This window comes from Sinomonas terricola, assembly GCF_034931225.1.
In the GTDB taxonomy this organism is placed as follows: Bacteria; Actinomycetota; Actinomycetes; order Actinomycetales; family Micrococcaceae; genus Sinomonas; species Sinomonas terricola.
Map to the genome: position 1 here is coordinate 1 of NZ_JAYGGQ010000007.1, position 57,671 is coordinate 57,671.

Here is a 57,671-nt window from a genome sequence, read left to right on the forward strand (position 1 = left end):
ACCTCCGCACCCCCGGCCGCGAAGACGACGAAGTCACCGTCGAAACCGAACCCGCCAAATAACCGAACCAGCCAACCCGCGCCCACGCGACAGGAGCCACCGCGCGTCATGACGATCGACCTCGAACTCGCCGTCCAGGATCTCGACGGCGTCCGCACCGCCCAGGCCGTCGGCGCGACACGCGTCGAGCTGTGCGCCGCGCTGGGCGCGACGGGCGGCATCACGCCCAGCGTCGGCACGATCCGCGCTGCCGTCGAGACGGGGCTTCCCGTGCACGTCCTCGTGCGGCCGCGGCCGGGAACCTTCGTGTACACGAGCGACGAGATCGCCGTGATCGAGGCCGACATCCGGGCGGCCTTGCGCGCGGGGGCGGCGGGCGTCGTCGTCGGAGCCCTCACCGACGAAGCGTCCATCGACACGAAGGCGCTCGGACGATTTGTCGCGGCGGCCCGAGGAATCCTTCCCCGCGCCGAGGTCACGTTTCACCGCGCGATCGATACCGCCATTGCGGGCGGCAACGATCCCGAGTCACTGCTCGGGACACTGAGCCGGGCTGGCGTCAACCGCATCCTCACGAGCGGAGGAGCGACCGACTGGCGTCGCGGGCTCCCCGTCCTGCGCCGACTCGTCGCGGCGGCCCACGGCCAAGCTGCCCGGGTCGAGGTCATGGCCGGCGGGGGCGTGCGTCTCGGGGACCTTGCGGCTCTCCTCGAGGCGGGCGTCGACGCGATCCACGTCTCGGCGAAGCAATCGATCAACCCTGGCGCCCTCATGACGGCGCCAGGGCAAGGGGATCCTGACTACGAATCCACGGACCCGGAACTCGCGGCGCAGATCGCGGCGGCACTACCGCTGCGCTCGGGCGCCTAGGTGTGCTTTAGTGATCGAGCTGGAGCCGCGACCACGCCCACACCGTCAGTGACCCGAACATCACGGGCACGACCGCTACGAGGGCGAGCGCCCCGTCAGGCACGTCGCCCATCTGAAAGGCCCAGAGCGCGGGCGCGGCGATGGGGAACCATGGACCCGCCCCGGCGATCACGGCAACCTGTGCCGCCACGACGATTCCTGCGGCAGTGCCGAGCCCTGCAAGAATCCCGCGCGAGAGCGTCGCCGCCCACGCGCACGGCACCGCGAGCATGCCGGTCAGAACCCCCAGCGCGCCCTCGCGTCCGAGCGCGGAGAGGGCTTCGCCGTCGGGCGCTCCGAACCCGGCAGCGATCCCGAGGACGACGAGTATTCCCACCAAGAGCAGCGTTGTGAGCGCGCACCATCCCGCGTAGACGAAGAGTTTGGCCAGGGCAATGGACCTGCGCGGCACAGGCAGCGCGAACAGACCGGATATCGTCCCGTGCGCGAACTCCCGCCCCACGATCCAGCTCAGCCCCATACCGAACGCGAGCAGCGCTCCGGCCGCGGTGACCTGCTCGGCGGCGTCGATGAGTCCTGTCCATCCCTGGCCGCGCACCAGGAGCGCAAGCTTCGCGGCAACTTCCCCGGACCCGCCAGACCGCAAGAACACGAATGCCCCCGAGAGCAGAGCAATCCCGGCGACCAGGCTGACTGTCGTGGCGCGCATGGTGCTGCTTGCCAGGGCCTTGCGCGTCTCGACCGCGACCGCCGTCCCGAGGAAGGGGAAGGGCATCATGGCAACCGGCGTTCGAGGTCGCCCGACGCGTTCCGCCGCTCGTCGTCCGCGTACACAAGATCGAAGAAGGCCCGCTCAAGATTGATTCCGTGCGGGTCCAGCCCGCCGATGATCTTCCCCGCGTTGAGCACGGAGATCCGGTCCGCGATGCGGGCGACTTCGTCCAGATGATGGCTCGAGACGAGCACGCCGGCCCCATCCTCGGCCCGGCGCAGGAGTGATTCCCGGAGAAGGATGACCCCGCGAGGGTCAAGCGAGTTGGTGGGTTCGTCGAGGACGATGAGCTGCGGCCCGTGGACGAGGGCCGCCGCGAGTCCGAGCCGCTGACGATTCCCGAGGGACAGAGCGCGGACCTTGCGCCCGGCGTAGGCCCCGAGGCCCAGCTCCGCGAACACAGCCGCGATCTGATGGGCGACGTCGGGCTTCGGCACCGCGTGCAGGCGTGCAGCGAGTGCAAGGTTGGCCCGCGCGTCGAGCTCTCCATAGGCGAGCGGGGCGTCCACGAGGTGACCCACGGCCGCCCATTCCGCAGGCCCTGCTTGCTCAAGCGGGATTCCTCCGATCCGGATGCCGCCCGCCTGAGGGCGGAGCATGCCGAGCGCGAGCCGCAAGAGCGTGGTCTTGCCTGCGCCGTTGAGCCCGACGAGCGCGTGGATTTGGCCCGGAAGTACGTCGAGGTCCACGCCGCGGACGCCGTCGCCCGAGGCGAAGGTCCGCACGACACCGCTCATCGCGAGACGCTCAGGCATTGCTCGCCTCCAAGACGTCCATGGCCGCAACGAGCGCCTCGCGCAGGGTCACCTTCTCGGTCTCGGCCCACGCGAGGAGCGCGGCACCGAGCCCGGCGAGGAGTGCTGCGGCGGCCACCCGCGCTGCTGGTTCCGAGGCGCCGCCCTCCCGCAGCGCGCCGACGACGACGTCCTCCGTTGCCTGCGTCGAGCCAAGGACGGCGGAGCGGAGCGATGGCGTGCGCGAAGCGATGCGGACCTTGCGACGCAGGAGCTCGTCGTCGTCCGGCAGCGCGGCGACTGCGGCCCGAAAGCCGGCGAGAGCGCGGCGCAGGGGCGGCACCTCCCGCGGCTGGGCGGCGACGGCCTTGCCGAGAAGGGGGTCGTAGGGATCGTCGACGACGACGCGCTCCTTGGCGGCAAAGTGCCGGAAGAACGTCATCTCGGTGACTTCGGCCGCTGCGGCTATCTGCGCAACCGTCGTGGAGTCATAGCCTTGGGCCTCGAACAGGCCGAGGGCGACGCTCTGGAGCCGCTCGCGAGTACGCGCCCTGCGTGACCCGGTGCTGGTCATAGATCAATGTTAGCGACTAACATTTCACGCTTCAATCCTCCATTCACCGCGAGCGAAGCTCGTCGCGGCGGGTACGGTGAACCTGAGACTCAGATCGCATGGGGAACCGGGACGGCGGTGGAGGAGGGCGGGATGTGAACGACGTGGCGCAATTCGGGCTGGTCGTGCTGGTCGTCGCCCTGGCGGCCCTGGCGGCGGTGATGTCGAACCGCGTCAGCACGTGGCTCCGTATCCCCGCGCCCGTGATCTTCCTGCTGTGCGCCGCCGGGGCGTCCGCTGTGTTCCCCGAGCTGGGGCAGCTCTCTCCGACTGCGGTGCAGCGCGTGGTCACCGTGGCCTTGGTCGTCGTGCTGTTCGACGGCGGCATGCACATTGGCTGGGAACGGTTCCGGTCCGCGGCGTGGCCTGTCCTGTGGATCGGTGTGGTCGGGACGTTCGTCACGGCTGGAGGACTCGCGCTGGCGGCCCATCTCCTCTTCGGCCTCGACTGGACCACGGCCTTGGTGCTCGGCACGGCCCTCTCGCCCACAGACCCGGCCGTGGTGTTCTCGGTGCTGGGCCGCCGTGAGGTCACCGGCCGCACCGGCGTCATCCTGGAAGGAGAGTCTGGGGCCAACGATCCGGTGGGCATCGCCCTCATGGTCAGCCTGCTCGCCAGCAGCGACGCCAGCGGCATCGACCTCGCGGGGGTCGCGCGGGACTTCCTCATGCAGATGACCATCGGCGGAATCGTGGGGATCGTGGGCGGCAAGCTCCTGGTGATCTTCATGCGGCGCGTGCAGTTGCCCAACGAAGGACTCTACGCGCTGCGGACCCTGGCGTCTGCCTTGGCCCTCTACGGCATCGCGACCGTCGCGAACGGCTCAGGCTTCCTGGCGGTGTTCGTAGCGGGGATCATCGTCGGCGACGAAGGCGCCCCCTACAAGGCGGACATCAAGCGTTTCCACGCCTCGCTTTCGAGCATCGGCGAAATCGTGGTGTTCGTGATCCTGGGGCTCACCGTCGATCTGCGCACGCTGCCCGAGGGCAACGCGTGGCTCATCGGCCTCGGGCTCGCGGTCCTGCTCGCGGTCTTGATCCGGCCCGTGTTCGCCGGGCTCGTGCTTCTTCCGGTGAAGCTCACGCGGGGAGAGCGGATCTTCGTGCTGTGGTCAGGGCTCAAGGGTGCCGTGCCGATCCTGCTCGGGACCTTCGTCTTCGAGTCCGGACTGCCGGGAACCACGCGGATCTACGACATCATCTTCGTCGTGGTGGCGTTCTCTGTGCTGGTCCAGGGAGGGCTGGTGCCATGGGTTGCCGCGCGCTGCAAAGTGTCCATGCATACGGTGGAGCCCACGCCGTGGGGCCTGGGCTTGCGTTTCAGGGAACCGCCGCAGGGGCTCCGCCGCTATCGGATCGCGCCCGGCGCTACGGCCGACGGGCAGGCGATCCAGGATCTCGGCCTCGGGGAGGGCGTCTGGATCAGCTTCGTCCTGCGCCGGGGCCAGCCCGTTCACGTGCGGTCCTCAACCATTCTCGCGGCCGGAGACGAGGTGCTGCTGTTGGTTGATCCCGAAGAGGCCACTGACCCCCAAGCACTGTTCACCGTGCCACGTGCTGGCGACCCTTGACCGGCGCGGCTCGACAGCAGACAGTGTCACGTGTGAGGCGTGAGGCTATCCGTGAGTATCTGGCGAGCGCTCTCTGGGCCATGCCTACGGCCGCCGTCGTCGTCGCACTCATCGCGGGGGCCGGACTGTCCACGATCCGGCTTGACCCGGCGTCGCCCTTTGCGGTGCTCCTCTTTCAAGGGACCTCGGACGACGCCCGGAACCTTCTCATCAGCATCGCGAGCACGATGGTCACGGTCATCGCCCTTGTCCTCGGCCTCACTGTCGTGGCCCTCCAGCTCGCGTCGACGCAGTTCAGCCCACGGCTCTTGAGGAACTTCCTCCGCGACATCCCCAACCAGCTGACGTTGAGCGTCTTCGTGGCGACCTTCGCCTACAGCACGGCGGGGCTGTACACGGTCGGCATTGCGAGCGGCCAGCGCATTGAGGAATACCCCCGCCTCGCCGTGAGCGGCGCGCTGCTCCTCCTCTTCGTGAGCATGGTCATGCTCGTGTTCTTCGTCCACCACCTTGCTCACTCGATCCAGATCGACCAGGTCATGAAGAGCGTCGAGAAGGCCACTCTCAGGGCGCTCGAGCACTCATTCGTCGAAGGCGATCCGCATCTGCGACTGCCGCGTCCCCCACGCGACGCGATGGCCCTGCCGGCGCCGGGGTCGGGGTACGTCCAGGCCTTTCATGTCGAGGCGCTCGTTGGGGCCCTCGCGCACCAGGGCCTCACCGCCCTGGTCGTGCCCATGGTCGGTCGGCACGTCGTCGCCGGGACTCCCCTCGTCTGGGTGTGGAAAGCGGCCGACGACGGCGAACGTCCCCTCACGCCCGAAGCTTCCGCCGAGCTGCGCAAGGCGCTCGTCCAGACCGTGCGGGTCGGGTATGAAAGGACTCTGGAGCAGGATGTCGCCTTCGGCATCCGGCAGCTGGCCGATATCGCGTCCAAGGCGCTCTCGCCCGCCGTCAACGACCCGTACACCGCGAATCAGGCGGTCGATCACCTCGCCTCGATTCTCGCCGCCCTCGCCGTCCGGCAGCACGGGCCCCAAGCCGTGCGAGACGCGCAAGGCGTCGTGCGGCTGCACGTGCCCGCGAGGGATTTCGACTATCTGATGGAGCTCGCGCTCGGGCAGGTGCGCCGCTACGGCGCAAGCGAGCCGCGCGTCGTCCGTGCCCTTCTGCGGGTGTGCGGCGACGTCGCATGGTTCGGCGACAAGACCCATCACGCAGTCGTCCGGCGCTATATCGAAACCCTTCTGAGCGACGTCGAACGCGTCGTCCCTCAGAAGGCCGACCGAGAACCACTCCTTGCCGAGGGCGCGGCCATCCTCGAAACGCTCGACTGACCGGGATCAGACCCAAAGAAGTGTCACCACCAAGAGCCCCGGAACTGTCACCGATGTCCTGGTGCAGAACTGTCACCGATGTCCTGAGACATAACACCGCTGGGCCGCGGCCCAATTGCGGGGAAGCGGCACGGCTGCGAGAGCGTGGTCGGGGGCCTCTGCGGGCCCCGGTTGACGCACCCAGGTGATCCACCGCACACTAAGTGTATGGCTTTCACTAAAGAGGCTGCGGCGATGGTGCCGCCGGCCACCGCTCTCGGCGAGGCCCGTGCGGCCACCGACCTCCCCGCCACCGCTGCGGCAGAGTACGGCGGGCACCAGCCCGGCCTGAAACAGGGCGCGATCGGCACGCGGGACATCGTCTTCATGCTCGTCTCCGCGGCCGCACCGCTCACGATCGTCGTGGGCATCGCGCCCCTCGCCCTCGCCGTCGGCGGCGTCGGCGCCCCCGCCATCTACGTCGTCGCAGCCCTCGGGCTCGGGCTGTTCGCGCTCGGCTTCATGGCACTCACGCGGCACGTGCTCTCGTACAGCGGCTTCTACGGCTACATCGTCAAGACGCTCGGCCGCGTGGTGGGCCTCGGCTCGGGGCTGACCGCATGGCTGAGCTACAACGGACTCCAGATCGGCCTCTACGGGCTGCTCGGCATCCAGGCGAACCTGTGCGTAAGGTCATTCACGGGCATCGAGCTTCCGTGGTGGCTCTACGCGGTGGCTGCCATCGGCGCCGTGTGGTTCCTCGGCTGGCGGGGAATCGATGTCGGGGCTCGCGTCGTCGCCGTCCTCCTCACGCTGGAGACCGTCATCGTGGTCATCGTGGCCGTCGCCGTCCTTTCCCAGGGCGGAGCGCACGGCGTCGGCCTCGACTCGTTCGGCCCGCAGGCCATCTTCTCCCCGACGTTCGCGGCTGTGCTCGGGCTCGGCTTCTCCGCCTTCATGGGCTTCGAATCGGGCGCACTCTACCGCGAGGAGGCACGCAACCCGGACCGCACGGTGCCTCGCGCAACGTACATCTCGATCGCGTTCATCGGCGCGTTCTACGCGTTCGCCGTCTGGATCATCGTCCAGGCCTTCGGCCCTGACGCGATCCAGGACTTCGCGGCGGGCCACCTCGACGCGGGCGACACGGCCTACGTCATGGCCGGCCAGTTCGCCGGGCAGCGGTGCGTCCAGGCGATGAGCGTCCTCATCGTCACGAGCATCTTCGCGGCGCAGCTCTCGTTCCACAACACGATCAACCGCTACACGCTCTCGCTCGGCCGCGAGGGGATCTTCCCCTCGTGGACCGCGAAGGTGAGCCCGCGCTTCTTCACGCCCTCCAACGCCGGGACGCTCCAGACGGTCCTCTCGCTCGCGTTCGTCGGGGCTGCGGCCGCTCTCCGGCTCGACCCGTTCACGCAGTTCCTCATCTGGATGAACACGCCCGGTGTCCTCGGCGTTCTGGCCCTGCAGGGGCTCACGAGCGTGGGCGTCGTCGTCTTCTTCATCCGGCGTCGCGACCTCCGCCCCGCGGCGCACGTCGTGCCGTCCGCGATCGCCGCGGCCCTCGTCATGGTCGCCGTTTCGGGCCTCACGATCGCGAACATCAACCTCCTCACAGGCGCCCCGATCGGCGATCCGCTCAACACGGTCCTCATCGTCGTCGCCCCGGCCGTCTTCGTGGGAGGCACCGCCGCGGCGCTCTGGCTGCGGCGCCGTCGTCCGCTCGCCTACGCACGCATCGGGAACCCGACGTGACGGGCCCCGCCGCACGGGCAGCGGACGCCGAGAACGGCGAGGTCCACCGCCTCGGCCGGCCGCGCGTGCCGCGCCTCTCGCTCGAAAGGATCGGCCACGAGGCCCTCGCGATGCTCGAGGAGGAAGGCACGCTCTCTCTCCCGCGGCTCGCGGAACGGCTCGGGGTGCGGCAGTCGGCGTTCTACAAGCACGTCTCGGGCCGCGCGGAGATCGTCGAGCTCGCCCGCGGCGCCCTTGCCGAACGCGCTCCGCTCCCCGAACCCGCCGCCGATTTCGCGGAGCTCGTGCGGGGAACGTTCCATGCGCTGCGGGGCACGTACCAGTCCGTTCCCGCGCTCCTTCCGCTCATCCTCACCCAGCCCGTGAGCAACCCGGCCGCCCTCGCGATCTACGACCGGCTCGCCGCAGCCTTCGGCGCGGCAGGAGTCTCGGGGCACCTCATCCTCCCGGCCATCGAGGCCATCGACAGCGCCGCGATCGGTGCGGCCCTGGACAGCCTCACGATCGAAGCCGCCTGGCAGGTGCCCCCGGGGAAGGCGGCGTCCTTCCCCCATCTCGTCGCAGCCCAGGAGGCCCTCGCGGCGCGGAGCGTGGACCGCTTCGCGTTCCTCGCCGAAACGCTCGCGGCCGGTCTTGCGAGCGCCGCCTCGCCCGATTCGCCCGAGGAGCGCCTCCGTGACTGACGCGATCGACCTCGCGATCGTCTCCACCACCATCCTCGCGGGCGCGTCGCTCGAGGCGGCGCCGGGCGTCGTCGCTGTCGATGACGGGCGGATCGTCGCGGTGGGCGGACCCGACGCCGTCGACGGATGGACCGCACGCGCCCGCCGCGTGATCGACGTCGGCGACGCCACCGTGTCCCCCGGGCTCGTGGACGCGCACATCCATCCGATCCTCGGCGGCGACATCGCGCGCGGCGTCGATCTCAGCGGGCTCACGCACCGCGCCGCGGTCCGCGAAGCGCTCGCGGCCCATGCCGCCGCGCCGGGCGAGGGCTGGGTCTTCGGTTGGGGCCTCGACCCCGCGGCGTTCGAGGGCGCGGAGCCGAGCCACGAGCTCTTCGACGGGATCCTCGACGGCGAGCGGGTCTTCGTGACGCTCTTCGACGGCCACGCGGCGCTCGTCTCCGCTGCGGGCCTCGACGCGGCCGGGATCACGGGCGCCGAGGAGGTCCTCGGCTCGGGCTTCGTCGGCGTGGACGCGGCGGGCCGGCCCACGGGAATGCTCTACGAGATGGCGGCTCAGGAACTCGTCCGTCGAATCCTTCCGGTGCAAGGCTTCGACGACCGCGTCGATGACCTCGACGTCCTGCTGCGGGGCATGGCTGAGGCGGGCCTCGTCGCGGGGCAGATGCTGGACCTGGGCGTCCCCGAGTCTCTCGACGTCCTCGAGGCCCTCGAAGCGCGCGGCGAGCTCGCGATCCGGCTGCGCGTCTCGCCGTGGATCATGCCCGGCGCCACGCGCGCGGACCTCGACGGCGTCGCCGCCCTCCAGGGCCGCCGTGGCCGGCGCTGGGAGGTCCGCGGCGTCAAGCTCATGATGGACGGCACGATCGACAACGGCACGGCCTGGCTCTTCGCGCCGGATGCCCACGGCGAATCCCTCGATCCCCTCTGGAACGATCCGCTCGAGCTTGTTGCAGCCCTGCGCTACTTCCATGAGCTCGGCATCCCCACGGCGACCCACGCCATCGGGGACAGGGCCGTCGCGTTCGTTGCGCGCGCCATCTCCGAACTCGAGCCCAACGGGACCGTGCACCGGATCGAGCACATCGAGACGATTCCGGACGAGGTCCTCGCCGAGGTCGTCGCCTCGGGCGCGACGACGAGCCTCCAGCCGACCCACTGTGCGCTCTACAGCCGGGCCGACCACAGCGACAACTGGTCGCGGCGGCTCGGCGCGGAGCGGGCGAACCTCGCGTGGCGGACGGGCGACCTGCGAAGGGCGGGCGCCGTCGTCGCCCTCGGATCGGACTGGCCGATCGCGCCCTACGATCCGCGCGCCACCATCGCCTCCGCCCAGACGCGCCGCCCGGCGGGACGCCCCGACGTCGCGCCCATCCAGCCGCGCCAGGCGCTCTCGGCGCGCGCCGCGCTCGAGCGCTACACGAGTGAGTACTGGCGGTCGGTCGGCGAGGCCGGCGGCGTCATCGAGGCAGGCGCCCGCGCGGACCTCACGGTGTTCCGGGACAACCCGCTGACGACGGCGCCGGACGACTTCGCGGCGTCGCCCGTCCTGCTCACCGTGGTCGACGGCGACGTCGTCGTCGAGGCGACCGGAGTCGCGCCACGCGGGGAGGACGACGCCGCGCTCGCGGTTCGCGCCTGACCTCCCCCACGCTGGCCCGCCCCGAAGCTCCCTCGGAGGCGGGCCTTCGTTGTGTCGGTGAGCCTCCGGAGCAATTCTGCAATTTCTAGTGCAGCAGGTCACATTTGCAGCTATACTTGCAGAAGTATCGACGCGCCTCGCGAACGGAGACACCATGAGCCAAGCCCTCGAGCAGGCAGGCGATCCCGAAGCCTCGTGGCTCGGCAATGCGCTCCCGGCGGTCCACCTCACGAAGGCGCAATCGCGGGTTGTCGACGCCCTCGTGCTCAACCCCAAGCTCGCCTCCTACGCCGACATCTCCGAGATCGCAGCCCGCGCCGGGGTCAACGCCTCGAGCGTCGTGCGCACGGCTCAGGCCCTCGGCTACCGCGGGTGGCCGGATCTGCAGCGCGAGCTCCGGGCCCGCTATCTCGTGCACATCTCCTCGTCCGCGCCGTTCAGCCACCGCGTCGAGGTCCGCAGCCCTGTCCACGACGCGCTCGTGCACGACGCCGAGAACCTGCGCCAGGCAGTCGAGAGCGTCGACGCCGACGCGGCGGGAGCGGCCATCGAGGCGCTGTGCGCCGCACGCCGCATCCTCGTCATCGGCCACGGATCCTATTCGGCGCCCGCGATCGTCTTCGGGCACCTCGCGGCGACCATGGGGTACCCCGCGACCTTCGAAGGCCGCGGCGGCGTCCACCTCGCCACCGCGGCGAGCTCGCTCGGCCCTGGCGACGTGCTCGTCGTCGTCCACCTCTGGCGTACGCTGCGGCAGATTGCCGTCGCGGCGGAGCAGGCGAGCGCTGCCGGCGCGACCGTCGTCGCGATCACCGATCTCCGCACGGGCCGCCTCGCGCGGGCTGCCGACCATGTGCTCGTGGTCCCCTCGGAGGGCGTCTTCGCCTTCCAGTCGACGACGGCGGCGACCTCCGTCGCGTACGGGCTCCTCGCGGGCATGGAGGCTCGCGAACCCGACAAGGTGCGCGCAGGGATCGAGCGCACTTCGGCGCTGTGGCGTGAACACGACCTCTACGAAGACTGACCTGCCCTCCGCTGGCCACGCCAGCTCCATCCCAGCCCACCGAAGGGAACCCCGTGACCACGTCCACCCCCGCCGGAAGCACCGAGCTCGCCCGAAAGATCGACGAGCACCTTGGCGCCTGGCGCCCCCGCGTGACGGGCCTCGCCCGGACCATCCACGCGAACCCCGAGCTCTCCTTCGAGGAGCACGCCGCCGCCACGGCCATCACCGCCCTGCTCGAGGAAGCAGGCTTCTCCATGGAACGCGGCACCGGCGGGCTCCCGACCGCGTTCGCGGGAACCCTCGGAAGCGGCGAGCTCACCGTGGCCGTGTGCATCGAGTACGACTCCCTGCCCGAGGTCGGCCACGCGTGCGGCCACAACCTCATCGCGGGCGCGACGGTCGGCGCGGCGCTCGCGCTCGCCCCGCTCGCCGACGAGCTCGGCATCACCCTCAAGGCCATCGGGACCCCGGCCGAGGAGCACGGCGGCGGCAAGGCGCTCCTGCTCGATGCTGGAGCGTTCGACGGCGTGGGGCTGGCCCTCATGGCACACCCGGGCACCGAGGGCTACACCTCGAACCCCATCGGCACGAGCTCGCAGGCCGTGGGCCGCTTCCGCGCCACCTTCTCGGGGCAGGCAGCGCATGCCGCGGCGATGCCGCACCTCGGCGTCAACGCCGCTGACGCTGCGGTCCTGAGCCAGGTCGCCGTCGGGCTCCTGCGCCAGCAGACCCCCGACAGCCAGCGCATCGCCCTCTTCGTCTCGGAGGCGGGCGTCGCGACGAACATCATCCCGGACCGCGCCGTCGTCGAATTCGAGTGCCGCGCGTTCACGCTCGGCGAGTACGAGACGCTGCTTGGCCGCGTGCGGCGCTGCTTCGAAGGCGCCGCCCACGCGACCGGCGCGACCCTCGCGATCGAGCCGACCGAGCCCCTCTACGAGCCGCTCGTCCAGGACGAGGTGCTCGCGGCCCACTGGAACGCCGCGATGGGCTCCCGCGGGCGCGACGTCTCGGCCCCGCCTCCCTCGTACCGCGGCGGCGGCTCGACCGACATGGGCAACATCAGCCAGGTGATCCCGAGCATCCACCCCATGTTCGGCGTCCCCGGGGCCGACGCCCCCATACACTCCGCGGGCTTCACCGCCGCCGCGGGAACCCTCGAAGCGTACGAGGTCATGTTCGACGCCGCCTTCTCGCTTGCCGCCACCGTGGCAGCCGCGGCGTCGGATCCCGTCGAGAAGGCCAGGCTCACGGCCGCCGCCTACGCGGCTGCCGGCGTCTGAGCCGACCGCCCCGCCCTTCTCTCACCGACCCCACCCAGCCCACCGACCCCACCCACCCACCCCGAACCCATCCCCGGCCACCCTCAGAAAGCACCCTCATGACCGCCACCCCATCCCCCACCGCGGTCGGTCGCCGCACCACCGCCCCGCTGGCCGTCCTCGCCCTCGCAATCGCGATCGTCGCCCAGCTCATCGGCCAGTTCAAGATCAACGTCGGAATCGGCACCCTCGTCATCTTCCCGATGGTGTGGGGCCTCCTGATCGCGCTTGTGGCCTCGGTCCAGAAGATCAGGCCCGTCCCGGTCGCCGTCCAGCGCGCCGCGGCCGCCCTTTCGGGCGTCGCCGTCCTGCTCCTCGTCGCGCGGCTCTCAGTCGACATCGGGCCGAGCATCCCGCAGCTGTTCAAGGCAGGGCCCGCCCTGCTCCTCCAGGAGGCCGGGCACATGCTCGGCACGATCGTGCTCGCGCTCCCCGTCGCCGTGCTGCTCCGGATGGGCCGCGCGACGGTCGGCGCGACGTTCTCGCTCGACCGCGAGCCGGCGTTCGCGATGGTCTCGACCCGCTTCGGCGCGAACTCGGACGAGTACCGCGGCGTCCTCGCGATGTACGTGTTCGGGACCATCTTCGGCGCCGTCTACATCAGCCTCCTGACCTCGCTCATCGCGAACTGGAAGATCTTCGACCCGCTGGCCCTCGCCATGGGCGCAGGCGTCGGATCGGGGTCGATGATGGCCGCGTCCGTCGCGAGCATCATCGGCGCCTACCCCGCGAGCGCGTCCGCGATCACGGGCATGGCCGCCGTCTCGAACCTCATCACGGGCCTCATCGGCACCTACGTGGGCATGTACATCGCGCTTCCGCTCGCCGACCGCGTCTACCGCCTCCTGACGCGCACCCCGAAGCCGGTCCTGTCCCCGATCGCCGTCGGCGCGGTCTCGAGCGGGTCTCCCGCAGAGACGGCGCACGACGCCGACAACGCCGCCTTCCGCGGGGAGGCGGCGGAGGCTCACCGGGTGGCGAACGTGCCTCTGTGGGTCTCGCTCCCGATCCTCACGGTTGTCGGGCTCGCGACGGCGTTCATCGCGAAGGGCCTCAGCTGGACCCCCGTGGGCGGCTACGCGATCATGCTCGCGATGATGCTCGTCAGCTTCGGCCTCGCCCGGCTCACGCGGAACAAGGTCCCCGCCGTCATCTGGATCATGACGATCGGGGCGCTGCTCTCGAGCCCGTGGTCGCCCCTCGCGAAGACGATGGCCGCGGTCGTGGGCGGCGTCGACTTCCTCTCGATTGCGACGATCGTGCTCACGGTCGCGGGCCTCTCGCTCGGCAAGGACCTGCACCTCCTGCGCCGCATCGGCTGGCGGATCATCCCCGTGGGGCTCGTGGCCGTCACCGCGACGTTCCTCCTCTCCTCGATCATCGCTGAGTTCGCGCTCGGTCTCTGGCACTGATCGCCGCGGCCGAGGGTGCGCGGGCCTCGAGGCGTCCTGCGTAGACTGGCGCCAAACGCCGGGTGCACTACGATGTCAGGACCACGATGACCACAACCAGGCCGCTCGCCGTGCTCGGCAGCATCAATCTCGATCTCATCGCGACGGCGCAGCGGCTTCCCTCCCCCGGCGAGACCATCGGAGGCGGAGTCCTGAGCAGGCAGCCCGGGGGCAAGGGCGCCAACCAGGCCGCGGCGGCCGCCCGGCTCGGGAGTGCCGCGCGCATGATCGGGGCGGTGGGCGACGACGACGCGGGCCGCGAGATGCTCGCGGCACTCGGAACTGCCGGGGTGGACACGCACGACGTTGCGGTCCGCAGCACTCCCACCGGGACGGCGCTCATTGTCGTCGATGCGGAGGGCGAGAACCAGATCGTGGTGTGCCCGGGGGCCAACTCCGAGGCATCGGTCGACGGCGTCGCCCTCCACGCCGACGAGACGCTCCTGTGCCAGCTCGAGGTGGGCCTCGGCGTCGTCCTCGAAGCGGCGCAGCGGCACACCGGGTTCTTCGCCCTCAATGCCGCCCCCGCGCAGCGGCTGCCGCGCGAGCTCATCGAACGCTGTGACCTCGTGATCGTCAACGAGTTCGAGTACGAGCAGATGCCCGAGCTCGCGGACGCCCGCCTCGTCGCGATCACCTATGGGAAGGACGGCTCGGCGCTGCTGCGCGGAGGGAAGCTCGCCGCACGCGCCCCCGGGCGGGCCGTCGCCGTCGTCAACACCGTCGGCGCGGGCGACGCGTTCTGCGCTGCCCTCGTCCTCGCGCTCCGCACGGGCCTGCCAGACGCCCTCGCGCTCGCCGTCGCGAATGCCGTCGGCGCCGACGCCGTGGGCCAGGCCTCGTCCCAGCCTGATCTCGCACGCTTGGGCGACTACATTGCCCGCGCCGAAGAATTCGCGCGCTGACTCACTCGCCCTTCGCCGCGTCTTCGGCGTTCTCGTGCGGAACGAACACGCGGTCGAGGCTCGTGAGCTTGAGGACGGCCCCCACGCGTTCGCCGACCTGGGCGAGGCGCAGATCGCCTCCGGCCTCCCGGGCCGCCTTGAGGCATCCGACGAGCGCGCCAAGCCCGGACGAGTCCATGAACTCGGTCTTGCGCAGATTCATGACGAGGAGCCTGTGGCCGTCCGCTATCGCATCGGCGACCTTCGCCCTCAGCTGGCTCGCGCCCGCGACGTTGAGCCGGCCCTCGACAACGACCTCTGCGTAGCCGTCGCGCTCCTCAATCGAAACTTCAATCACGGCACTCCTTCCGACTGGCCCCGCACGCCGCCAGCACAGTCGCTGTGTGGCCGGGTACGGCGACGAGCCAAGTCACTGCCCCCAGTCAACCACAGCTCCGGGGAACGCGAGGGGCACCGGCCGCGCGGCCGGTGCCCCAAGCGCTATGGCGCTCCGGCCAGATAGTGTTCTGTGACCTGCGCCGCGCTGAGCGCTGTGCTGTAGACCGCGGCGTACTGGAGCGACCCGGTGAAGAAGCTCGGCAGCAGGAAGGACGCGAGCCCGCCCGCCGTGAGGAGGTTCGCCGTCGGGCCGCAGCCGACCTCCCAGTAGCCGGTGGTAGGCTGCGCCGAGGTCGTGCCCGCGTTGGAGCCGACGAGCGCGCCGTCCGCATAGAGCATCATCCCCGCGGCCGAGAGCGTCGCCACGACGTGGTGCCATCGACCGTCGGCATACGAGGTTCCCGCGGGGCTCGAGGCGATCTGCGCCGTGCCGGGGTTGACGCCGAACACGAGGCGCCCCGCTGGGTCGATGTAGATGTGCCGATCAGCCTGGGCTCCGCCGATCCCATGGGAACTCGAGAACCCGATGATCTTGCCGTTCGAGGTGGCCGTCGTCGAGAACCACGCCTCGATGCTGAACACGCTGGGGTTGGTCTGCACCGAGGCATCAGGCGTGTCGAGGCACAGCGGCAGCAGCCCGCCGAACGGGACCGAGGCAGAAGGCGTGTCCCGCTGGCAGCCATGGGACGCCGTCGGCGTCACGCTCGCCGACACCATGATGAGGCCCGTCACCCACGTCGAATAGGCGCCCGTGTAGGCGTGGCCGGAGAGGTCGCTCTCGGTCGAGCCCGAGGTTCCCATCGCGTAGGCGACGAGCGGGCTCGCGGTTCCCTGCGCGGCGGCACGGCACGTGAAGAAGGTCCTCGACCCGGCCGAGTTTGCGCTGTCGGCGAGGGTCGCCCGGAAGTCGGCGCCGGCGCGTGGCTCGATGGCGGGAAGACAGGCCAGGGCGGGCACCAGGACGAGGACGACGCCGGCACTCGTCAGGGCGGGGACCTGCACGGGCGCACCGGGGCCGCCCTGCGCAGTCGAACGTGCGGCGTCGCGGCCCGCCCATACGAGCATGAGGACGAGCGGGGCGAGCACGACGGCCGCCATGACTGCCCACCCGAGCCAGTCGACCCTGGCCGACGGCACGAAGACAAAGCTTCCATCGGCGTGCCGGGCCGTCGAATGCACGGTCCCGACCTGGCCCTCGGCAAGGTCCACGAACGCCCCAGATTCCGAGGAGACCCGGATCGGCAGGATTCCCGTCGAGACGAACGTCATCGCGAGGCCATCGCCCTCGGGCATGCGGAGGACCTCCTGGACCCCGACGAGCGGCCGCAGCACGAGCAGCGTGGCGGCCACCGCGAGCGACTCGCCGGCAACCCAGCACGCGCGCCGCGCGAGCCGGTCCCCGACCCGGAGGCCCACGAGGGCGACGACGATGCTCGCCGCAGCGAGGATCGGGACGCCGCGCGCCGCCCATCCCCCGCCGTCGACGACGGCGACCTCGCGCCCCAGGATCTGCCCCAGCCTCACGGGCTGTGGGTCGGCCGAGCCGTTGATGTCGCCCCGCGTGGTGGCCGATTCGGCCGCGATCGAAACGACACGGTGCACGATCGTGCGGCCCGTCTCGGCCTCGCGGTACGCCACAACGTCCCCGGCCCTCAGGTCGCCGAGGGCTGCGACCGGACGGGTGAGGACGAGCGATCCGACCGGCGCGTGCTGGCCCATCGACGGCGTCGTCACGTCGAACCAGCGCCCACCCTCGGCCCAGAAGGCAAGCGGCACGCCGAGGGCCGCGCACATCAGGCCGAGGCCGAGCAGCAGGGCGATCGCCCGCCGCGACAGGCGCCGTGGCCGGCGGCCTGGGATCCCCATCAGATCAGCTCGACGCCGACCACGTCATGGGCTGCGACGCCTTGAGGCCCTGATAGGTGTTCCCCGCGGCGGAATCGAGGGTCACGGTGAAGGTGTAGCTCTGGGTTGCGCCCGCGGCGAGCGGCGTCGCCAGAGAGATCGCCGACGAGGCCGCGAACGAGGCGGCCGTGCCGGAGAACACGGTGGTTGCCCCGGACGTGACCGTGAGCTGCAGCTTCGAGCAGAAGTCAGTGGCCGTGCCGTTCGCGGTCCCGTTGTTTGATTGGGTGCACGAGCCGGGCGTGAGCGTGAAGGTCTGAATCGGCGAGGTTCCGGTATTGGTGAACGTCGCCGTGGTCGCGACAGCCTGGCTGGGAACCATCGCCAGATTTCCGCCGTACTTGTTGATCGTCGTGCACGTCGCGGCGTTGGTCGAGATGCTCCCGCCGTCGGTCGAATTGCACACCGTCGCCCCGGACGTCTCCTGAAGGGCAACGGTTCCGGACCCCGCAGAGTTCGCAGAATTCGCTATCGACGCGGTGAAGGCCGCGACGGATGGATTGAGCGATATCGCGAGTGCAAGTGACCCGAGAACGCCGGACAGGGCAGCGAAAATATGACGACGACCCCAGGAAACGGCCACAGCACTCCCCCAAAAAATAGTCGACCGCAACCCCGAACGGCTGCCCTTGACGCGACAGTCTGCTGAACTCCGTTGGACATGTCAAGGGGCGTTGAACCCGACGCCCCCGACGCCGATGATGATCCTGAAGGGCTCTTCGGGCACCCCGCGGCCCGAGGATGGAAAATGAACCGTATTCATATACACTGGCCGAGGAGCAGCTGGCGTGGCTCACGTCACACTGCGCTCGACCGAGACCGACGATCCCAAGGAGTCCGCCGTGACCACCGCGAGCAGCACCGCTGAACCCGGCTACCGCGTCCTCAACCCCGCGACGGGCGAGGTCCTCGAGACCTTCCCCACCGCGACCGACGTCGAGATCGAGTCCGCCGTCGCTGCGGCAACGGCTGCCTATGCCTCATGGAAGGACACCCCGATCACGGAGCGCGCGAAGGTCGTGGCCCGGGTCGCGGAGCTCTTCACCGAACGCGCCGACGAGCTCGCGAAGATCATCACGACGGAAATGGGCAAGCCGCTCTCCCAGTCCAAGGGCGAGGCCGAGTTCTGCACAGACATCTTCAACTACTTCGCCACCGAAGGGCCTAGCCTGGCCGCGGATCAGGAGATCAAGACCTTCTCCGGCGGCCGCGCCGTCGTCCAGCGCCTCCCGATCGGCCCGCTCCTCGGGATCATGCCGTGGAACTACCCCTACTACCAGGTCGCGCGCTTCGCCGCCCCGAACCTCATGCTCGGCAACACGGTCATCCTCAAGCACGCCGAGAACTGCCCTCGCTCGGCCCTCGCGATCCAGCAGATCATGGACGACGCCGGTGTGCCCGCGGGCGCCTACGTGAACGTCTTCGCGAGCCACGCGCAGATCGCCGCCCTCATCGCCGATCCCCGCATTCAGGGCGTCTCGCTCACGGGCTCCGAGCGAGCCGGCGCGATCATCGGGGAACTCGCGGGCAAGAACCTCAAGAAGGCCGTCCTCGAGCTCGGCGGTTCCGACCCCTACGTCATCCTCGACGCCGAGGACATCTCCGACGCGGCCGCGACGGCGTGGGCAACCCGCATGGAGAACACGGGCCAAGCGTGCAACTCGAACAAGCGCATGATCGTGCTCGAGGACGTCTTCGACGGCTTCGTCGCCGAGCTCACCGCTCGCGCCAGGGACCTCACTCCGGGCGATCCGTCCGTCGAGGCGGACGGCACGTTCGCCCCGCTCTCGTCCCGCGCGGCGGCCGAGTCCCTCGCGGCGCAGGTCGCGGACGCCGTCGAGAAGGGCGCAACCCTCCATGCGGGCGGCGAGCTGGCGGACGGCCCCGCGGCCTACTTCAGTCCCGCCGTCCTCACGGGGGTCACGCCGGAGATGCGCGCGTACCGCGAAGAGCTCTTCGGGCCCGTCGCCGTCGTCTACAAGGCCAAGGACGACGACGAAGCACTCCGCCTCGCGAACGACACCCCCTACGGCCTCGGCGGCGCGGTGTTCTCGACCGACCCCGAGCGCGCCGCGCGCGTGGCCTCGCGCCTCGAAGTCGGCATGTCCAACGTCAACATCCCCGCAGCCGAGGGCGCCGAGATGCCGTTCGGCGGCGTCAAGCGCTCGGGCTTCGGCCGCGAGCTCGGCCCGCTCGGGATGGACGAGTTCGTCAACAAGCGCCTCTTCTTCGTCGCGGATTGACTCCAGCGCCCCATATCGATCGAAGCGTGAGATCTCGTCGTCGCGAACGTCCCATTCCGACGAGATTTCACGCTTCGCTGCGGCTGCGGCCCTCCCAGTTCACTCCGGCTCGGCGCCGGTCGACTCGCGCACGATGAGCTGCGGCGTGAAGATGCATTTGCGCGCCGAGCTCTGGCCGGGGCCGCCGTCAAGAAGACGGATGGCCTCGCGCGCCATCTCCTCGACGGGCTGTCGCACCGAGGTCAGCGTGGGCGATGTGATGCGGCCCATCATCGAGTCGTCATAGCTCACGACCTTGACATCGTCTGGCACGCGGACGCCCGCATCTTTGAGAACGGTCAGAACGCCGACGGCGATGAGGTCCGCACTGCAGATGATCGCGTCCGGAAGCGCCCCGCTGTCGAGGAGCCGCCGGCCCGCCTCGAGGCCCCAGTCGACGTTGTACTCGCCGAGGAGCTCCCAGTGCTCGGAGAGGTGCGGCGTGCTCGCGAGCGCGCGGAAGGCCTCGAGGCGTTCGACTGCGGTGCTCGTCGTCGCGCGCGAGCCGACGTAGGCGAAGCTCTCGCAGCCCAGGGCGCGGACGTGCTCTATCATCTGGCGCAGGCCGTCGCGGTTGTCCGTTCCGATGAAGTCTGTTCCCGCGCTGGCCACGTAGCGGTCGAACTGCAGAACGGGCCGCTGCCCGGATGCCGAGCGGAGCGCCTCGGCGGAATCCGTCGCTGACACGGGGATCACGATGAGCCCGTCCACCATGCGGCCCAGGAGCAGGGCGATGCGGTCGGCTTCGATCGCGGGGCTGTCCCGCGCGTCGCACAGGATGAGGGAGCGCTGGGTCTCCGCGAGCACGCCTTCGAGGGCCTCGACGACGCTGATGAAGTAGGGATTGCTGATCGAGGGCACGACGACGCCGATCGTCCCCGTGTGCTGGGTCCGCAGCGCCCGAGCCATGACATTCGCCGTGTAGCCGAGCTTGCGCGTCGCCTCCTGGACCTTGCGCGCAAGCGCAGGGTCGACCGATTCGTTGCCGGCCAGCACGCGCGAGGCGGTGGCCTGCGAAACCCCCGCCTCGGCCGCCACATCCCGGACTGTGACCCGACGGTTCACCGCGACCTCCGCTGCACCTTCACGCTGCCCTTCCTCTCACGGCCCGTCATGCTGTGTCGCTCGACACGCCGGGACTTGACGTACATCACATTCTGGCCCCATCATCGCTGGAGTTCAAGAATACGTTTTCTGAGATTCAACGGAGATTCACGAATGACCCCAGACAATGGGCCAGAGATCGTCATCATCGGCAGCGTCAATCTGGACCTCGTCGTGACGGTCCCAGCCCTGCCCCTTCCCGGCGAGACCGTCCTCGCGACGAGCTACGACGAGTTCGCCGGCGGCAAGGGCAGCAACCAAGCCATCGCGGCGGCACGGCTCGGCCGCCGCGTCGCGTTCGTCGGCCGGACGGGCGGAGACGCGGCGGGCGCCGTCGTGCGGAAGGCCCTCGCGGCCGAGGGCGTCGACGTGAGCCAGCTCGCGTCGATCCCCTCTGAGAAGACCGGGCGCGCGTTCGTCCAGGTCGACGAGCGCGCCGAGAATTCGATCATCGTCGCCGCGGGCGCGAATGCGCGCTTGAATGCGGACGACGTCGCCGGCGCGGCCGAGTGCGTTGGGGGCGCCGCCGTCGTCGTCGCCCAGCTCGAAGTACCCCTCGACGCGGTGCGGGCTGCGGCTCGCCTCGCCCGCGGCACCTTCGTGTTCAACCCCGCCCCGGCACGCCCGCTCGACCGCGAGCTCTTGGGCCTCGTGGACGTGCTCGTCGTCAACCAGGGGGAGTTCGAGGTCGTCACGGGAGAGCCAGCGGCCGACGACCCCTCCTCGATGGCCTCGGCAGTCGCACGGGCCGGCCTCCCCGGCTCCATCGTCGTCACGCTCGGGGCTCGAGGCGCCCTCGTCTGGCACGAGGGCGGGCTCCAGTCGGTGCCCGCGCCGGCCGTCCAGGCCGTCGACACGACCGGCGCCGGCGACACGTTCGTCGGAGCGCTCGCCGACGCGCTCGCCCGCAGCGAGGGCCTGCTCGACGCCGCGCGCTGGGCCGTCTGCGCGGCGTCGCTCTCGACGCTGTCCCTCGGCGCCACGACAGCCATGCCGCGCCCCGCACAGGTGGCGGAACTCCGCGCCCTGTCGGCGCACTGACCGGCGCACCACGGTCTCACTCAATTCCCACCCACCCCTTCATCCCCACCCCTTCCATCCCCAACACAGAGGAGCACCCATGAAGCTCAAGACACAGGCAGGCTTCGCGGCCCTCGCCGCGGCGTCCCTTCTTCTCACCGCGTGCGGCGGAACGTCCGGCGCCCAGTCGGCCGCGTCCGACGGCTCGAAGCGGCCCTCCGTCGCGAACGTCATCCCGGGCGCGCTTGGCGACCAGGGCTTCTTCGACGACGCCGCGGGCGGCATCAAGAAGATCGAGTCCGCGGGAAGCAAGACCCAGAACGTCCAGTCGGACGCGAGCAACCCCGCGCAGTGGAAGACCAATCTCGAGTCGGTCTCGACGGGCAAGTGGGACGTCGTCGTCACGGGCACGTCCCAGATGCACGACATCCTCGACCAGACTGCCCAGAAGTACTCGAAGCAGCACTTCATCACCTACGACGACGTCGTGAAGGAGCCGAACGTCGCCTCGATCGTCTACAAGCAGAACGAGGGCTCGTACCTTGCGGGCGTGCTCGCCGCTCTCGCCACGACGAACAAGGACAAGTTCCCGAAGGCAACGGGGTCGAAGGTCGTCGGCATCGTCGGCGGCATGGACATCCCCGTGATCAACGACTTCGTCGTCGGCTTCAAGAAGGGCGTCGAGACGGTCGATCCGTCGATCCAGGTCAAGGTTTCCTACGTGGGCGACTTCAAGGATTCGAACAAGGGCTTCGACCAGGCCAAGCTCATGTACAGCCAGGGCGCGGACGTCGTCTTCCAGGTCGCGGGCGGCGCGGGCATCGGCGTCCTCAAGGCCGCCGCGGCGGCCGGACGCTACGCGATCGGCGTCGATTCCAACCAGAACGCGATCCAGCCGGGCTTCGTCCTCGCGTCGATGCTCAAGCACGTGGGCGATTCGCTCGACTCGGCGGTGAGCGACTCTGCCGCGGGCAAGCTCAAGTACGGCGAAACCACGAGCTACGGCCTCGCCAACAAGGGTGTGGGCCTCGAGTTCGCGAACAACAGCAGCGCGGTTCCGCAGGACATCCAGGCGAAGATCGAATCCTTTGCCCAGCAGGTCGTCGACGGCAAGGTCCAGGTCCCCTCGGCCACGTCCTGACGGCCCCGAAGCCCATCCCTCCAAGAGACAGACTGGCACATGTCAACACCACTGCTTGAGCTGCGGGAGCTCACCAAGGCGTTCGGCGCGAAGATCGCCAACGACCGGATCTCCCTCACGGTCCAGCCCGGCCGCGTCCACGCGCTCGTCGGCGAGAACGGGGCCGGCAAGACCACCCTCATGACGATGATCGCGGGCACCGCACGCCCCGACGAGGGCACGATCCTCGTCGACGGCGTTCCCGCCGAGATCTCATCGCCGCAGAAGGCCTCCTCTCTCGGGATCGGGATGGTGCACCAGCACTTCAAGCTCGTTCCGTCCCTCACGGTCGCGGCCAACATCTTCCTCGGCCACGAGCTCCGCACGCGGTCGGGCCAGCTCGACACCGCGCGCATGGAGGCCGAGGTCGCGGCCCTGAGTGGGCGGTACGGGCTCGACATCGATCCGAAGGCCCGGGTCTCGACCCTCTCGGTCGGCCTGCGCCAGCGCGTCGAGGTCCTCAAGGCCCTGAGCCACGACACGCGGCTGCTCATCCTCGACGAGCCCACCGCCGTGCTGACCCCGAGCGAGAGCGACGACCTCTTCGAAGTCGTGCGCTCCCTCGCGGACAAGGGCTGCGCCGTCCTGTTCATCTCCCACAAGCTCGGCGAGGTGCTCTCGATCGCGGACGAGGTCACGGTCATCCGCGACGGGCGCACGATCGTCACCGTGCCCGCCGCGGGTCTCTCCGAGGCGGACATCGCGCGCATGATGGTGGGCCGCGAAGTCCTCCTCCGCGTCAAGCACTCCCCCGCCGATCCGCGGCACGAGGTCCTTGCGGTGCGCGGCCTCTCAGTCACGGACGGCCGGGGCGTGACGGCGGTCGACGGCATCGATCTTTCGGTCCGGGCCGGCGAGATCGTGGGCATCGCGGGCGTCGAGGGCAACGGCCAGTCCGAGCTCGCCGCTGCGATCGCCGGGATGAAGGAAGCGGATTCGGGCAGCATCATTCTGTGCGGCTCGGACGCGACCAGGGCGAGCGTCGCGACCCGAAGAGACCTCGGGCTCGGCTACGTGCCCGAAGACCGCCACGAGGAGGGAACCGCTCCCCAGCTGAGCGTGGCCGAGAATATCGCGGCGACGCACCTCGGGCCACCCGTCGCGCGCCGCGGATGGATCAGCACCCGCGCGATGAGGGATCTCGCGGAGAGGCTCATCAGGAAGTTCGACGTGCGCGGAGCGAACGCCGCGACGCCGATCGGCTCGCTCTCGGGCGGCAATATGCAGAAGGTCGTCATCGCCCGCGAGCTCGAATCCGAGCCCAAGCTGCTCATGGTCAGCCAGCCGACGCGCGGCGTCGACGTCGGCGCGATGGAGTTCGTGCACAACTCGCTCGTCGCCGCACGAGACAAGGGCGCCGCGGTGCTCGTGTTCTCGGCCGACCTCAACGAGGTCATGTCCCTGTCGGACCGGCTCCTCGTCATGTACCGCGGGCGCGTCGTCGCCGAGTTCACGCAGGAGACCATGAGCGAGACCGCCGTCAGCCTCGCCATGGCGGGCATCGCGCCCGATGCCGCCGCCGTCGAGCGCGCCGAGGCAGCCCACGAGGAAATCGCCGCGCACGTCGGAGCGCACGTGTCGACGGACGACGACGTCGACGCCGCCTGGGTCGCGGAAGCGGCGGCGTCCGCTGTGGCCGCGGCGCAGACGGCGAGCGCCACTGGGACGGCTGCCGCCGAGTCGACCCGAGCCGTCCGCGCACCGCAGATGGCCCCGCGCGGGCCAGCGCAGTGGCTCGGCGAGGCCGCGAAGAACGCGTTCACGAACTCGCTCCAGCCGATCATCGCGATCGCGCTCTCGCTGCTCGTCGGCGTCGTCATCATCCTCGCCCTCGGCGACGATCCCCTCGACGCCTACAACCAGCTCTTCTTCTCCAACTACACGTCGCCCGAAGGGATCGGCGGCGTCGTCTCGCAGTTCATCCCGCTCCTCGTCCTCTCCTCGGCCGTGATTGTGAGCTTCCGCGCGGGCCTGTTCAACATCGGCGGTGAGGGCCAGCTCTACATCGGCGCGTTCGCGGGCGCGTGGGCGGGCTTCAGCTTCCCCGGGCTTCCGGGCCCGCTGCATGCGCTCGTCGTCCTCGCCTGCTCGTTCGCGGGCGGGGCAGCGTGGGGCCTGATCCCCGGCGCGCTCCTCGCGCTGTGGCGCGTCGACATCATCGTCACGACGCTCATGATGAGCTCGATCGCGGTGCTCCTCACGGGATATTTCGTGACCGGCCCGTTCAAGGACCCGTCGGCCGGCCTCGCGGGCTCCCCCAAGGTCGCGGCGGACTCGCTCCTGCCGATGTTCAGCGGCGACTACGGCGTGGGCCTCGACCTCGTACTCGCGCTTGTCGCGGCGATCGTCCTCGGCCTCATCCTCACCCGCTCGGTGTGGGGCCTCAAGGTCCGTGAGCTCGGGCAGCTCAACCACTTCGCGGCCTACTCGGGCGTCAACACGAAGCGGCTCAGCATGGAGGTCATGGCGCTCTCGGGTGCGGTCTCCGGGCTCGCGGGCGGGATCCTCGTGCTCGGGCCGAACCTCGGCCGCTTCCTGCAGTCGTTCTCGCCCGGCTACGGCTTCCTCGGCATCACGGTCGCCCTGCTGGCAAGGCTCAACCCGTGGGCGGCGATCATCTCGTCCCTGTTCTACGCGACCATGATGGCCGGCTCGAACTCGATGCAGATCAACACGAACGTGCCGTTCCCCCTCGTGAGCGTCCTCCAGGGCCTCATCATCCTGACCATCACGGCGACGTTCGTCGTCAACCGACGCAGAAAGCGCCGCGCCGCCGACGCAGCGTCCGCGGGCACCCCGGCCGCGGCACCGACCGAGAACGTGTATGCCGCGGCGGCAGAAGGAGCGAAGTGACATGAACGACGTCTTGGGCCATCTCCTCACGGCAGGCACCCTCGCGGTGATCCTCATGAAGGTTGCCCCGATCCTCCTCGCAGCGATCGGCGGCGCCTTCACCCAGCAGGGAAACATCCTCAACATCGGCCTCGAAGGCATGATGCTCATTGGGGCCTTCGCGGCCATCTCGGTCGGCTCCCTCGCGGGCAACGCGTTCGTCGGCGTGCTCGCGGCCGTCGTCGCCGCGGTTTTGCTCGCTGCGCTCTACGCGCTCGCCACGCTCTACTTCAAAGCCGACTTCATCGTCGTCGGCATCGGCATCAACCTGCTCGCGGCGGGACTCACGGTCTTCCTCCTCCAGGTGCTCTACGGCAACTCGGGCGTGACGCCGCCCTCTGCCACGATCAATCTCCCGGGCATCCCGCTCGGGCCTATCGCGGACATCCCCGTGCTCGGGCAGGCCATCGCCAACCAGACCGCGCTCGTGTGGCTAGCGTTCCTGTGCGTGCCGCTCTACTCGTTCGTCCTGTACCGGACGCGCTTCGGCGTGCACCTCCGCGCAGTGGGCGAGGACGAGGGCGCCGCTGCCGCGGCCGGGATCAGCATCCGGCGGATGAAGTTCTCGAGCGTCCTCATCTCTGGCGCGCTGTGCGGCCTCGCCGGCGCCCAGCTCGCGATGGCCACGCTCGGCTCCTTCACGGCGGGCATGACGTCGGGCCGGGGCTTCATCGCCGTCGCCGCGCTCACGTTCGGCCTCGCGAAGCCCGTGCGGACGATGATCGCCTCGCTCATCTTCGGCGCGGCAGACGCGATTGCCGACCAGCTCGGCCTCGCGGGCGTCAATTCGAACCTCGCCCTCATGACGCCGTACATCATCACCGTCCTCGCGCTCGTCCTCGCCGGATTCCGCCTGCGCGGAGCTTGGGCGAAACGCGCCGTGGCAAAGCGAGCCGCGGCGAAGGCCCAGACGGCATGAGCGCGACTGACACGAGAGAAGGGAAATCCGCCATGAAGCACCGGATCGTCATGGACGTGGACACGGGCATCGACGACGCGATGGCGATCATGATCGCCGCCCTGCACCCGGACATCGAGCTCGCGGCCATCAGCTGCGTCTCGGGCAATGTATCCGTGGACAAGGTCCTCGCGAACACCCTCAAGGTGCTCGACCTCGTGGGGGCCCCCGAGATCCCCGTGGCCGCGGGCGCGACGCGTCCGCTCGTCGAGGAGCGCCGCGACGCCTCCCAAGTGCACGGCGCGTCTGGCCTCGGGGACCTCGTGCTCCCCGCGAGCGAACGCTCGCCCGCCGGCGTCCACGCCGTCGAGCTCCTCCGCCGCGAGATCCTCGCCTCCGAGGAGCCGGTCACGCTCGTCGCCCTCGCCCCGATGACCAACCTCGCGCTCCTCCTCCGCACCTACCCCGAGGTGACGGACAACCTCGCGCGCATCGTCTTCATGGGCGGCTCGGCGACGGTGGGCAACGCGACAGCGGTGGCCGAGTTCAACGTGTGGCACGACCCCGAGGCCGCCCATATCGTCCTCTCGAGCGGCGTGCCGCTCACGATGTACGGGCTCGACGTCTTCAACGAGGTCGCGGCCTCAGAAGAGGCCATCCGCACGCTGCGCGCGTCCGAGAACCGGGTCGCGCTGGCACTCGCGGATCTCCTCGGCTTCGAGATTCCCGGGCCTGACGGCAGCGGCCACGCCTACAACCTCATCGGTGACGCGGGCGCGGTGTGCGCGATCGTCGCGCCCGAGCTCTTCACGGTCGAGCAGTGGCCCGTCCGGGTCGAGCTCGCGCCGAGCCTGGGCCGGGGCCAGACGCTCGTCGACCGCCGTGCCCGCCCGGGCGAGGACGAGGTCCACGGCCCGTCCCGTGCCGCGTGGCCCGCGGTCGACGTCGTTCTCGCCGAGCGTCGGCCCGGCTCGGTGATCGAGCTGTTCCTCCGTACGCTGGACGTCAGGGAAGCGCTCACAAGCGTGCCATCCGACATCTAGCCTTTGTCCCACCGCTGCCTGACACTTCCGCGACCGCCGAAAGAAGGACCTCGCCATGACCGAACGCCGCCCGCTCTATCTCGACTGCGACACGGGCATCGACGACTCCCTCGCCCTCGCGTACCTCCTCGCGGCGCCGGGAGCAGACCTCGTGGGCGTCGGGACCGTGAGCGGGAACGTCGCGGCGGCGCTCGGCGCGGCCAACACGCTCGATCTGCTCGCGCTCGCGGGCCGCGACGACATACCGGTCGCCGTGGGCGAGCACGACTTCCAGGCCCGGGAGTTCGACGGCGGCGCTCCCCACGTGCACGGCGCGAACGGCGTGGGCGGGGTCGAGCTCCCGCGGACGACGACGGCGCCCGTCGCCGAGAGCGCGCCCGAGCTCCTCGTGCGCCTCGCCCGAGAGAACGCCGGTGACCTGCGCGTCGTCGCGATCGGCCCGCTCACGAACCTCGCGGCGGCCCTCCGCCTCGAGCCGCGTCTCCCCGAACTCGTCGCGGAGGTCACGATCATGGGAGGCGCCGCGCTCGTGCCGGGCAACATCAGCCCAGTCGCGGAGGCGAACATCGGCAACGACCCCGAGGCGGCCCGCGAGGTTCTGGCCGCACCGTGGAGCATCACGCTCGTCCCGCTCGATGTCACGATGGAGCACCTGCTCGAGGAGAGCCACCGCCAGGAGCTCCTCGCCTCGGAGCGGCCGCTCTCGCGCGCCCTCGGCGAGATGCTCGGCTATTACTACCGCTTCTACGAGGGCGTCTTCGGCCGCCCGTGCTCGGCGATGCACGATCCCCTGGCCGCCGCGATCGCCGTCGGCGCGGTCGGGCTCCGCACGGCGCCCGTCGTCCACGTCGAGGTGGACGCGACACAGGGCCCCGGCCGCGGCCAGACGATCTGCGATCTCCGCGGCCGCCACCTCGGCTACCCCGAGCAGCCGGGCGCCCACTGCCGCGTGGTCCTCGAGCTCGCAGAGGACTTCGCGCCGCACCTCGTGGACGCGATCGAGGGCCGGCTCTCGGCGGAGCGCGTGTGATGGCCGTGTCCTCGAAGAACGCGGGCGCGCTCCGCGGCATCCGGCTCTGGGACGGCCACGCTGACCGGGGCGCGCGCGACCTCGCCTGGGACGGCGACCGGATCCTCTCGGTCGAGCCGTCGCAGCAGGAGACGGACGGCTACTGCGTCATCCCGGGCCTCATCGACACCCACGTCCACCTCGGCGCGTACGCGGGAGCGGGGCACGTCGACTGGACGTCGTGGCCCCTCCTGACGCCGTGGGAGGAGCAGGTCTTCCACATCGCGGCCAACGCGCAGAAGGCCGCTCGCGCGGGGGTCACAACGCTGCGCGATCTCTCGGGCGACGAGCGGCAGCTCGCCGTCAAGCGGGTCTTCGACGCGGGCGTCCACCCGGGGCCGCGCGTCCTCGTGCACGGCGCCGTCGGCATGACGGCGGGGCACGGCGACCTCTTCATTCCGCCGCACTATCCCCATCGCGGCCGGGTCGCGGACAGCCCGGACGAGTGCCGCAAGCTCGTGCGCGAGTTCGCCCGCCTGGGCGCCGATGGCATCAAGATCTTCACGAGCGGCGGCGTGCTCTCGATGGGCGATCGGGTCGGCTGGCGGAACCAGACGATGGGCGAGCTCAGGGCCACGCTCGACGAGGCGCACGCGCTCGGCATGAAGGTCGCGTCCCACACCCACACGACGGAGGGGATCGAGATCGCGCTCGAGGTCGGCGTCGACTCGCTCGAGCACGGCACGGGCCTCGCCCCCGAGCAGTGGGAGCGCGTCGTCGCCCGCCGGATCCCGGTCGCTCCGACCCTCATGATCAACGACGTGATCGCGGAAGGCCGTGCGGCGGTGGGCGAGGAGGCGCGCGAGAAGGCGCGCGACGTCGTCGAACGCCGCAACGCGCGATTCGGCGACGCGGGCCGTGCGGGCGTGCGGTTCGTCCTGGGCACCGATGCGAACGGCGTGTTCGTCCAGTTCGGCGACCAGATGGAAGAGGTCCGCCTCATGGCAGCAATGTTCGGCTGGACGGCCGAGCGCGCGCTCGTCGCCGCGACGTCGGACGCCGCGGACGCGATCGGCCTCGGGGATCGCGTCGGGACTCTTGCGCCCGGCTTCGGCGTGGACTTCGTCGTGCTCCGCGGCGCGCCGTGGGAGCGCATCGAGGATCTGCGGGTCGAGAACATCGCCGCCGTGGTCTCGCGCGGTCGGCTCGTCGAGGGCTCGCTGCCGAGCTGAGCCGGGCGCTACCGCGCGAGGGATGACGGGGTGATCCGCTGTGCCAGCGGGTCACCCCTTCGCGTCGGCGGCCCAGCCCGTGAGCACCCAATTGGCGAGGCCGGCGACGACGACAATGCCCGCCGCGCCGCTCGGAACCGCGAGGGCGGCCGCCGGCCCCGCGGCCTGCGCGAGCGCGCCGGTGAACGCGGACGCCACGGACTGGCCCACGATGACGCCCGAGCCGAGGATCGTCATGACCGTCGCCGACCGACCCTGCGGGCTCCGATCGGCCCCAAAGCTGTACTGGGTCACGAGCGTCGGGCCGATCCCGCAGCCGATCACGAGGAGGACAGCGACCATCGCCGCAACCGAATCGACGAGCCCGAGGGCCAGCGCCCCCGCGAGCAGCACGGCCGCGAAGACGAGCCACCGCGCCCGGGGCGTGAACTGGGCGGGCATGAAGGCCATGGCAAGCGCGAACAGCGCGGACCCGACGCCCATCGCCCCGTACACGAGGCCGGCTTCCTCCGGGTGCCCGCGGGCCTCCATGAACGCCGTGAGCGACGTCAGCATCGAGCCGAAGAAGACGCCCACGCCGGTGGTGCCGAGGACGACGACGAGGAGCGCTGGCCTGAGCAGCTCAGACGCGGGTGCCTGGATGCGGTCCCGGGCCGTGCCGCCGTCGGACGCCACGGCGCTGCTGCGGTGCAGCGCGAATCCGCTCACGAACACCATGTTGAGGATCGCGCCGACGACGACGGGCATCGCGGCGCTCGTCGTCGTCGCGAGGATCCCGACGACGAAGGGGCCGAACACGAAGACGACCTCGTCCGCCGTCGATTCGTAGGCCATCATGCCGTTGAGCACGCGGATTCTGCGCGCGCTCGTGATCTTCCGCAGCGTGATCGCGACGAGGCGGCTCCGCGACATCGGCGAAACCTGGGGTGCCGTCGCGCCGATCGCAAAGCCGACGGCGAGCATCGCCGCGTCCGGGAGCGGGCTGTAGACGATCCACGACATGACGAGCAGTGCCGCGCTGTTCGCAAGGCCGGCTGCCAAGACGACGCGGCGCTGGCCGTAGCGATCCGCCGCTGCCCCGATGAGCGGTCCGAAGATGGCTCCGCCGACGCCGACCATCGCCGAATTGAGTCCGCCGAGCGAGAGGGATCCGCGGCCCGCAACCACGAGCGTCAGGACGCCCACGACCATCATCGCGAAGGGGAGGCGCGCCACGAAAGCGATCGGGAAATACGAGAATCCTGCGGCTTCGACGAGGCTCCGGGCCTCGCGCTCGGCTGTCCTCTTCGGTTCCTGCGTGCCTCGCACTCCCTCAGCCTTTCCCGCGGCGGTCCGCGCATCATGTGCCGCCTTGGGAGTCCCTCGCTGAGGGTGCCAGGTAGATACACCTCGTGGTGGTCCGGGGCCTTGCGGCGTTGCGCCGCGGGAGCCGGACGGGCGACGACGGTGGTCCGAAATCGCCCCTCCTCACCTTACCGCGCCGGAGCCTATTCGGTGCCGTCGGCCATCTGCCGCAGCTTCGCCTTGAGGGCCTTGAGCCGCTCGAATTGGAGGCGCTCGTACTGGTCCTGGATGAGCTGCGCGGGCGCGTGGCACGTTTCGACGTCGATGTCGTACCTTTCCGCGAGCTCGGAGCGCATGGAAGCCTCTGCCGCGGCCGCCTCGGGCGCGTGGTCCTTCCACGCGCGCGCGAGCATGTAGGCGTGGCCGATCCTGTACGGCGTCGCGCTCTCCCACCAGCCCGCGGCACGGGTCTCCGCGAGCTCTGCGACGGCCGCGTCCCTCTTGGACTCGAAGTCCTCGAACAGCTCGGCGATCTCGAGGGGAGAGTGATCCTCCATCTCCACGAGCTCGTCCGACGTCGCGAGCGAGAGCCGTTCCCCGAGGAGGTCGCCCGCCGCCACCGCGACGTTGAGCGCCTCGAGAACCGACTTGTTGTCTGCCATAGTCGTGCCTCTCTGCCCGATGGCCCCACGTCCGCCCCAGCGCGGACTCAGGTTGGGACCGTACATCAAGCGTAGTTCGAGACCAAAACGATGACATTTCTCCCGCTCGCGCGCTCGGTGCGCGATGCTCAGAACATGGCGGAACACCGAAACGATCTCGCGGTGCGGGTCCGTGGCCTGCGGAAGGAATACGGCGGCGTCGCGGCCGTCGACGGAATCGACGTCGACGTGGCTCGGGGCGAGACGTTCGTCCTGCTGGGCCCGAACGGGGCGGGCAAGTCGACGACCGTCGAGATCCTCGAGGGGTATCGACGCCGCACCGCCGGCGACGTCGAGGTTCTCGGCGTCGATCCGGCACACGGCAGTCTCGAATGGAAGGCCCAGCTGGGCATCGTCCTCCAGTCGACCGCGGAGAGCGGGCTCTACACCGTGCGCGAGCAGCTTGCGCATTTCGCGTCCTTCTATCCCACGCCGCGCGGAGTTGACGAGGTGATCTCCGCCGTCGGCCTCGAGGCTCAAGCCAAGACCCGGATCGCGAAGCTGTCAGGCGGGCAACGGCGTAGGGCCGACGTCGCCCTCGCGATGATCGGCAACCCGCAGCTCCTCTTCCTCGACGAACCCACCACCGGATTCGACCCCGAAGCCCGCCGCGAATTCTGGAGCCTCATCGAAGGCCTCAAGGCCCACGGCACGACGATCCTGCTGACGACGCACTATCTCGACGAGGCCGCGCGGCTCGCGGACCGCGGCGGGGTGATCGACCGCGGACGCCTTATCGCCGTCGGCCGCATCCACGAGCTCGGCGGCCCGGATGCGCGCGTCCCGCTCGTGCGGTGGACGGACGACGGCGGCGCGCGCCACGAGCGCCGCACCGAGCGGCCCGCTGCACTCGTCACGGCACTCGCCGAGAGCCTCGGCCACGAACCGGCCGAACTCGAAGTCATCCGCCCGAGCCTCGAGGACGTCTATCTCGGGCTTGTCGGCGCGCAGAAGGAATCCGCCGCGAGCGGTGCGGCCGAGGAGGAATACGCATGAGGACGATCCGGCTGGGACTCGCGCGGATCCGCTACGAAACGAAGGGCTACTTCCGAGCACCGGACACGGTGTTCTTCTCCTTCCTGTTCCCGATCGTGATGCTCGGCATTTTCACGGCCGCATTCAGCCGGGCGGGCGACATCCGCCCTGGGCCCGGGTCGGTCGATCACGTCTCGGTCGGCGCCTACTATCTGCCCGGCATGCTCGCGGCCGGCGTCCTCCTCTCGGGCGTGCAGAACCTTGCCGTGGATATCGCCGGCGAGAAGGGGGACGGGACGCTCAAGCGGCTCGGGGGTACCCCGCTCTCCCCCATCTCCTACTTCATCGGCAAGATCGGCCGAGTCTTCGCGACCGGGCTGCTCCAAGCCGCGCTACTCCTGATCGTCGCCCGCATCGTGTTCGACGTCGCGCTTCCCGATGAGTGGTCCGCGTGGGCCACGTTCGCGTGGACGTTCGTTCTCGGAACAGCTGCCTCGGCGCTGCTCGGCGTCGCGCTGTCCGCGCTTCCGCGCAGCAGTCGAAGCGCAACGGCCGTCGTGGTTCCGATCCTTCTCGTGCTCCAATTCATCTCGGGCGTGTACATCCAGTTCTCGATCCTGCCGACCTGGATGCAGAACCTCGCGAGCGCCTTCCCCATCAAATGGCTCGCGCAGGGCATGCGCGCGGCGTTCCTGCCCGACGCGTTCAAGGCGCTCGAGCAGCACGGCGCGTGGGATCTCGGATGGGTCGCAGTCTGGCTCGCCGTGTGGCTCGTCGTGGGCCTCGTCGCGAGCCGCCTCACGTTCCGCTGGATCCGCCGGGACGCCTGACGCGCTCGCGCGTTCCACCGGAAACCGAACTGCCGACCAGCGAGCCGACGTCGACAGGTCAGTCCTTCCCGGCCTCGGAGTGCAGGAGCTCGTCGGCGAGAGCCGTTCCCCAAGCTCGGGCGCGTTCCGTCTCGCCGGGCAGAAGGTGGCTGTCTCGGGTCACGAGGAAGCTCTCAGGTTCCGCGAGCTTCCGGAACCCGAGCCTTTCGAGCTTCTTGAGGATGCCTTTCGAGGCATGTCCGGTCAGCAGCTCCGGCATATCGAATCGGGTATCGAAGGATGCCGCCCAGCCGGAGTGCCGTCCCGGGCCCAGACTGTCGAACCATTCCCGGAGCCAAGGACCTTCTGCAGCAGGGTCGAGGTCAACGCCAGCCTCCGCGGCTGCTTTCGCTCCCGACTCTCGCAGCTGTGGCCGGCTCATACCGTGGGCGTGGGTTGGCCCGCCCGCGACGACGAGGGACACCCCCTCGAGGCTGTCTCCCGTGACCTGGGCAGCGGGGACTGCCGCAGCATCGACCGACGCTGCCCGGAGGCCTTCGGCGATGGCGTCCGCTATCGCATGCGTATTGCCGTAGATCGACTCGTAGACAACGAGGGCATTGTCCGTCTTGTTGCCGTCCATACGATCCAGTCTTCCCCGCAAGGCCCACCCGACCTAGGGCAGAAGGGCCCGCGGGAGCCGCCGACTTGTCACTCGACGCTCACCGCCGCCTGGCTCACCGCTGATCCCTTACGGAGGGCGTCTGGGGTACCTGCAGTTTGAGCAGGTGCACGACCCCCAATGCAAGGAACAGAAGGGAGAGCGCGAGCCAGGGCCAGAACGACACGGGGTCGAAGCCCAGGCCGAGTAGCGCCTTTGCAGGCTCCACGGCCGCGAGGGGCAGGATGATGGTGAACCCGAGGACGAAGGCGGACGGCGGCAGCAGGAGCCCGATCCTTCCTCCGCGGAAGGCGTCGACGGCGAGGATGAGGAAGGCGGGCATGATGAGGCACAGGTCCAGGACGAAGATCGAGTAGGTCGTGTCGATCTTCTGCCGGGCCGCCATGAGCGGCAGCAGCGTGGCGATCCAAAGCGGATAGAACATGAGGGGCTGAAGGAGCGCGCCCGCGGCGGAGACGAACCGCACGCTCCTTGGGAGCCGCACCCGCGGATTTTCCCTGGCGAGCGCCATTGCCTCGTAGACCACGGCCCAGAAGGACAGAGCGAAGACTGCCATGTAGACCAAGTACAGGCTGTTGTAGACGCGCTCGATCACGTAGATGCCGTAGGCGTAGGCGAGGAAGCCCAGAAGGCCCAGCGCAACGAGCCCGACCTTCGGGCGATCAGGCCTGGCTACGGCTGCCAGTGCGAGAACAGTCAGAGCGACCACCGCCGACACCGCGTCCTGCGAAAAGGCCCCCGGCAGGTAGCGGGCCTGGACCAGGCCGTCGTAGACCGACGGGGCTGCGAGGCTGTAGATCGCGGCGAGCAGCGTCAAGAGGCCCGTCAGTGCCCATATCGTCCGCCTGACCGCGCCCCTCTCTGCTGATGCAGCATGGACCGTCCCCGGCTGCGGGACTTCCCGGACCTTCGCCCTATCGCGGAATCGTCTGGTCCGGTTGCCCTTTCGGGACTCCCCGGAGATCCCACTGACCCCTGCGGTGCTCACCGCCCCCGGCCCCTTTAACCCATCACCTGGTGGTCGACCCAGCGCTCGAGCGGGGGCACGAGCAGCAGCGCGGCCACGACTCCGACCATCAGCAGGTGCACGAACGCGTTCCATGCCGTCGTCCCGACCGTCTCGCCGCCGTTCACAGCAGCGAACCAGTACGGCACGACGGTGATGAGCCCGAGCCCGGCCGAGCCGAGCGCCGCGTACTCCCACCAGCCCCACCGGGCGAACAGCGCCCAGGTGGCGGCGCAGAAGCCAAGGACGGTTACCAGACTCAGCACCATCGTGAGGCCCCACAGCGCACCGGACGTGCCCACACCGCGGGTGGCGAAGGTAGGCGTGAGCCAGAGCCAACTGCTCCCGGCCAACAGAAGGGCGATCCCGCCCAGGGTGCGAAGAGTGAACATCTTCCTTACCTCCTGCATCCAGCCTCCTCCCCGCCGGGACTCGGTCCCAGTGCCCAATGGCCCGCCTCCTCGGAGCCCGGAGCCTTCCCGAAGCACTCACAGGAAGCGTGAGCTACCTGCGGGTGGACAGACGGCCCGGTCCGCCGAGTTCGAGCCGGGGAAGCCACGACACGATGCCAAGGAGTGCGAACGTCAGTGCCAGCTGAAGGACGCCCGCGGCGAAGTACAGGACCTGAAGCCAGCTGAACCCTAGGATCATCATGACCTCGGTCGTGATCCAGATGATCATCCCGAAGCCGGCAACGGCGCTCCACAAGAGCGACGAGGGCGCACGCCGGACCAGCTGGACGGCCGCGACGGTTTGGGTGCCGCCGACGACCACCAGCAGGATCAGGGCTGGCAGCACGAATGATCTGAAGGGGGTGCTGTCCAGGATGCTCCTCGGGGCGCCGAGGCCGTCGGTCAGCAGCGCACCCGCGCCACCGCCAATCGCCGAGAGGGCATTGAACCCAGCCACGGCAATGGCAAGCCGCCACTCCAGTCTTGTGAGCTTTTCCCCGCGCATCGAACGCCCGTCCTCTCCGAGCCTTGGGCGGACAGCGCCGTCCTCCTCCTCACGAAGTTACCGACCCGCGCGTGCACCGGCTTGAGTCCTTGGTCACAGGGGCGAAACCCGCACGCGGGCCCAGGGACCGGCTTGCGGTCAGCTGACGCCTGTGACGACGTTCTGGCCGACGGCCCTCGGGGGTGTGGCCAGTGATGCGGGACTGAGGAGGGCCTCGAGCTCATCTGGGGAGATGAGTCCCTTCTCGAGGACGAGTGAAGTGATTGTCCGACCCGTGAGGAGTGCTTCCTTGGCGACCACCGTTGCTGCCTCGTATCCGATGATGGGGTTGAGGACGGTGACGGTGCCGATGCTGTTCTCGACCTGGGAACGGAGGAATCCGGCGTTGGCGGTGATTCCGTCGATGCACAGCTCGGCGAGGGTGATCGCGGCCGCAGCGAGCCGCCGGCAGCTCTTCAGGACCGAGTAGCCGATGACGGGTTCGAAGGCGTTGAGCTGGAGCTGTCCGGCTTCGGCTGCCATGGTCACCGTGAGGTCGTTGCCGACGACCTCGAAAGCGACCTGGTTCACGAGCTCGGGAATGACCGGGTTGACCTTCCCGGGCATGATGCTGGATCCGGCCTGCCGTGGCGGGAGGTTGATCTCCGACAGGCCGGCGCGGGGGCCCGATGACAGCAGCCGCAGGTCGTTGCAGACTTTGGAGAGCTTGACGGCGATCCTCTTCAGGACTCCAGAGAACTGCACGAAGGAGCCGCAGTCCTGAGTGGCCTCCACCAGGTTCGGCGCCGTCTGCAGGGGCATGCCAGTGATCTTCCGCAGATGCGCGCAGGCCCTCTCCGCGTACCCCGGTGCCGCAGTGATGCCGGTGCCGATCGCGGTGGCTCCGAGGTTGATCTCATGGAGCAGCCCGGTGGCGTCCTGGAGGCGATGCTGGTCCTCGTCCACCATCACCGCGTAGGTCGAGAATTCCTGTCCCAAGGTCATCGGGACGGCGTCCTGCAGCTGAGTCCGCCCCATCTTCACAACCCCCGCGAACTCCTCCGCCTTGCGTTCGAACGAAAGGCGGAGTGTGTCCATCGCGGCCAGGAGCTGACGGGCTGCGAGCACCGTGGCGATGCGAAGAGCCGTCGGATAGACGTCATTGGTGCTCTGGCCGCGGTTGACGTGCTCCAACGGCGAGAGGGCCCGGTAGTCGCCGCGCTCAAGGCCAAGGATCTCCAGCGCCCTGTTGGCGATGACCTCATTGGCGTTCATGTTGGTCGACGTGCCGGCCCCGCCCTGGATGGGATCGAGGATGAACTGCTCATGAAGGGCTCCCCCGCGAATCTCCTGGCAGGCTGCCACGATTGCGGAACTCAGCCGCGGGTCCACGACGTCCAGATCTGCATTGGCGAGCGCCGCGGCCTCCTTCACGCAGGCCAGCGCCTCGATCAGCTCGGGGAACTGCGAGATGGACGTGTCCGTCACCCGGAAGTTCTCATGCGCCCTGGCCGTGTGGACCCCGTAGTAGGCCTCGGCCGGCACCTCGAGCGTGCCGATCAGGTCCTTCTCGTTCCGTGTCTCCATCAGACGTTCATGCTCCTGTTCCTCGTTCTCGGGCTGCCGCCCTGCCGCTCGCGGAAGGGGTTGACAGTGCTTCGCATCACATTATGATTGTCCTCATTCCACATGCAATACGCAATATATTGGAGGCAACATGATGCAGATGCAATGGCTCGGGAAGGACGCCGAGCCGAAAAGGCGGCGCTTCTGGGAACTGCCGCTGGGGGTCTGGTCGCTGCTGGCCGTCGGGGCAGGTGCGCTGCTGGGCACCGTGGCCCCGAGCGTGGGCGAGGGCATGAAGATCCTCGGCGACGTCTTCCTGAACATGGTCCAGATGGTGGTCATCCCGCTAGTGTTCCCGCTCATCGTGCTCGGCATCTCGCGGATGGAGTCGGTGAAGAAGGTCGGGCGCATCGCCGGCAAGGCGATCCTCTACTTCGAGGTCGTCACCACGCTGATCCTCCTCCTGGCCGTCACCTTGGCCAAGCTCCTCGGGGTCGGCAAGGGCGCACCCGTCGGGGGCGCCGACCCCTCCCAGCTCTCCAAGCTCAGCAGCGGCGTGGACTTCATCGGGCTCATCCTCCACGCGGTGCCGAAGAACATCTTCGCCGCCTTTGGCGAGGGCAATCTGCTGGCCACGATCACCTTCGCCGTGTTCATCGGCATAGGCATGGCAGCCCTGGGAGACCGCGTGCAGCGAGTCGAGGAGTTCCTCGACGGCATCGCACAGATCATGTTCAAGGTCGTCGGCTACGTGGTGCGCTTCGCCCCGTTCGGCATTCTCGGGTTCATCAGCTACGACGTCGCGCACTACGGATTCGGCAAGCTCGGCACGCTCCTGGGATTCATTGCAGCCGTCTACGCGGGCCTGGCGATCATCCTCGGCGTGATCTTCCCGATCATCGCCGCCGTGTTCCGGGTCCCCTACTTCCCGCTCCTGAAGGCGATCGGAGGCCTTGCCGGCATCGCCTTCGTCACCCGCAGCTCCGAAGCCGTCCTCGCCCCGTTGCTCCAGCGGCTCGAAGGATTCGGCCTGCGCCGTTCCACCACGTCCTTCGTCGTGCCGCTGGGGTACTCGTTCAACACGGACGGCTCGGTGCTCTACCAGGCAGTCGCTCTCGTCTTCATCGCCAACGCGTACGGCCTGGCCACGGACCTCCCGTCGCTGCTGCTCATGGTCGGGGTGCTCGTGATCCTCTCCAAGGGCATGGCAGGGGTCGCCTCCGGCTCCATCGTCGTCCTCCTCGCCGCAGGCAACACCCTCGGGCTCCCGCCCCAGGGCGTCGCGCTCCTGCTCGGCGTGGACTTCATCGTCGACATGGCCCGCACTGCCGTCAACGTGGTCGGCAACTCGCTCGCCGCCGCCGTCGTCGACGGCTCCGAGCTCAAGGCCGAGCAGAGGAGAGGCGCCGCTGTCGCCGCCGAGACGCCGGCGGACGCCCATGTTCTGGAGGCCGCGACCGCCGCGGCCGGATCGGAAAGGTGATGCAACCACAAGAGCCGGTCATCGGCATCCTCGGCGGCATGGGCCCGGCCGCAACAGCGGACTTCTACACCAAGCTCGTTCGCCACACCCGGGCCCATCGGGACCAGGACCATCCCCGCACCGTGATCTGGTCGGACCCGACCATCCCGGACCGGACCGATGCGCTTCTGGGCCTGGGCGAGGACCCGACCCCGTGGATGCTGCGCGGCCTGAAGCATCTAGAAGAAGTTGGGGCCACGCTCATCGCTGTCCCGTGCAACACGGCCCATGCCTTTGTCCCAGAACTCCAGGCCCATACCGGCGTGCCCATCCTGCACATGATCGAGGAGACGGTGGCGCTTCTCGCTGCCAGCGGCGTCACCACGGCCGGCCTGCTGGCGACCACCGGCACCTGCCGCACGGAGCTCTACCAGGGATCCGCGCAGCGATGGGGCCTCACAGTCCAGGTCCCGGGCCACGAGGCCCAGCAGAAGGTGATGGACGCCATTCAGCAGATCAAGGGCGGACGGCCCTCCGTAGCCGCTGCCGCGCTCGTCCAGGCCGCCCAGGAGCTGCAGGCCCAAGGCGCCCAGGCTGTCATAGCGGGCTGCACGGAGATTCCCCTGGCCCTGTCAGAGGAGATGCTGCAGGTCCGCCTGGTCGACCCCACGGCTGTGCTGGCCGAGGCGGCCCTGCGCCGGGCAGGCTTTGCCCTGTCCGGCGCAGAGTCCCCGGTCGGTGCTGTCCCTTCCTGAACAGAACGCAGTATCCAATGTATTGTGTGCACATGTCGTCCATCGATCGAATAGACCGCCGCCTGATGAGCGACGAAGCGTATGACCGCATCCGGAACGCCATCGTCACCGGCGACCTCGCCCCTGGCGAACGGGTCAAGGACACCGAGCTGGCAGAGCGCATGGGCCTGAGCCGGACTCCGGTCCGCGAAGCCTTGTCCAAGCTCGCCGAGACGGGCCTGATCGAGGCCAAGCCCGGCGTCTATACCCGGATCGCCACCCTGGACAAGGACGAGGTCGCCCGCACGCTGGCGGTCCTGAAGGCCCTGGACGAGCTCGCCGTCCGCACCGGCACCCCGAACCTGACCGCCGCGGACCTGGAACTCATGAGGGAAATCAACGAGGAATTCGAGTCAGCCGTGGCCCGCAGCGACGTCCAGGCCGCGCTGGAGGCAGATGACCGCTTCCATGCCATCCCCATCGCCGCGGCCCAGAACCCCCTCATCGCGCGCGTCATGGACCAGCTCCACCCGCAGATCCACCGCATCCTCTACCGGAAGTTCTCCACCCTCTACGGCGCCCAGAACACGGGCGGCCACCACCGGGACCTCATCACGATCCTCGAATCCGGCGACGCAGAGGAGGCCGCGAAGCGCTCCGGAGCACACTGGGTCGAACTCGGCGGGCTGATCGACGAGCTCTTCGCCAACGCCGAACTCACAGCCTGAACCCGACCGGCGTCTCCGCGGGACAGCTTGGATCACCGCAGGCGGCGATCTCCGCCGCCTGCGGTGATCCATCCGGCCAAGAAGGCGATGGCTCTTGCCTCACCGTCCCGCATTGGCGGTTAGGCCCCGGAATAGCCGTGCGACCGGGCCTTCTCTTCAGGCGGACTCATTGGTCGGGCCGTGGCGCCCTCCCGGACGGGTGAGCAGGGCGATGAGCGCCGCAAGGGCCGAGAGCACCCCGAGAACGCCGAGCGCGGCCTGGAGCCCTCCGATGGTGGAGGCGGCAATTCCGAGCACGATGGGCGAGACGAACTCGCCGATGTACAGAACACCGGTCCAAATCCCGGTCCCGCGGCCGCGCTGCTCGAGCTGCAGGCCGGAGACAGCCCAGGTGAGCAAGGTTGGAAGGAGGAGTCCGGTGCCTGCGCTGGTGACGACGGCTCCGATGAGGGCGAGGGGCACGGACACAGCGGTCCAGACTGCGATGAGGCCGATGCCGGCCAGGGCGAACGCGGCGGGGAGCAGGCGGGACGGGCCGGCTTTGGCGGCGAATCTGAAGGAGATGGCCCCTGCCGCGGTCGCAAGCGAGGCGACGGCAGTGCCTGCCCCGATTGCGCCGACGTCGGTGACTCCCAGGTTCGTCAGGACGTAGGGCAATTGGACGATGAGGGCGTAGAAGACGATCCCAGCGAAAAGGGTGACGGCGGATGGGGCCGCTATGTGCCGCCAAGGCACGGGGGCGGCCTTGGCCTTGGCGGAGTCCCGTGCAGGCTCCCACAGGACGAGCGCCATCGGTACGGCGATGACTGCGGCGGCGAGGTACAGCCAGAACGGCGCCCGCCAGCCGATGCTGCCCAAGACACCGCCGACGACGAAGAATGCGGTCGCGGCGAGGGTCGCCACCAGGACCTGCATGCCCAGGTACCGGTCGCGGTCCCTGCCTGTGTAGTAGTCCGTGATGAGGGTCGTGCAGACCGTCATGATCGCGGCCTCGGCGACTCCGACGCCGACGCGCGAGGCCAGGACGAGGACCAGCGAGTCGACCCAGAGCGGGGCCGTGCCGAAGACCGTGTAGGCGGCCATGGCCGCGATCAGGAGCTTCTTGCGGCCGACGCGGTCGGCGATCTGGCCCGCGACCGGGGCCAGGAGAGCGATGAGCAGTGCAGGGAGCGTCAGGACGACCGGGACCATAATCTCCGCCCCCGGAGTCGTGGCGAAGGCCTTCGTCATCGTCGGCAGGACCGGCGCGAGCAGCACTGCTCCGAGCACCGGCATGCAGCTCCCGGCAAGGAGCACCACCGCGGGGAGCCGACGTGGACGCACGGCCGTTCTAACGGCTTCCGCGCTCAGGACCGATTCGGTGCCAGAGGAGATGTTCTCCATTGAAATCCCTCTCGGGGTCTGTGAACTGTGACAGCCTTCACTGTCCGGCGATCCGGCCTTCCGCGGAACGGCGTGCCGCGGATAGCTGCTATCCGTGCCATGCATAGTCGCTTCATGCTCGCTCCAGAGCCTTGGGTATCCACGCCCTCGATACCTGCCATCAGCCGGAGGCTCTTCCTCCGGGCCAGCCCCGGGGGGAGAGTAGTGGCAGAAGTCACACCCGGGTCCGGCCGGTTGAGGGAGGAGTGCTGTGGATCGCGACGACGCGATGGCGAGCATCCAGGAGATGGCCGCCCGCTGCTGCAACTGGGGAAGGTGGGGAGAGAACGACGTCCTCGGCACCCTGAACTTCATCGATGAAGCCAAGCGCGTGGACGCGGCAGCCCTCGTGCGGACCGGAGAGGTGTTCTCTCTCGCCCAGGCCTTCGACTCGGAGGGTCCCCAGAACGGGTGGCGTCGGCGCACCAACCCCGTCCACACCATGACCGATACCGGCACAGATGCGGAATACGGCTCGCAGGGCTTCCCGCACGGCTTCGGCGGGGCGGATGACGTCATCTCGATGCCGCTGCAGTGCTCGACGCAGTGGGATGGCCTTGGCCACATCTTCGACCGCGGCCGGGCGTGGAACGGGCGACGCGCCGGGGAGGTCGTCACCTCCGCGGGCGACAGCGTGACGGGCATCGAGACCGCCGCCTCGCGGATCGTGGGCCGGGGCGTGCTGCTGGACCTGGGACGCGCCCTCGCGGACGGACTCGGGCTTGAGCGGGCAGAACTACCAGACGGGTTCGCGATCACCCCCGAAAACCTCGAGGCCGCGATCGAACGGCAGGGGGCATCGGCCGAGGTCGGGCGCGGCGACATCCTGGTGGTCCGCACCGGCCAGTACACAAGGGCTCGCCGCGAGGGCTGGGGCCATTACGCCGGCGGTCCAGCGCCCGGCCTGTCCTTCGCCTGCGCCCCGTGGCTGCACGAGCGGGAGGTGGCCGCGGTGGCGACGGACACGTGGGGCTTCGAAGTGCGGCCGAACGAGTTCAACGGGGCGTTCCAGCCCCTCCACCAGGTGGCCATACCGAACATGGGCCTCTTCGTGGGCGAGATGTGGAACCCAGATTCCTGGGCGGAGCACAGCGCGGACGACGGCCGGTGGGACGCGATGCTCTGCGCCCAGCCGCTGCCCATCACCGGCGCCGTGGGCTCTCCCCTGAACCCGCTGGCCATCAAATAGCTCTCATGCGTAGGGGGTGTCGGCACCGATGCCGACACCCGAGGAAAGGACACGATCTTGCCAGCAGCCCAGAAAGTCGGCATCGTCGGATCGGGAGTCGGCGGACTGGTCCTCGCCAGCCTCCTGGCGGACGCCGGCCTGGACGTCGAAGTGCTCGAGAGAACCGCAGGCCCCTCGGCTCTCGGCTCCGGGATCACCCTTCAGGGAAACGCCCTGAGGATCTTCCGCCAGCTCGGTGTCCTGCCCCAGATCCTGGAGAAGGGCTACCCGTTCGACACGCTCGGGCTCCGCGCACCCGGACCCGGCGCCGAGCTGCTCACCGTTCTCGACGACGTGCGCGTCGGAGGAGACGACCTGCCCGCGACGCTGGGCATCTACCGACCCGAGCTGGCCGCGATCCTCACCGAGCGTGCCCGCCGCGCCGGCGCCGCCATCCGCTACGGAACTCCCTTCGACTCGCTCCAGCAGGACGGGGAGCTGGTTACCGTCGCCCTCGCCGACGGAACGCGCGCATCCTACGAGCTGCTGGTCGGCGCCGACGGCCTCAATTCCACGGTCCGCTCCGCCATCGGCATCACGGACGGGCCCCGCGGGACCGGGATGGGCATCTGGCGGGCCTTCGTGCCGCGCCCAGCCGAAGTCACCCGCACCGACCTGTACTACGGGGGGCCCGCGTACATCGCCGGCTACTGCCCCACCGGCCCCGAGACCATGTACGCCTACCTCGTCGAGGACGCCCATGACCGCGACCCTGCCGACGGCCCGCGCGTGATGGCCAAACTCGCCGGCGCGTACGGCGGCCCCTGGCAGCACATCCGCGAGCACATCGACGCCGGGGCCAGAGTGAACTACACCCACTTCACCGCCCACATCGTCTCAGGCCCGTGGTACCGCGGCAGGGTGGTCCTGCTCGGCGATGCCGCCCACTCCTGCCCTCCCACGATCGCCCAGGGGGCGGCCATGGCTGCCGAGGACGCCGCAGTCCTCGCCGAGGAGATCATCGCGGCTCAGGGCTTCGAGGACTCCGTGCTGCTGCGGTACTGGGAGAGGCGCGAACCCCGCGCGAGAACAGTCGTCGAGGCCTCGGTGCAGCTGGGCGAGTGGATGCTCCAGCACCGCCAGGACGCCGACGTGCCCGGCCTCATACACCGAGTCTCGGAGACCGTCAGGGTGCCGGTCTGAGGGGCCCGGCCGCCCGACACCCCTGACTTCGAGGAAAACAGATGGCCAAGATCGCCCGATGGGCCCACGACGGCAGCATCCGCACCGGATTCGTCGCGGAAGGGCAGTGCTACGCGCTGCCCCGGGAGGCGGGCCCACAGGACCTGTTCGACGCCGGGCTGCCCGCGACGCTCAAGCTGGCTGCCGCGACCGTGTCGTCGGCCCGGCCTGTGCCCCTTGGGCAGGTTCGGCTGCTCGCCCCGCTGGCGCCGAGGACAATGAGGGACTTCGTCGCCTTCGAAGAGCATGTCGAGGGCGTGACCGCCAGCATCGATGGGGCAGCAGGGGTGGTCCCGGAATGGTACGAGGCCCCGACCTTCTACTTCACCAACCCGCACACCGTGCGCGCCACCCGAGAGACGGTTCCTATCCCCAGCGGCTGTCACCTGATGGACCTCGAAGCCGAGGTCGCCGCCGTCATCGGCAACGCCGAGAGCGTCACCGGGACGGACCTGGAGCCGGGCGAGGCCCACAGGATGATCTTCGGGTACACCATCATGAACGACTGGTCCGCCCGGGACGTCCAAAGCCGAGAGATGAGGGTCAGGCTCGGCCCCAGCAAGGGCAAGGACTTCGCCACCACGCTGGGGCCCTGGATCGTCACCGCCGACGAGTTCGAGGCCAGGCACGACGCGGAGGGGTTCCTGCCCCTGCAGATGACCGCGTTCATCAACGGCATCCCGCTCGGCAGCGACCTGCTCTCGAACATGGGGTGGCCGTTCGCCGAGCTGGTCGCCTACGCATCCCAGGACTCACTGGTCGTTCCCGGCGATGTCCTCGGATCGGGCACCTGCGCCCGCGGGTGCCTTGCGGAGCTCTGGGGGCGCAACGGCGGGCCGACTCCGCCCCCGCTCGCCGAAGGCGACACGGTCCGGATCGAGGTCGAGGGGATCGGTACCATCGAGAACACGGTCGGCGGCCGCCGCCGCGAGGGCATCCCCGCGTCCCCGGCACGGGCGCGCGGACGCAGCAGAGCCGGGGTGCCAGCCGCGAATCTCGCACGATAATCGTGGCATGAAAGAGGTCGACCTCAACCTGCTGCCACCGCTCCAGGCGCTCTTGGAGCTGCGCAATGTCTCCCGGGCCGCGGAGCGGGTCCATCTGAGCCAGCCAGCGATGAGCGCGGCCCTCGCGCGGCTGAGGCGGCACTTCAATGACGACCTGCTCGTGCGCGCCGGCAGGTCCTACGAACTCACCCCCTTCGCCAAGGCCCTCATCCCACGCGTGGAGCAGGCACTCCTGAACATTCAGGACGCCATGCAGCTGGGCGCAGACTTCGACCCGCGCGAAAGCGACAGGACCTTCGTCGTCGCCGCCTCCGACTACGTCACGTGCCTCCTCATCCGGAACCTGCGCACCCGCATCGCCGATTCCGCGCCCGGCATCGCCGTCGACTTCGTCACCACCTCGACTCTGCGGCCCAGCACCGAGCTCGAGGCATTCAGCGCGATCGACCTGATCATCGGGCCGATGGCCTTCACCTTCCCGGGCAGCTCGCGCCAGCTCTTCCGGGACGAGTTCGTCGTGGTCATGGACGCCCGGAACCCCCTTCTCGAAGCGCCGACGCTCACAGTGCACGACATCGCCATGGCACCTCAGGCGGTCGGGGAATTCGGCGGGAGCATCGTCACTCCCCCCATGCAGTTCTTCCGTCAGATGGAAGAGCCGCCCAAGGTCGCCGCTCACCTCACCGGCCTCCAGGCCCTGCCCACCGTCGTTGAGGGAACGGACCTGGTCGCCATCGTCCCGCGCATGCTCGCCGCCCAGGCGTCCAAGGCGCACCGCATTGCAGTCGTGCAGTTCGCTCCCGAGCTCGAGGTCCCACTCGTGGAAGCCATGTACTGGCATCCGCTCCAGACCTCCGACCCTGCAAACCAATGGCTCCGCGCGATCGTTCAGGACTCGATCAGGGGCATCGAGCAGCCCGAACTGAGGCCCCACGCGGTCGCCATCACCGGCCCGGCTCAGCCCCGGGTCTAAGGGCCGGGCGCTGTTCAGCGGCGCAGCGCGTCCGAGATTGACTTGGCGCCCCCATGCTGGCTCTGCCCGCCATCGACCGGGATCTCCGCTCCGGTGACGAACGAGGCCAGCGGGCTCAGCAGGAACAGGACGACGGCCGCCACCTCCTCCGGCGCCCCGGTGCGTCCCAGTGGGGTCTCCGCTATGCTCGCCTCGCGGAAGACGGGGCTTGCGCTGGCCGTCATGGGAGTCTCGATGAAGCCGGGGTGCACCGAGTTGACGCGGATCCCGCGAGGTCCCAGCTCCATGGCCGCAACGCCGGAGAGGCCGCGCAGCGCCCACTTGCTGGCGGTGTAGGCCACCGGGTAGTGGGCACTGAGCGCGGCCACCGAGCCGACGTTGACGATAGCCGACCCCGGGGGCATGAGGGGCACGCATGCCTGGATCCCCAGCAGGGGCCCAGCGAGGTTGACGTCGGCGACGGCGCGCAGGTCTCCCGGGGTCGCCTCCAGCAGGCGCGGCCTCCGCGTGATGCCGGCATTGTTGACCAGCCCGTCGATGCGCCCGTAGTCACGCTCTGCCTTCTCGGCCACCGCCGACCACTGCCGCTCCTGGGAGACATCCAGCTCGACATAGGAGACCGATCCTTGGGGTCCTGCCTGCACGTCCCGCAGCGCCGGCGAGGGGGCCTCGGTCAGATCAGCTGCGATGACTGTCGCACCGGCATCAGCCAGCATGCGCACCTCTGCCAGACCCTGGCCTCCATTCGCGCCCGTGACGACGACGACCCGGCCGGACATGTCGGTGCCGGCCGTGCCCATCGGGTCTCGCGGATGTTCGCGCTGCAATTCCAGGTCCTCTCCTCGCAGGGCATCACGCCCTCAGCCCCATTCTGGCGGCAGGGCGCGACGCCAGCGCTTCGGAACCCTGATGCCAGCTATCGACAACACGGATGGACCCATCCGAGCCGTTTTCGGCCTCTCCCGGAGTATCGAGCGAACTGATAGCTGCTATGCGGAACACCCGCTTCCCGACTCCGCTGAGATGGCGGACGCTCTTCATGGATCAAGGCCGCGAAATGGCCCCCGAAACGAAAGGCACTCATAGTGGAGAAGCTCCTGGCTCACCTGAGCCACCTCGAGATCGCTAGCCCCGACGTCGAGGCGTCCGCGAAGTTCTATGTCGAGAAGTTCGGCATGCGCGAGGTCCATCGCGCCGACGGGAAGGTCTACCTGCGCTGTTGGGGCGACTACGACACCTACAGCCTCGTCGTCGTCCCCGGGGCCGAGCCCGCCCTGGCCCGGATGGCCTGGCGCACCACCTCCCCCGAGGCGCTCGAGGTGGCAACCGAGCGCATCGAGGCCAGCGGCATCCAGGGCACTTGGAGCGAAGGCGGCTACGGCTACGGGCGTGCCTACGAGTTCACCGGCCCCTACGGGCATCCCATGCGCTTGGTGTGGGAGATCGAGAAGTACGCCGCACCGGCCGAATTCGCCTCGATCTACCCCGACCGGCCGGAGAAGCGCAGCCTCCACGCCGCGGCCCCGCGCTTCCTCGACCACGTCACGGTGGCTACCCAGGACGTGCGCGGCTTCGCCAAGTGGTACTCCGAAACCCTCGGATTCCGCGTCATGGCCTTCACCGAACTCGACGAGGTCCCCATCACCGTCTTCTCCGTCCTGACCACCAACGAGAAGTCCCACGACCTCGGCGTGGTCCTGGACACCTCCGACCGCGCCGGCCGGGTCAACCACATCGCCTTCTGGGTCGACACCCACGAAGACCTCCTGCGCACCGCCGACGTCCTGATGGAGCACGGCACCCCAATGGAATACGGCCCATCCATCCATGGCATCGGCGAGCAGAACTTCCTCTACTTCCGCGAGCCCTCGGCCCTGCGCGTGGAGCTGAATTCCGGCGGCTACCGCAACTACGTCCCCGACTGGGAGCCCAAGGACTGGAAACCCTCGGACGGCTCGAACAACTTCTACCGCAACAGCGCCATGCCGCACTCCATGACCGAGTCCTTCCCGTTCGCCGACGGATTCACGGCCACCGAGGAAGGCGCCTCCGAGGAGATGAAGGCCGCCATCCTCAACCCCTACGCCCAGCACGGCCGAGGCTAAGGATGCCGGCCGTCACGCCGAGGGAACCGTCGAGTGCGCGAGAGGCAGGACTGGTTCAAGCCCTCCCGCGCCTGGCGGGCAAGGTCGCCGTCATCACCGGATGAATGAATCCCTAGATCCCTCCGAAAGGAATCCCACGTGTTCGAGTACTTCCCCGGCAACTACGTCTGGAATCTCGGCGTTGTCGCCGCCCTGAACAGCGGGGGCCTGATCGACGAGGTCGATCGGGCCTGCAAGCCCCTGCGCGCGAAGCCGCCACCCGCGGCGAAGACGCCGGGACCGAGCAGTTCCTGGCCGCCTGGACCGACCTGGCCGACCAACTCCAGTCAGAGGCCGAGGAGATGGAGCATGCGGGAAGGAGCCTGACGGCGGGTCGGGTCTATGCCCGGGCCGCGAACTACCTCGTCAACGCCGAGCGCATGCAGAAGGCCGGCTCGCCGGGCCGACTCGAGACCTACAGCCGCTGCCTCGACCTCATGGAGCGCTCCTTCCGACTGGCCGACCCGGCCACCACCCGTGTCGAGATCCCTTACAAGGGCACCTCCCTGCCCGCCTACTTCACCAAGGCCCCCGCAGCAGAATTCGACCCGGTCCCGGTGATGATCATGTGGAATGGCCTGGACAGCACCAAAGAGCACATCTACCTCTCCGCCCACCCGGCCGAGCTAGCAGCCCGAGGCATCTCCACCCTCATGGTGGACTGCCCCGGAGCAGGCGAGGCCCTGCGCCTCCAAGGTCTCACCGCCCAGACCAACACCGAGGAATGGGCCGCCGCCTGCGTCGAATACCTCTGCGACCGCGACGATGTGGACCCGAGCGCGATCGGCCTCGTCGGCTGGTCGCTCGGCGGCTACTACGCCCCCCGCGCAGCCGCGTTCGAAAAGCGCCTCGCCCTCGTCGTCGCATGGGGCGCCAACCACGATTGGGGGGCCGTCCAGCGCCGGCGCCTCCAGCGCGAAGGCGAGCGCCCCGTCCCCCACTATTGGGACCATGTCATGTGGGTCTGGGGGCACAAGAACCTCGAGGAGTTCATCGACCACGCCGATAGCGTCCGCCTCGACGGGATCATCGAGCAGATCACCGTTCCGTTCCTCATCGTCCACGGCGCGAACGACCGCCAGATCCCCCTCGAGTACGCGCACCGATCCTACGAACAGGCCATCAACAGCCCTCACCGCGACCTGCACATCTTCACCACCGAGGAGGGCGGCGCCGAGCATGTAGGCCTCGACCACCTCCCCCACGTCAGCGCCTACGTCGCCGATTGGGTTGCCGCAGAGTTCGACGCTCTGGCCGCCGATCGAAAGGTCGCTGCCGCTGAAGGCCTCGCTGCTCGAAGTGGCCGAAGCTGATTGCCGAGGAAGCTGGCGTAGCTGAGAGGTGACATGCCGCAGTGGGGAGCGTCGTCGTCGTCCTCTCGGTGCCGTTGCTGCCCGAGCCCGGCATCAACGGACCGGCCCGGGGGCAGCCACCGAGGCGAGGAGAAGCCCGTGGGCCGCCGTCCAGCGACCCTCGACCGGGACCTCCCGGAAGAAGCCGCCCGCCTCGGGGTCGAGGAACTCGACCGCGAACGTGCCGTCCGACTCGATCCGTACCCGGACGTCCTCGAAGCCAAGCCACCTCCGCTCTCGCGGATACCACGCCTTGTACATCGCTTCCTTGGCGCAGAAGAGCAAGCGCTCCCAGCTGCGGCCCGGGTAGGTCACGGCGAGCGCGTCAAGATGCTCCTGCTCGGCCGCGGAGGCGACAAGGCGCAGTACGCCCGGGGGCAGGGGCGCGTCCGGCTCGGCGTCGATGCCGAGTGCCGCAACACAGTCAGTGGGGCCCGCCGCCGCCGCCGCGTAGCCGTCGCAGTGGGTCATCGAGCCCAGGACCGGCTCCGGCCACGGCGGCAGGCCATCGGCTCCAGGGGCGAGGGAAGGCCGGTTGATGCCCAGGCCCGCAAGCGCGGTCCGGGCGCACGCGCGCACGGTCCGGAACTCGCGCTGCCGCCGAGGGCGCGCCCGAGCTATCGCCGCTTCTTCCTCGGGGTGGAGGGCTTCGTCGAGGTCGGAAAACGTCTCGGCACCGATCACGCCGGATGGCAGAACACTGTTGATCACGATGTTTCCTTCCCGACGCCGATGGCCCAGGCGCGCGGACGCCATCCCGGGACCGGGGTGCGGGCTGGTCGTCGCCGCCCGCCCGCACCCCGGCCGCGCGGGGTCAGGCTCGCCCGCTCGAGGCGGTAGCGTGCTCGGCCGGCAGGGCTTCGGCCCCGACGGCGGGCGCCGCCAGTGCCTCCTGCGCAGACTCGGGCGCGGACTCCTGCGCGGACTCCCCATGGCTGAAGCTCGCGGACCAGCGCTTGAGGAACCTCGGGCCCCACCAGTTGACGTCGCCCATGAGCGCCATGACCGACGGCAGCAGGACCCCGCGGATGAGGGTCGCGTCGATGAGGATCGCGAGGCCGGTGCCGAGGCCCATGAGCTTGAGGTACAGGATTCCCGACGTCACGAACGAGAGGAACACGACGGCGAGCAGGATCGCGGCGGCGGTGATGATCCGGCCCGTCCGGGAGATTCCTGCGACGACGGCGCGCCGGTTGTCCCCGGTGCGGTCGTATTCCTCCTTGATGCGCGAGAGGAGGAACATCTCGTAGTCCATCGAGAGCCCGAAGGCGATGCACAGCAGGAGGAGCGGCATGTTCGAGACGACGTAGCCGGTCTCCTGGAAATCGCCCACGAGCCACTTGAGGTGCCCCTCCTGGAAGACCCAGACCATGATCCCGAAGGTCGCCGAGAGCGTGAGCACGTTCATGGCGATCGCCTTGATCGGCACGACGATGCTGCCGGTCATGAGCGCGAGAAGCACGATCGTGGCGAGCGCCATGATGCCGAGCGCCCAGGGCAGCCCCTGCGCCTGGCCCGCGAGGGTGTCCGCGAGGGTCGCCCCCTGGCCGGTCACCTGCACGGGGAACGGTGCGGGGAGGTCGCGGACGGCCTTGACGAGGTCGCGGCTCTGCGCCGAGAGCGGGTCGATGTGGGTCTGGGCCGTGAGATAGGACCCGTCGCCGGTCCTCGCCGCGAAACGCTGCGAGAGCGCGTTGGCGGGGGCAACTTGGTGTCCAGCGACGTAGCTGCCCGTCAGCGCGTCGACCCGGTCGACGCCGGGGACCGAGGAGAGCCGGCTCGCGTAGTCCGCGACCCGATCGGGTGCCGAGCCCTCGGTCCCGTATGCGACCACCTTGACGTCATCCTGGCCGTTGGTCGAGAAGTTCGCGCGCAGAGCCTGAGAGACCTGGCTCGCGGGAGCCTCCGACGGGAGGGCGCGATCGTCGGCCAGGCTGAACTGGATGGAGAGCGCCGGGGCCGCGAGGAGGGCGAGGACTGCGAGGACGACGCCGGCGAAGAGCACCGGCCGCCGCATCATGCGGTTCGCCCACGAGGTCCAGCCGCGGCTTGCGTGGGAGGCCGAGGCCTCCCGGGCCTCACGACGACGGCGGAGGAACGGGATCGAGAGCGCGTTCACCTTGGGCCCGAGGATGGCCAGGACGGCCGGGAGCGTGATGACGGCCGCCGCCCCCGCGAGCGCGGTCACCGCGATTCCGGCGTAGCCGAAGGACTTCAGGAAGAACGTGTTGAAGGCCATGAGGCCCGCAAGCGAGCACGCGACCGTGATGGCCGAATAGATGATGGTCTTGCCGGCCGTCGCGAGGGTGATCTGGAGGGCACGCTCGGTGTCTCCCGTGTCCGCGAGGGCGTCGCGGAACCGGCTGACCATGAGCAGGCTGTAGTCGATCGCGAGCCCGAGGCCGAGGCCTGTCGTGAGGTTGAGGGCGAAGATCGAGACGTCCGTGACGCCCGTCAGCCGGTCGAGGATGAACTGTGTCCCGACGACCGAGACGCCAGCGATCACGAGCGGCAGGCCGGCCGCCACGCCGCTGCCGAAGACCAGCAGGAGGATGATGAGCGTGATCGGCATGACGATGAGCTCGGCCCTGAGCAGATCCGACGCCGATTGGGCGTCGACGGCGTTGTCGACCGCCGTCTGCCCGCCGAGCTTCACGGTGAGCGGGCCGGTGGTTCCCGCGTAGCGGTCCGCCATGGCCTTGACCTGCTTCTTGGCCTCGGACTCGGTACCGCCGACCCGTGCGAGGATGAGCGCCTCCTGGCCGTTCCGGCTCTTGAGCCCCGCCTGCAGCTCGGGATTCCCCTGCGCGGCCCAGTAGGACTGGACCTCGGTCACGTTCGGCTCAGCGCGGAGCTTCTCGGTCAGTGCGGTTCCTGCCTGACGCGCCGTCTCGCTGTCGACCGAGCCGGAGGAGTCGGCGAGCAGGATGAGGTTCGGCGTTCCGCCCGCGAAGCGGTCAGCGAGTTCGCGGTCCGCCTCAGCGGAGGCCGAGGACTGGTCGATGTAGCCGCCCGTGATGAGCTTGTCGGACACCTTGGCGCCCAAGACGCCCGCGATGATGACGAACAGGAGCGAGACGGCGAGCACAGCCCACCGCCGTCGCACGATGAAGCTTCCCCAGCGGATCATGGCATTCTCCTTGACTTCACGTGGTTTCTTGGTCTGGGCGAGGGAGGGAGCGGAGCTGCGCAGCGATCTCGGCGCCGGCCCTCAGGAGAGGGGTCACGTCGCGGCGCGCCCGCGAGACGAGCAGCGCCCCTTCGAGCGCGGACAGGGCGAGCCAGGCCACGGACTCGGCCCGCTCCTCGGACACCCCGGTTTCGCGGAGCCTCGCGGCGACGACATCGTGCCACCCCCCAAAGGTTCCGCCGACCACGCCGGGGAGCTCCTCGAGCCCGTCCGGAACGAGCACAACCGGCGCCACGGGGCAGCCGTGGCTGTACTCCGACGAGCGGAGCTGTTCGGCGAAGAAGCCGACGACGCGTTCCATGGCGGTGCCGAGGTCATCGGTCTCGGCGAAGACCTGCGCGAGCAGGGCCCGGACGTGCTCGCCGGACTGCTGGACCGCCTCGACGGCCAACTGCTCCTTGCCGCCGGGGAAGTGGTAGTACATCGACCCGCGTGGCGCCCCGCTCGCCTCGAGCACTTCGTGGATCCCCGTCCCGAAGTAGCCGCGCTCCATGAGGAGCCGGGCGGTCGCGTCGATCATGTTCTGCCTCGAGGGTGTTCTGGCCACATCGATATTATGCAGACTGGTCTAGTTAATCTCAAGACACCGGGCGGCAATTGCCTCGACGACCGCCGGCACGTCCGGACCGACCGTCGCGACATGGCCGGCCTGCTCGAGGACGACCTCGCGGACGTCCTCGCTCGCAACCCGCGAGCGGATGAACTCGGCCGTCTCCTCCCCCGCACTCCCGTCCGACGCCGAGCGGACGATCGTGAGCGGCTGCCCCATCGAGCCCAGCCGACGCCGCACGTCCCGCCAGAGCGGCGGTAGCTGGGCCACGGCCTTCGTGGGCAGCCGCGGATACGCCCGCGGCAGCCCGCCGTCGTCGTTTCCGCCCGTGGCAACGGACCGCACGGCGAACCGCAGCACCGGGGCGAGCGGGAGCAGCGGATTCGAGCTCCCGAGCGTCGCATTGACCGCGACGACGGCGCCGACGTCTGGGCGCAGGGCCGCGAGCCGCAGCGCGATCGCCGCGCCGACCGAGGTCCCCACGACGACGACGCGCGGCGACGAGGCGGCAAGACGGTCGACGGCGTCGGAGGACGTCGCGTGCCAATCCCGCCAGCCGACGTCGGCCAGGTCCTGCCACCGCGTCCCGTGTCCCGGAAGGTTCGGGGCTTCGACTGCCGCTCCCCGAGCCCGGAGCGCCTGCGCGACGGGCTCGACGTTGGCCGCCGAGCCGCCGAATTCGTGGACGAGGAGGATCCCGGCGCCCTCGAGATCTCGAACGACGGCGTGCACCTCAGACATGCGCCGTCCCCTGATCGGCGGCGAGCCGTTCGGCAAGCCCGTGGGCATCCTTCTCGACCTGGCTGATGAGCACCCAGCGCATGAAGGAGGCCGGCAGGAGGCCGAAGAAGCGCCCGGGATCGACGGCGAAGTGCCACGCGACGTCCGTGCCGCCGTCGTCCGCCGCGGCGTACGTATAGCCGCCCTCGTAGCTGAACGGCCCGCTGACGGTCCGGTAGCCGGAGCGCACGCCGGGCTCGAAGGCGGTGATCTCGGCGACGAACTCGAGGTCCTGCCCGAGCATGTGGAAGGCGATCTCGTAGCGGCTGCCCGGCGCGGGCCCGGGGTCGAGGAGGCGGGAGCGGATCACGCTGCTCTGCCATTCGTCGTCGCGGGACGGATCGCCCAGGAGGGCGAACGCCTCGGCCGGCGGAACCGGGAGGCGGAAGGTGTGCTCCGCGTGAAGCATGGTCGTGCCTTTCGTTGCGGCGGGTCGGGCGGATCAGAGGGCCGGGAGCGCGGCTCGCCGTTCGGCGAGCGCCGTGCCGATCTCGGCGGCGACGGCCGCCGCGTTCGGGGCGTACATGACCGAGTTGTGGTCTCCCGCGACGGGCGTGACGTGCAGTGTTCCGGCCACGAGGCCGTCCCAGCCGAGGCATGGACCGTAGTCGGCTCGCTCGTCGGCCGCGGTGAGGAGCATGAGATCGACGTCCGCGGGCGGCGGCGTGTAGAGCTGGAGCGCGACGCCGCTCGCGAGATAGACCTCGAAGTACCTGCGCATCTGCTCCCGATCGGCGTCCGCCGGGAGGACGCCGATCGCGGCAGCCCGCGCGAGCACGTGGTCGAACGCCGCATCGGGGTCCTGGCCGCGGAACTCCTCCGGCGGAATGTCGAGCGTCCTCCCGTACGGGATCGCGAGGTCGCGCGCGAACCACGAGAGAAGAGTGAGATCGTCGGCGTCGGCCGGCATGTTCGCCGGAATCGGCGCGCGCGAGTCGATCGCGACCAGCAGCTCGACCGTCTCCCCCAAACGCCGCAGCTGCCGCGCCGCCTCGAACGCGACGACGCCGCCGAAGCACCAGCCGCCGAGGGCGTAGGGCCCCTCTGGCTGCTCGCGCCGCACGAGGTCCACGTAGTGCGCCGCCATCCGCTCGACGGTCATCTCCGACGCACCCGGGGTCTCGATCCCCGGCGCCTCGATCGCGCGGACCGGCAGTCTCTCGGGGAGGTGCCGGGCGAGCTCGACGTAGCAGAAGACCGTGCCGCCGAACGGGTGGAAGAGGAAGAGCGGGCGCTCGGCGTCCTCGCCCCGGCGCAGCGTCACGAGCGGCCCCTGCGCGGGCGCCGAGCCGTGGCTGCGCAGATGCAGGGCCAGGGATTCGATCGTGCTGTTGCGGAGCAGGTCGTTGACGCGCAGCTCCTCGCCCCATTCGTCGCGGATCATCGCGGCGAGCCGGACGGCGAGGAGCGAATGGCCGCCGAGCTCGAAGAAGTCGTCCCGGATCCCGAGGCGCTCGACGCCCAGGAGCTCGGTCCACATGCGCGCGAGGGTGATCTCGACGGCGTCGCGCGGCTCGAGGAACGATTCCCCCGCCTCCGCGGCCGGCTCCGGGAGCGCACGCCGGTCGACCTTCTTGTTCGCCGTGAGCGGCAGCTCGTTCAGCCGGACGACGGCGCTCGGAACCATGTAGGGCGGCAGGGCCTGCGCCGCCGCGGCGAACAGGGCCGGCGTCGTCGGCTCTCCCTCAGCGCAGCCAGGGGTGGGGACGACGTACGCGACGAGCCGTTCGCCGCGGGCATCGACGACGACGGCGCCGACCCCGGGAACAGCCGCGAGGACGGATTCGACCTCGGCGAGCTCGATCCGGTAGCCGCGCACCTTGACCTGGCTGTCGAGGCGGCCGTGGTGCTCGAGCCGGCCGTCCGACGTCCACCGGACGCGGTCCCCCGTGCGGTACAGGCGCTCGTGGGGCGCGCACGGCAGCCCCGTCCGGAAGCGCTCGGCCGTCAGTTCCTCGCGGCCCCAGTAGCCCGCCGCCACGCCGTCCCCGCCGATCCACAGCTCGCCGAACGTGCCCGGCGGAACGAGCCGCCCCGCTGGGTCAGTGACGTACAGCTGCGTGTTGTCGAGGGGCGTGCCCAGGTCGACCCCGCGCCCGCGCACGACCGGCCCTGCCGTGGACCAGATCGTCGTCTCGGTCGGCCCGTAGACATTCGTGAGGCCCGCGACGGCGCCCGTGAGGAACGAGGCCAGTTCCTCGGGCAGCGGCTCGCCGCCGCACAATGCACGGAGCCCTGGATCGCCGGGCCAGCCGGCCTCGCGCAGCATGAGCCACGTGGTCGGCGTGGCCTGCATCCACGTGGGGCGCACGGTCCCGATGCGGTGCGCGAGCTCGTGCGGATCGCGCGTCACGGCGCTCGGGGACACGACCACGCGCCCCCCGCACACGAGCGGAAGGAACAGCTCGAGGCCCGCGATGTCGAAGGAGATCGTCGTGACCGCGAGGAACACATCCTCCGGACCGAACCCGGTGCGGTTCGCCATGGACAGCAGGAGGTTGACGAGTGCGCCGTGCGGCACCGCGACGCCCTTGGGCCTGCCGGTCGAGCCGCTCGTGTACAGGATGTAGGCGAGCGCCCCGCCGGGGCGCGGCTCGTGGGCCGGAAGCCGTCCGGCGAGACCCTCGGCGCCGCCGAGCTCGTCGAGCAGGCTCACCCGGAGCGTCCCGTCTGCCGCGTCAGCCGGCCAGCTGGCCCGGTGCCGCTCCTGGGTGAGCAGGACCGCGAGGCGCGCATCCGCGGCCATGTAGTCGAGGCGGTCCGCTGGGAAGTCCGGGTCGAGCGGCACGTACGCCGCGCCGGCGCGGTGCACGGCGAGAAGGGCGACGACGAGCGAACGGTCGCGCTCGACCATGACGCCGACCCGGTCGCCTGGGGCGACGCCGCGCGCGAGCAGGTCGGCCGCGACACGGTCGACGGCGTCGGCGAGCCCGCGATAGGTCAGCTCGCCGTCGTCGTCACTCACCGCGACCGCGTCCGGGCGCGTGCGGGCCTGCTCGAGGACGAGCGCGAGGACGTCGGCCTCGGGCAGCGGGACCTCCGGGCCGCGGCCCCACGCCTCGAGCCGGCCGCGCTGGGCCGTGTCGGCGATCGCGAGGGCGGACATCGGGGCGTCCGGGTCGTGCACGGCGGATGTCACGGTCGCGACGAAGGCGTCGGCGAGGTCCCGGGCTGTGCCGGCGTCGAACAGGTCCGTGCTGTAGCGGAGGACGCCGACGTAGCCGCCGTCGCGCTCCCCGCCCAGCTCAACCCACAGGTCCAGCTGGCCCTCCTGCTGGGGCACCGGAAACGGGCGAAGCCGGGCCTCCCCGAGCGCGAGCTCGGCAGGCCCCGGCTCGAGCAGGAAGAACGGCGCGAGGTCCGCGAGGAAC

At 69.7% G+C, this 57,671-nt stretch carries 51 protein-coding genes (1 of these 51 running past the window's edge); 29 read left to right on the forward strand and 22 right to left on the reverse strand.

Annotated features, from left to right (window positions below; translation table 11 throughout):
- The first annotated feature begins 108 nt into the window (after positions 1–108).
- Positions 109–870, forward strand: coding sequence for a copper homeostasis protein CutC (locus SPF06_RS10450; protein ID WP_323278999.1), 762 nt, complete (start codon positions 109–111; stop codon positions 868–870).
- Positions 871–877: 7 nt separating this feature from the next.
- Here the strand turns inward: SPF06_RS10450 and SPF06_RS10455 are convergent, their stop codons facing one another.
- The 3 genes from SPF06_RS10455 to SPF06_RS10465 are packed head-to-tail and all read right to left on the reverse strand — an operon-like array spanning position 878 to position 2,950.
- Positions 878–1,648, reverse strand: a complete 771-nt coding sequence (locus SPF06_RS10455; RefSeq protein WP_323279000.1) for an ABC transporter permease — start codon at positions 1,646–1,648, stop codon at positions 878–880.
- Positions 1,645–2,397, reverse strand: coding sequence for an ABC transporter ATP-binding protein (locus SPF06_RS10460; RefSeq protein WP_323279001.1), 753 nt, complete (start codon positions 2,395–2,397; stop codon positions 1,645–1,647). The genes SPF06_RS10455 and SPF06_RS10460 overlap by 4 nt, the downstream gene beginning before the upstream one ends.
- Entirely contained in the window at positions 2,390–2,950 is a 561-nt protein-coding gene (locus SPF06_RS10465; RefSeq protein WP_323279002.1) for a TetR/AcrR family transcriptional regulator, read from the reverse strand. The genes SPF06_RS10460 and SPF06_RS10465 overlap by 8 nt, the downstream gene beginning before the upstream one ends.
- A 134-nt stretch (positions 2,951–3,084) precedes the next feature.
- Between SPF06_RS10465 and SPF06_RS10470 the strand changes: the two genes are divergently transcribed.
- From SPF06_RS10470 to SPF06_RS10510, 9 genes are all read left to right on the forward strand, one after another.
- Entirely contained in the window at positions 3,085–4,560 is a 1,476-nt protein-coding gene (locus tag SPF06_RS10470; RefSeq protein ID WP_323279003.1) for a cation:proton antiporter domain-containing protein, read from the forward strand.
- Positions 4,561–4,592: 32 nt separating this feature from the next.
- Complete coding sequence (locus SPF06_RS10475) at positions 4,593–5,897, forward strand: DUF2254 domain-containing protein (protein ID WP_323279004.1); 1,305 nt, start codon at positions 4,593–4,595, stop codon at positions 5,895–5,897.
- A gap of 207 nt (positions 5,898–6,104) precedes the next feature.
- On the forward strand, positions 6,105–7,634 hold the full coding sequence (locus SPF06_RS10480) for an APC family permease (protein ID WP_323279005.1): 1,530 nt from the start codon (positions 6,105–6,107) through the stop codon (positions 7,632–7,634).
- Entirely contained in the window at positions 7,631–8,317 is a 687-nt protein-coding gene (locus SPF06_RS10485; protein WP_323279006.1) for a hypothetical protein, read from the forward strand. Before SPF06_RS10480 ends, SPF06_RS10485 begins: the two co-directional genes overlap by 4 nt.
- Entirely contained in the window at positions 8,310–9,962 is a 1,653-nt protein-coding gene (locus tag SPF06_RS10490) for an amidohydrolase (RefSeq protein ID WP_323279007.1), read from the forward strand. Before SPF06_RS10485 ends, SPF06_RS10490 begins: the two co-directional genes overlap by 8 nt.
- Before the next feature lie 154 nt (positions 9,963–10,116).
- Positions 10,117–10,986, forward strand: a complete 870-nt coding sequence (locus tag SPF06_RS10495) for a MurR/RpiR family transcriptional regulator (RefSeq protein ID WP_323279008.1) — start codon at positions 10,117–10,119, stop codon at positions 10,984–10,986.
- A 53-nt stretch (positions 10,987–11,039) separates the two neighbouring features.
- Complete coding sequence (locus tag SPF06_RS10500) at positions 11,040–12,251, forward strand: M20 family metallopeptidase (protein WP_428985750.1); 1,212 nt, start codon at positions 11,040–11,042, stop codon at positions 12,249–12,251.
- A 98-nt stretch (positions 12,252–12,349) separates the two neighbouring features.
- Positions 12,350–13,702 (forward strand): DUF3100 domain-containing protein, encoded by a 1,353-nt coding sequence (locus SPF06_RS10505; protein WP_323279009.1) that lies wholly within the window; start codon positions 12,350–12,352, stop codon positions 13,700–13,702.
- 86 nt (positions 13,703–13,788) lie between these two features.
- A complete protein-coding gene (locus SPF06_RS10510) occupies positions 13,789–14,646 on the forward strand; it encodes a PfkB family carbohydrate kinase (RefSeq protein WP_323279010.1) in 858 nt (285 codons plus the stop codon).
- 1 nt (position 14,647) lies between these two features.
- Here the strand turns inward: SPF06_RS10510 and SPF06_RS10515 are convergent, their stop codons facing one another.
- The 3 genes from SPF06_RS10515 to SPF06_RS10525 all read right to left on the reverse strand — a co-directional run bounded on the left by SPF06_RS10515 (position 14,648) and on the right by SPF06_RS10525 (position 17,335).
- Entirely contained in the window at positions 14,648–14,980 is a 333-nt protein-coding gene (locus SPF06_RS10515) for an STAS domain-containing protein (RefSeq protein WP_323279150.1), read from the reverse strand.
- A 146-nt stretch (positions 14,981–15,126) separates the two neighbouring features.
- Complete coding sequence (locus SPF06_RS10520; protein ID WP_323279011.1) at positions 15,127–16,890, reverse strand: LamG-like jellyroll fold domain-containing protein; 1,764 nt, start codon at positions 16,888–16,890, stop codon at positions 15,127–15,129.
- A 4-nt stretch (positions 16,891–16,894) separates the two neighbouring features.
- On the reverse strand, positions 16,895–17,335 hold the full coding sequence (locus tag SPF06_RS10525; protein ID WP_323279012.1) for a hypothetical protein: 441 nt from the start codon (positions 17,333–17,335) through the stop codon (positions 16,895–16,897).
- A gap of 436 nt (positions 17,336–17,771) precedes the next feature.
- Between SPF06_RS10525 and SPF06_RS10530 the strand changes: the two genes are divergently transcribed.
- Positions 17,772–19,172, forward strand: a complete 1,401-nt coding sequence (locus SPF06_RS10530; protein ID WP_323279151.1) for an NAD-dependent succinate-semialdehyde dehydrogenase — start codon at positions 17,772–17,774, stop codon at positions 19,170–19,172.
- A 99-nt stretch (positions 19,173–19,271) separates the two neighbouring features.
- On the opposite strand, the gene SPF06_RS10535 is transcribed toward SPF06_RS10530, so the two are convergent.
- The gene (locus SPF06_RS10535) at positions 19,272–20,276 is read right to left on the reverse strand and encodes a LacI family DNA-binding transcriptional regulator (protein ID WP_323279013.1); all 1,005 of its coding nucleotides are present in this window, start codon (positions 20,274–20,276) and stop codon (positions 19,272–19,274) included.
- 153 nt (positions 20,277–20,429) lie between these two features.
- Between SPF06_RS10535 and SPF06_RS10540 the strand changes: the two genes are divergently transcribed.
- From SPF06_RS10540 to SPF06_RS10570, 7 genes are all read left to right on the forward strand, one after another.
- Positions 20,430–21,356 carry a ribokinase gene (locus tag SPF06_RS10540; protein WP_323279014.1) on the forward strand — a complete coding sequence of 309 codons (927 nt, stop codon included), beginning with the start codon at positions 20,430–20,432 and terminating at the stop codon, positions 21,354–21,356.
- 79 nt (positions 21,357–21,435) lie between these two features.
- A complete protein-coding gene (locus SPF06_RS10545) occupies positions 21,436–22,476 on the forward strand; it encodes a BMP family lipoprotein (RefSeq protein WP_323279015.1) in 1,041 nt (346 codons plus the stop codon).
- A gap of 39 nt (positions 22,477–22,515) precedes the next feature.
- Complete coding sequence (locus tag SPF06_RS10550; RefSeq protein WP_323279016.1) at positions 22,516–25,368, forward strand: ATP-binding cassette domain-containing protein; 2,853 nt, start codon at positions 22,516–22,518, stop codon at positions 25,366–25,368.
- 1 nt (position 25,369) lies between these two features.
- Positions 25,370–26,326 carry an ABC transporter permease gene (locus SPF06_RS10555; RefSeq protein WP_323279017.1) on the forward strand — a complete coding sequence of 319 codons (957 nt, stop codon included), beginning with the start codon at positions 25,370–25,372 and terminating at the stop codon, positions 26,324–26,326.
- Between the two features lie 32 nt (positions 26,327–26,358).
- Positions 26,359–27,348, forward strand: coding sequence for a nucleoside hydrolase (locus tag SPF06_RS10560; RefSeq protein WP_323279018.1), 990 nt, complete (start codon positions 26,359–26,361; stop codon positions 27,346–27,348).
- A 55-nt stretch (positions 27,349–27,403) separates the two neighbouring features.
- On the forward strand, positions 27,404–28,378 hold the full coding sequence (locus tag SPF06_RS10565; protein ID WP_323279019.1) for a nucleoside hydrolase: 975 nt from the start codon (positions 27,404–27,406) through the stop codon (positions 28,376–28,378).
- On the forward strand, positions 28,378–29,589 hold the full coding sequence (locus SPF06_RS10570) for an amidohydrolase family protein (protein ID WP_323279020.1): 1,212 nt from the start codon (positions 28,378–28,380) through the stop codon (positions 29,587–29,589). The genes SPF06_RS10565 and SPF06_RS10570 overlap by 1 nt, the downstream gene beginning before the upstream one ends.
- Before the next feature lie 51 nt (positions 29,590–29,640).
- Here the strand turns inward: SPF06_RS10570 and SPF06_RS10575 are convergent, their stop codons facing one another.
- Together SPF06_RS10575 and SPF06_RS10580 are read right to left on the reverse strand one after the other, a co-directional pair.
- A complete protein-coding gene (locus SPF06_RS10575; protein ID WP_323279021.1) occupies positions 29,641–30,897 on the reverse strand; it encodes an MFS transporter in 1,257 nt (418 codons plus the stop codon).
- A 179-nt stretch (positions 30,898–31,076) separates the two neighbouring features.
- Positions 31,077–31,535, reverse strand: a complete 459-nt coding sequence (locus SPF06_RS10580) for a hypothetical protein (RefSeq protein ID WP_323279022.1) — start codon at positions 31,533–31,535, stop codon at positions 31,077–31,079.
- Between the two features lie 135 nt (positions 31,536–31,670).
- Here SPF06_RS10580 and SPF06_RS10585 point away from each other — a divergent pair, with 135 nt between their 5' ends.
- Both SPF06_RS10585 and SPF06_RS10590 read left to right on the forward strand, forming a co-directional pair.
- A complete protein-coding gene (locus SPF06_RS10585; protein ID WP_323279023.1) occupies positions 31,671–32,570 on the forward strand; it encodes an ABC transporter ATP-binding protein in 900 nt (299 codons plus the stop codon).
- Positions 32,567–33,379: an ABC transporter permease gene (locus tag SPF06_RS10590; protein WP_323279024.1), complete on the forward strand. Its 813-nt coding sequence runs from the start codon at positions 32,567–32,569 to the stop codon at positions 33,377–33,379. The genes SPF06_RS10585 and SPF06_RS10590 overlap by 4 nt, the downstream gene beginning before the upstream one ends.
- Positions 33,380–33,437: 58 nt before the next feature.
- Here SPF06_RS10590 and SPF06_RS10595 read toward each other — a convergent pair whose 3' ends face one another.
- From SPF06_RS10595 to SPF06_RS10615, 5 genes are all read right to left on the reverse strand, one after another.
- Positions 33,438–34,001, reverse strand: coding sequence for a flavodoxin domain-containing protein (locus tag SPF06_RS10595; protein WP_323279025.1), 564 nt, complete (start codon positions 33,999–34,001; stop codon positions 33,438–33,440).
- Positions 34,002–34,095: 94 nt separating this feature from the next.
- Positions 34,096–34,857: a hypothetical protein gene (locus SPF06_RS10600; RefSeq protein WP_323279026.1), complete on the reverse strand. Its 762-nt coding sequence runs from the start codon at positions 34,855–34,857 to the stop codon at positions 34,096–34,098.
- A 185-nt stretch (positions 34,858–35,042) separates the two neighbouring features.
- Positions 35,043–35,438, reverse strand: a complete 396-nt coding sequence (locus SPF06_RS10605) for a hypothetical protein (protein WP_323279027.1) — start codon at positions 35,436–35,438, stop codon at positions 35,043–35,045.
- Between the two features lie 112 nt (positions 35,439–35,550).
- Positions 35,551–36,003 (reverse strand): hypothetical protein, encoded by a 453-nt coding sequence (locus tag SPF06_RS10610; RefSeq protein ID WP_323279028.1) that lies wholly within the window; start codon positions 36,001–36,003, stop codon positions 35,551–35,553.
- Between the two features lie 138 nt (positions 36,004–36,141).
- Positions 36,142–37,569, reverse strand: a complete 1,428-nt coding sequence (locus tag SPF06_RS10615; protein ID WP_323279029.1) for an aspartate ammonia-lyase — start codon at positions 37,567–37,569, stop codon at positions 36,142–36,144.
- A gap of 130 nt (positions 37,570–37,699) precedes the next feature.
- Here SPF06_RS10615 and SPF06_RS10620 point away from each other — a divergent pair, with 130 nt between their 5' ends.
- The 3 genes from SPF06_RS10620 (at position 37,700) to SPF06_RS10630 (ending at position 40,472) form a co-directional block, all read left to right on the forward strand.
- On the forward strand, positions 37,700–39,031 hold the full coding sequence (locus SPF06_RS10620; RefSeq protein WP_323279030.1) for a dicarboxylate/amino acid:cation symporter: 1,332 nt from the start codon (positions 37,700–37,702) through the stop codon (positions 39,029–39,031).
- A complete protein-coding gene (gene cuyB / locus SPF06_RS10625) occupies positions 39,031–39,765 on the forward strand; it encodes a cysteate racemase (protein WP_323279031.1) in 735 nt (244 codons plus the stop codon). The genes SPF06_RS10620 and cuyB overlap by 1 nt, the downstream gene beginning before the upstream one ends.
- A 65-nt stretch (positions 39,766–39,830) precedes the next feature.
- Complete coding sequence (locus SPF06_RS10630) at positions 39,831–40,472, forward strand: GntR family transcriptional regulator (RefSeq protein ID WP_323279032.1); 642 nt, start codon at positions 39,831–39,833, stop codon at positions 40,470–40,472.
- 156 nt (positions 40,473–40,628) lie between these two features.
- On the opposite strand, the gene SPF06_RS10635 is transcribed toward SPF06_RS10630, so the two are convergent.
- Positions 40,629–41,855: an MFS transporter gene (locus tag SPF06_RS10635; RefSeq protein WP_323279033.1), complete on the reverse strand. Its 1,227-nt coding sequence runs from the start codon at positions 41,853–41,855 to the stop codon at positions 40,629–40,631.
- A 268-nt stretch (positions 41,856–42,123) separates the two neighbouring features.
- Between SPF06_RS10635 and SPF06_RS10640 the strand changes: the two genes are divergently transcribed.
- From SPF06_RS10640 to SPF06_RS10655, 4 genes are read left to right on the forward strand one after another with little or no spacing between them, the layout of a single operon-like run.
- The gene (locus SPF06_RS10640; RefSeq protein WP_323279152.1) at positions 42,124–43,083 is read left to right on the forward strand and encodes a cyclase family protein; all 960 of its coding nucleotides are present in this window, start codon (positions 42,124–42,126) and stop codon (positions 43,081–43,083) included.
- Between the two features lie 57 nt (positions 43,084–43,140).
- Entirely contained in the window at positions 43,141–44,265 is a 1,125-nt protein-coding gene (locus SPF06_RS10645) for an FAD-dependent monooxygenase (RefSeq protein ID WP_323279034.1), read from the forward strand.
- Positions 44,266–44,306: 41 nt separating this feature from the next.
- Positions 44,307–45,311, forward strand: coding sequence for a fumarylacetoacetate hydrolase family protein (locus tag SPF06_RS10650; protein ID WP_323279035.1), 1,005 nt, complete (start codon positions 44,307–44,309; stop codon positions 45,309–45,311).
- A gap of 7 nt (positions 45,312–45,318) precedes the next feature.
- Positions 45,319–46,284, forward strand: a complete 966-nt coding sequence (locus tag SPF06_RS10655) for a LysR family transcriptional regulator (protein WP_323279036.1) — start codon at positions 45,319–45,321, stop codon at positions 46,282–46,284.
- 14 nt (positions 46,285–46,298) lie between these two features.
- Here SPF06_RS10655 and SPF06_RS10660 read toward each other — a convergent pair whose 3' ends face one another.
- Positions 46,299–47,111 (reverse strand): SDR family NAD(P)-dependent oxidoreductase, encoded by an 813-nt coding sequence (locus tag SPF06_RS10660; RefSeq protein WP_323279037.1) that lies wholly within the window; start codon positions 47,109–47,111, stop codon positions 46,299–46,301.
- A gap of 258 nt (positions 47,112–47,369) precedes the next feature.
- Here SPF06_RS10660 and SPF06_RS10665 point away from each other — a divergent pair, with 258 nt between their 5' ends.
- Complete coding sequence (locus SPF06_RS10665; protein ID WP_323279038.1) at positions 47,370–48,389, forward strand: VOC family protein; 1,020 nt, start codon at positions 47,370–47,372, stop codon at positions 48,387–48,389.
- A 341-nt stretch (positions 48,390–48,730) separates the two neighbouring features.
- A complete protein-coding gene (locus SPF06_RS10670; protein WP_323279039.1) occupies positions 48,731–49,741 on the forward strand; it encodes an alpha/beta hydrolase family protein in 1,011 nt (336 codons plus the stop codon).
- 93 nt (positions 49,742–49,834) lie between these two features.
- Here the strand turns inward: SPF06_RS10670 and SPF06_RS10675 are convergent, their stop codons facing one another.
- The 6 genes from SPF06_RS10675 to SPF06_RS10700 form a co-directional block, all read right to left on the reverse strand.
- Entirely contained in the window at positions 49,835–50,491 is a 657-nt protein-coding gene (locus tag SPF06_RS10675) for a 4'-phosphopantetheinyl transferase family protein (protein WP_323279040.1), read from the reverse strand.
- Positions 50,492–50,594: 103 nt separating this feature from the next.
- Positions 50,595–52,910 carry an MMPL family transporter gene (locus SPF06_RS10680; RefSeq protein ID WP_323279041.1) on the reverse strand — a complete coding sequence of 772 codons (2,316 nt, stop codon included), beginning with the start codon at positions 52,908–52,910 and terminating at the stop codon, positions 50,595–50,597.
- 16 nt (positions 52,911–52,926) lie between these two features.
- Entirely contained in the window at positions 52,927–53,517 is a 591-nt protein-coding gene (locus SPF06_RS10685; protein ID WP_323279042.1) for a TetR/AcrR family transcriptional regulator, read from the reverse strand.
- Positions 53,518–53,538: 21 nt separating this feature from the next.
- The gene (locus SPF06_RS10690; RefSeq protein WP_323279043.1) at positions 53,539–54,261 is read right to left on the reverse strand and encodes an alpha/beta hydrolase; all 723 of its coding nucleotides are present in this window, start codon (positions 54,259–54,261) and stop codon (positions 53,539–53,541) included.
- The gene (locus SPF06_RS10695) at positions 54,254–54,709 is read right to left on the reverse strand and encodes an SRPBCC family protein (RefSeq protein ID WP_323279044.1); all 456 of its coding nucleotides are present in this window, start codon (positions 54,707–54,709) and stop codon (positions 54,254–54,256) included. Before SPF06_RS10695 ends, SPF06_RS10690 begins: the two co-directional genes overlap by 8 nt.
- Positions 54,710–54,742: 33 nt before the next feature.
- Positions 54,743–57,671, reverse strand: partial view of a non-ribosomal peptide synthetase gene (locus tag SPF06_RS10700; protein WP_323279045.1) — the 3' portion only. The gene runs 1,100 nt beyond the window's last position; 2,929 of the gene's 4,029 nt are visible here — the last part of the coding sequence; its start codon lies beyond the right edge, outside the window; its stop codon occupies positions 54,743–54,745.

Coding starts and splice junctions, on each gene's coding strand:
- SPF06_RS10555 (WP_323279017.1), top strand. CDS start 25,370: ATGAACGACGTCTTGGGCCATCTCCTCACGGCAGGCACCCTCGCGGTG.
- SPF06_RS10450 (WP_323278999.1), top strand. CDS start 109: ATGACGATCGACCTCGAACTCGCCGTCCAGGATCTCGACGGCGTCCGC.
- SPF06_RS10540 (WP_323279014.1), top strand. CDS start 20,430: ATGACCCCAGACAATGGGCCAGAGATCGTCATCATCGGCAGCGTCAAT.
- cuyB (WP_323279031.1), top strand. CDS start 39,031: ATGCAACCACAAGAGCCGGTCATCGGCATCCTCGGCGGCATGGGCCCG.
- SPF06_RS10605 (WP_323279027.1), bottom strand. CDS start 35,438: ATGTTCACTCTTCGCACCCTGGGCGGGATCGCCCTTCTGTTGGCCGGG.
- SPF06_RS10495 (WP_323279008.1), top strand. CDS start 10,117: ATGAGCCAAGCCCTCGAGCAGGCAGGCGATCCCGAAGCCTCGTGGCTC.
- SPF06_RS10595 (WP_323279025.1), bottom strand. CDS start 34,001: ATGGACGGCAACAAGACGGACAATGCCCTCGTTGTCTACGAGTCGATC.
- SPF06_RS10510 (WP_323279010.1), top strand. CDS start 13,789: ATGACCACAACCAGGCCGCTCGCCGTGCTCGGCAGCATCAATCTCGAT.
- SPF06_RS10505 (WP_323279009.1), top strand. CDS start 12,350: ATGACCGCCACCCCATCCCCCACCGCGGTCGGTCGCCGCACCACCGCC.
- SPF06_RS10615 (WP_323279029.1), bottom strand. CDS start 37,569: ATGGAGACACGGAACGAGAAGGACCTGATCGGCACGCTCGAGGTGCCG.
- SPF06_RS10695 (WP_323279044.1), bottom strand. CDS start 54,709: ATGCTTCACGCGGAGCACACCTTCCGCCTCCCGGTTCCGCCGGCCGAG.
- SPF06_RS10630 (WP_323279032.1), top strand. CDS start 39,831: ATGAGCGACGAAGCGTATGACCGCATCCGGAACGCCATCGTCACCGGC.
- SPF06_RS10640 (WP_323279152.1), top strand. CDS start 42,124: ATGGCGAGCATCCAGGAGATGGCCGCCCGCTGCTGCAACTGGGGAAGG.
- SPF06_RS10565 (WP_323279019.1), top strand. CDS start 27,404: ATGACCGAACGCCGCCCGCTCTATCTCGACTGCGACACGGGCATCGAC.
- SPF06_RS10550 (WP_323279016.1), top strand. CDS start 22,516: ATGTCAACACCACTGCTTGAGCTGCGGGAGCTCACCAAGGCGTTCGGC.
- SPF06_RS10460 (WP_323279001.1), bottom strand. CDS start 2,397: ATGCCTGAGCGTCTCGCGATGAGCGGTGTCGTGCGGACCTTCGCCTCG.
- SPF06_RS10670 (WP_323279039.1), top strand. CDS start 48,731: ATGGAGCATGCGGGAAGGAGCCTGACGGCGGGTCGGGTCTATGCCCGG.
- SPF06_RS10585 (WP_323279023.1), top strand. CDS start 31,671: ATGGCGGAACACCGAAACGATCTCGCGGTGCGGGTCCGTGGCCTGCGG.
- SPF06_RS10635 (WP_323279033.1), bottom strand. CDS start 41,855: ATGGAGAACATCTCCTCTGGCACCGAATCGGTCCTGAGCGCGGAAGCC.
- SPF06_RS10580 (WP_323279022.1), bottom strand. CDS start 31,535: ATGGCAGACAACAAGTCGGTTCTCGAGGCGCTCAACGTCGCGGTGGCG.
- SPF06_RS10620 (WP_323279030.1), top strand. CDS start 37,700: ATGATGCAGATGCAATGGCTCGGGAAGGACGCCGAGCCGAAAAGGCGG.
- SPF06_RS10655 (WP_323279036.1), top strand. CDS start 45,319: ATGAAAGAGGTCGACCTCAACCTGCTGCCACCGCTCCAGGCGCTCTTG.
- SPF06_RS10690 (WP_323279043.1), bottom strand. CDS start 54,261: ATGTCTGAGGTGCACGCCGTCGTTCGAGATCTCGAGGGCGCCGGGATC.
- SPF06_RS10650 (WP_323279035.1), top strand. CDS start 44,307: ATGGCCAAGATCGCCCGATGGGCCCACGACGGCAGCATCCGCACCGGA.
- SPF06_RS10465 (WP_323279002.1), bottom strand. CDS start 2,950: ATGACCAGCACCGGGTCACGCAGGGCGCGTACTCGCGAGCGGCTCCAG.
- SPF06_RS10545 (WP_323279015.1), top strand. CDS start 21,436: ATGAAGCTCAAGACACAGGCAGGCTTCGCGGCCCTCGCCGCGGCGTCC.
- SPF06_RS10570 (WP_323279020.1), top strand. CDS start 28,378: ATGGCCGTGTCCTCGAAGAACGCGGGCGCGCTCCGCGGCATCCGGCTC.
- SPF06_RS10520 (WP_323279011.1), bottom strand. CDS start 16,890: ATGGGGATCCCAGGCCGCCGGCCACGGCGCCTGTCGCGGCGGGCGATC.
- SPF06_RS10680 (WP_323279041.1), bottom strand. CDS start 52,910: ATGATCCGCTGGGGAAGCTTCATCGTGCGACGGCGGTGGGCTGTGCTC.
- SPF06_RS10560 (WP_323279018.1), top strand. CDS start 26,359: ATGAAGCACCGGATCGTCATGGACGTGGACACGGGCATCGACGACGCG.
- SPF06_RS10610 (WP_323279028.1), bottom strand. CDS start 36,003: ATGCGCGGGGAAAAGCTCACAAGACTGGAGTGGCGGCTTGCCATTGCC.
- SPF06_RS10455 (WP_323279000.1), bottom strand. CDS start 1,648: ATGATGCCCTTCCCCTTCCTCGGGACGGCGGTCGCGGTCGAGACGCGC.
- SPF06_RS10480 (WP_323279005.1), top strand. CDS start 6,105: ATGGCTTTCACTAAAGAGGCTGCGGCGATGGTGCCGCCGGCCACCGCT.
- SPF06_RS10590 (WP_323279024.1), top strand. CDS start 32,567: ATGAGGACGATCCGGCTGGGACTCGCGCGGATCCGCTACGAAACGAAG.